Origin of the sequence: Coprococcus sp. LG101-27, from assembly GCF_027695515.1 — a bacterium.
In the GTDB taxonomy this organism is placed as follows: domain Bacteria; phylum Bacillota; class Clostridia; order Lachnospirales; family Lachnospiraceae; genus Allocoprococcus; species Allocoprococcus comes.
This window is the reverse complement of record NZ_JAQEUJ010000003.1, coordinates 175508-233178: the sequence shown is the minus strand read 5'-3', so window position 1 is coordinate 233178 and position 57671 is coordinate 175508. Positions and strand designations below refer to the sequence as shown.

Genomic DNA, 57671 nt, shown 5'->3' with positions numbered 1-57671 from the left:
CTGCGGAGACGGTTGGAAATCTGATTGATCTTCTTTCCTGTCTGCATGATAATCTCCCTTGCCCTTATGATATTTTACTTTATTAATTTTCGCATTAAATACTTCGTTTCCTAAGTATTTTAGGGCAATCTTTTGAAAATGTCAATCAAAAAAAGAGACAGCCCATCATTTTGACAAGCCATCCCTTTTCGTCATATTTTATAAATCCTAAGCTTCAGACTCTTTCTTAGCTCCAAAGTAAGCCTTCAGAGAATTGATCACAATAACAAGTCCGAGTGCCATCAGCAGAACTGCGATGATCAGCTGAAGTCCTTCTACAAGGAAAGTAGCGGAACCTGCTGCATATGCTTTTACAAGTCCGATGGTTCTCTCTACCAGTGCGGTTCCTGTTACACAAAGCATGATGATCAGCGGTGCGAACAGCATCTTGTTGCTTCTTCCTGTTACCTTCATGAATACACAAAGTGTTACAAGTACAAGTGCTGACAGTAACTGGTTTGCTGATCCGAACAGTGGCCAGATATTTGCATATCCGATACGTGTCAGAACGTAAGCACATAACAGAGTCACGATTGTTGAGAAATATGTATTGCAAAGGAGTTTTCTCCATCCTTCTGCATGTTCCATATCATCTACACTGAAGAGTTCCTGGAAACTCATACGTCCGATACGTGAAACGGCATCCAGACTGGTAAGTGCCAGAGCAGATACACACATAGTCATGAAGCACTGTGCGATATAAACCGGGATACCGAACATTTCAAAGAATCCTGCAACACCACTTGAGAATACCTGGAATGGTGTTCCGGCTGCCGGTGTTCCGTCTGCTGCTGCAGCTGCACCAGCTACGCAAAGTGCGATAACTGCAAGAAGACTTTCCAGAACCATTGCTCCGTATCCAACCTTCAGCATATCCTTTTCATTAGATACTGTCTTAGAAGATGTACCTGATGAAACAAGGCTGTGGAAACCGGATACAGCACCGCATGCCACGGTAACGAACAGGATCGGGAACATATCTCCAAGTGTATCATTGTGGAAGCCTGTAAATACCGGAAGGTTCATGGTTGGATGTGCAACCAGAAGTCCCAGTGCAGCTCCTGCGATCATACCGATGAACATGTAAGTTGTCATGGTATCACGAGGCTGCTTTAAGATCCACATCGGAAGTACTGCTGTAAAGAAGATATATACAAATGTAATGTAAGTCCATGTATCTTTTGTTGCTGTGATCGGTGCTAACATACCAAGGCCAAGAGCAGCTACTGTAAATACAAGACCGACAACTGTTTCTTTCCATCCGTGGAACCGGAATTTTTTCTGTACCAGGCCAAAGATCATAGCAAATACGATAAACAGCAGGGAAATGGTTCCTGCAGCTCCGTTTGTCTTTGCTGCATCTGCAAGTTTTACGACACCGTCTACTTCTGTGTAAGCGTTAAATGTACCTGCAACCATGTCTGCGAATGCTGCGATTACAAGAAGTGTAAACAGCCAGCAGAAAAGCAGGAATACTTTTCGTCCGAATTTGCCGATATATTTTTCGATCAGAAGTCCCATAGACTTTCCTTCGTTCTTTACACTGGCATACAGTGCACCGAAGTCTGTAACAGCACCGAAGAAAATACCTCCAACGATGATCCACAGGAATACCGGAACCCATCCAAATACTGCTGCCTGAATTGCACCGGTAACAGGACCTGCACCTGCAATTGACGAAAACTGATGACTGAACACGGTCCATCCGTCTGTCGGAACATAATCCTTTCCATCTTCAAATTTCTTTGCCGGAGTCTCTGCTTTTGGATCGATTCCCCACTTATTAGCGAGCCAGCGGCCGTAGAATACATATGCACAGCTAAGAAGTACTGCTGCGATCAATACGATAACTAATGTATTCATACTAATCCCTCTCTTTCTCTTCCAGTTAATATAATTAAGTTTTAATAAGATAAATAAAAATTTTATCAAATTACTATAGTGGTGTTTTAACTCTTTAAAGCCTATTTGTCAATGGACTTCACGCAATTTCGTCACGTTCACATGATTTTTTAGAGTATACTCTGTTTTTTTGTGCATTTTTCCATGCTCCGCGTTACAAAAACATATGACCGTTCTATAAAAGCACTCCTGTAATATACAACTTGTCCGTGGCACCTGTATCTGACTCCAGAATATGCCCGGATATATTTTTATATTGATATTGACATTTTTCCTCAACCGAACTATACTGAATTTTGTAAATGAAACGGGGAGCTTGTTTGACAGGCTGAGAGGAAGTTCAGAACTTCGACCCATATACCTGATTTGGATAATGCCAACGTAGGAACGTATATTTTGATGATAACGGGAGATACATTGGTATCTCTCTTTTTTTGATATACGGCGTCAAATACCATCAGCATACTCTGATGATATTTGAGAAACAGGATTTCTTATAATAATATGAAATGATACCAGGGTCAAAAGGTCAGAAAGCTGATGCAAGCTTGCTTGCAAGAGGATTTTTGACCTCTTGACCCGCCAAAAACATGAGTAAGTAGCCATTTTTCAAAGAAAAATGAACGGATTACGAATGTTTTTGAGGATTGCGAGAGTGCAAAGCACGTAGCAATCTGGTATCAAAGGGGTCAAAATACCTTTTGACCCCAACATCATGAAATTCCACATTCAACCAGGGTTTACACGAAAATGAATAAGGTAAAGTTGAGATTGGGCGAGAGTTCATGAAGGGGTACACCACCACGGGTGTAATTCTTTGTGGACTCTTTTTTCATTTTCAAGAACTTTTCCGTTTTGAAAGGAGGTTTTTCCATGATTACAGTTAATGGTAAAGAAGTTACTCTGACCGGACCGCTCAGTGTTGCGGATTATCTGGAACAAAACAATTATCAGATCAAACGAATCGCCGTTGAAATGAATGGTGATATTTTACCAAAATACAGCTATTCTGACACCATGCTCAAAGACGGGGACCGTCTGGAGGTTGTAAGTTTTGTAGGAGGAGGCTAAGAAATCATGTATCATACACTTACAAAAGAAGAAATCTACACCGCCCTTGACGAGCGACATTCACCGGAGACGCAGAAGCTTCTCTCGGCAGGAAATGTAGCGATCGCAGGGCTTGGCGGCCTTGGCTCTAATGTTGCTTATGCGCTTGCACGGATCGGTGTCGGTCATCTTCACCTGATTGATTTTGACGTAGTTGACATTACCAATCTGAACCGCCAGCAATATTTCATGGAGCATATCGGAATGTACAAGACCGATGCCCTGAAATCCCTGCTTCTGAAGATCAATCCGTATCTGGATATCCGCACGGACTGTGTAAAAGTTACGGACGATAATCTGCAGGAATTATTTGCAGATGCCACAATTGTCTGCGAAGCTTTTGATAATCCGGAAGCCAAAGCAATGCTGGTCAATGGAATTCTGGAACATTTTCCAGAGAAAAAGCTCGTATCCGCAACCGGAATGGCCGGCTATGGAAGTAGCAATACCATTATCACAAAACGGATCATGAAAAACTTTTATCTGTGTGGTGATGGCGTGACAGCACCAACTTACGGTCATGGACTGATGGCGCCGCGTGTTGCCATCTGTGCCGCACATGAAGCCAACATGATCACGCGGCTGATCCTCGGTGAAGAAGAAATTTAAAAATATAAGAAAGAAGGAACTTTATTATGAGTACAAATGAAGATAAATTTATCCTGGGAGGTCATGAATTCACTTCCCGTTTTATTCTCGGATCCGGTAAATTTTCTCTGGATCTTGTAAAAGCCTGTATCGAAAAAGCAGAAGCTCAGATCATCACACTTGCCCTGCGTCGCGCAAATGAAGGCGGTCTTGCAAATATCCTGGACTATATTCCGGACAATGTAACCCTGCTTCCAAATACATCCGGTGCACGTAATGCTGAGGAGGCAGTCCGTATCGCCAGACTTTCCCGTGAAGTCGGATGCGGCGACTTTGTAAAGATCGAAGTCGTTCATGATTCCAAATACCTGCTTCCGGACAACTACGAAACCATCAAAGCAACAGAAATCCTTGCAAAAGAAGGCTTTGTTGTCATGCCGTATATGTACCCGGATCTGAATGCTGCAAGAGCACTTGCTGATGCCGGAGCTGCCTGCATTATGCCGCTCGGCTCTCCAATCGGTTCCAACAAAGGGCTCAGCACAAAGGATTTCATCCAGATCCTGATTGATGAGATCGATCTGCCGATCATCGTTGATGCCGGAATCGGTCGCCCTTCCCAGGCTTGTGAAGCCATGGAAATGGGTGCTTCCGCTGTCATGGCAAATACTGCTATCGCAACTGCAGGAGATGTTCCTGCCATGGCAGAAGCTTTCAAGAAAGCCATCGAAGCCGGACGCAGTGCTTATCTTTCCGGACTGGGACGCACCATCGAAAGAGGCGCAAGCGCATCCTCACCTCTCACAGGATTCTTAGAGAATTAGGAGGCAGTCAAAATGGAAAATTCACATATCAACGAAAGTATTTTAAGTGAAGAAATTCTGGAAGACCAGAAGAAAAACCGCATTGATCATATGACTTACCTTCCGGGAATGGAAGATATCGGATCTGACGTAATGGATCAGGTCATAAGTGCCATGAACGCTTATGATTATGAAAAATATACCGAAGCTGACGTAAGACGCGCCATTGCGCATGACATCCGTACACCGGAGGATTTCGCTGCACTTCTCTCACCTGCCGCACTTCCTCTTCTTGAGGAGATCGCACAGGCTGCACAGGCAGAGACACGAAAACATTTCGGAAACAGCGTCTACATGTTTACTCCGATCTACATTGCAAACTACTGCGAAAACTATTGTATTTACTGTGGTTTCAACTGCCACAACAAGATCAACCGTGCACAGTTAAATGAGGAAGAAATTGAAAAAGAAATGGCAGCCATCGCCAAAACAGGTCTTCAGGAGATCCTGATCCTGACCGGTGAAAGCCGTAGCAAATCCACGGTGGAATATATCGGAAATGCCTGCAAAATCGCCCGTAAATATTTTAAAGTCATCGGACTTGAGATTTATCCGGTCAACTCGGACGAATACGCATTCCTCCACGAGTGCGGTGCCGATTATGTAACCGTATTCCAGGAGACTTACAATTCTGACAAATATGAAACCCTGCATCTTGCCGGACACAAACGGATCTTCCCATACCGTGTCAATGCCCAGGAACGTGCACTGATGGGCGGCATGCGCGGTGTCGGATTCGGAGCACTTCTCGGACTTGATGATTTCCGCAAGGATGCCTTTGCAACCGGATACCATGCTTATCTCCTGCAGAGAAAATACCCACATGCCGAAATCGCCTTCTCCTGTCCGAGACTTCGTCCGATCATCAACAACGACCGGATCAATCCGATGGACGTCCATGAGCCACAGCTCCTTCAGGTAGTCTGCGCTTATCGTCTGTTTATGCCATTTGCAAGCATTACGGTATCCACAAGAGAATGTGCGCGTGTAAGAGACAATCTGGTACAGATTTCTGCAACAAAAATCTCTGCCGGAGTCAGCACCGGAATCGGAAGCCATGTGGATGATATTGAGGATAAGGGAGATGACCAGTTCGAGATTTCTGACGGACGTTCCGTAGATGAGGTTTATCAGGCACTTCTTTCCAACAATATGCAGCCGGTTATGAGTGATTATATCTATGTATAGAGATCTTATTGCCGTAACAAACCGCCATCTCTGTTCCCGTCCTTTTACAGAACAGATTACCCGTGTCTGCAAGCTGCATCCGAAAGCTCTGATCCTGCGTGAAAAAGATCTGCCGGAAGAGGAATATTTTTCTCTTGCCCGGCAGGTGAAGGAAATCTGCGAACAGTTTAAAGTTCCATTTATTCCGCATTTTTATCCAGCCGTTGCGAGAGAACTCGGCTGCGACAGGCTACATTTACCACTTCCACTTTTGCTTGAAAATCCGAAAGTGGTTTCCGATTTTCATACAGTTGGAACTTCCATCCATTCTGTTTCTGAAGCAGTCGAAGCGGAAAAGCTGGGAACTTCCTATCTCACAGCAGGACATATTTATGTTACCGACTGCAAGAAAGGGCTCCCGCCACGGGGACTTCCATTTCTGCAGAATGTATGCCAAGCTGTGCAGATTCCGGTTTATGGCATTGGCGGAATCAAAATTGATGAAACACAACTGCACGAACTGAAAAATGCCGGTGCTGCAGGAGGTTGTGTGATGTCAGGGATGATGCACGTCTGACCGGTCATTCCTCAAAATAAAAAAGGCACTATGCAGGGTAGCATATCAAACTGATATTGTCACCTTGCACAGTGTCTTTTTTATTTCACCCGAAGTTGCACTTCTTTGCCAGCTTCTACTTTTATATTTCTGTCTGTCCGTACAATAATATGTTCATGATTCATTGTTTCAACATAATACTGTCTGTAAAACCCAAGAAATTCTTCCTGTCTTACAATTCCTTTCACAGAACCTTCTGCTGCAAATTCCAGTTCCTCCGGTCTGCAGCATATTGTATTTCCATGGATATCAGTAAAACGGTTGGATATTCCAAGGAAATCTCTTGCAAAATCATTCTGTGGATGCAGATACACTTCTTCCGGCTTTCCAATCTGAACCAACTTTCCCTGATCCATAATAGCGATCTGATCTCCAAGTACCATTGCCTCTTCTTGGTCATGCGTTACAAAAACCATTGTAATTTCATATTTCTTCTGGATTTCACGGATTTCTTCCCTCATTTTTACCCGGAGTTTCGCATCCAGATTACTAAGCGGTTCATCCAGAAGAAGCACCTTCGGTTTTGTGATCAGAGATCTGACCAGTGCTACTCTCTGCTGCTGTCCTCCGGAAATTTCCCCGATCGATGCCCCGGCATATTCTTCCATATCTACGATTTTCAAATATTCCATACCCATTTCTCTGGCTTCTTTTTTTCGGATACCACGGAACTTCAGACCATAGATCACATTTTCCAGAACACTCATATGTGGAAATAATGCATAAGACTGAAAAACAGTCGATACCGGACGCTTCTCCGGAGCCAGTGTGGTGATATCCTGGCCATCAACCAGGATTTGCCCTTTATCTGTTTTTAAAAATCCACTTATCATTTTGAGTGTTGTCGTTTTTCCACAGCCGGATGCTCCCAGAAGACACAACAGTTCTCCCTTTGGAAGGGAGAGTGATAAATCTTTTACTACTTCTTTTTCACCAAAACTTTTACTTATGTTTTTCAGTTCTAAATACACGTTTCTTTTTCCCTTTCCATGCAACAATTATTGAAAACAGCACATTTACTGAAATTGTGATCACAATAATAAATGTCGCAATCATAGATGCTTCTCCATACCGACCTGTGTTAATGCAATCAAATAATGTAAATACTGCAATCTTCTGTCCCGGTGTCACCAGGAAAATAACTGCTCCTGCTGTAACCATCGCACTTGTAAAATTATTGATAAATCCCGTTGCAAATGCCTGCTTTACATTCGGAAGAATGACATCTTTCATTACCAGAAATTTATTCGCTCCAAGATCCCGCGCTGCTGCATCAAGCTCTGTACTGATCTGCAAAAGGGAGGATGCCGAAGCCTTCGTTGTAATTGACATCTGTTTATAAATCATATTCAAGATAACAATGACCGCTGTTCCGGTAAGTTTTAACGGTTCATGATTAAATGCCAGAATATATCCGATTCCAAAACAACTTCCTGGAAGCATATACGGAAGTGTAATAATAAAGTCCAGTACTCCGCCAAATTTTATCTTTCGTCTTTCAATATAATACGAAAGTAAAATACCGATCAGACTGCCGACTATTGCTACAATAAGCGCATATTCCACACTTCGGATAAATGTATCCATATTCCGTTCCAGAAGTGCGTCCAGATACATCGTTGTAAATGTGATTTTCCCACGTAAATTTCTACTGAAACTGTTTAGAAAAATGGATCCGTATTCAAGCGCCATCATTACAAAAAAGATACCTGCGCCCAGCCATACAATCACTGCTGACAACCCACGAACCCGGAATGTATCTCCCGCTTCTACCGTCTTATTACTGTTTCCGCTGATGACTTTTTCATTTTTCTGCATTAGATAGCGGTACAGGATAAAAACAAGAATCGTCGGGATCAGAAGCAGTACATTAAGTGCCGCACTCTTATCCAGTCTGGAATACCCGATTACCTGCATATAAATCTCTGTAGAAACCGTTTCAAAACGTCCTCCGATTACCACCGGCGTACCAAAATCAGCGATCGACCGGATAAACGAAAGCAAAAAGCAGCTGAGTAGTACCGGTTTTAACAGTGGTACAACAATTCTCCACAATGTATACCCAGAGGATGCCCCAAGATCAAAAGATGCTCTTACGAGCGACATATCCATTTTCCTCAGCATTCCGATAATCATCAGTGCATTTAATGAAGAAAAGAATAACGTCTGCATTACAACAACACCAAGCCATCCATACGGGTTCAGCGAAAGTCCGAACACTCCTTTTGTGATCAGACCGTTTCTTCCGAAAAGCTGGATATAAGCGAGCGAAGCAATAAACGGCGGCGAAACCATGCTGATCAGCAAAATCGCTTCCAGAAATTTGCCCAGTTTCTTCCCTGCTGTCCATACACAGATTGATACAAGCAGCCCCAGAATTGTTGAAAAGAATGCGGATAAAACACCTACAAAAACACTGTTTTTTACAAGCTGCAGATTGGCACTGAAGATGCTCTTGTAAACTTCTGTCGAAAATCCCTCTTCTCCCACAAAACTCTGTCTGATCATGCAAAGAAGCGGATACAGAATAAAGATCAACACACCTGCTACCAGCACTGCTAATATAAAATAATCTAAAATATTATAAAAATGGGCATCATAAAATGATGCCCGTTTTTCTCTAGGTTTTCTATTCTTCACCTTTATCTCCCATCAAAGTATTCCACTTATCAAGAATTGTAGTTCTTTCTGCTCCAAAAAGTGAAAGATCTTCTTTCATCAGTTTGCTCTGGTCAAAATCGAGTTCAAGTCCTTCTATACTTGGTTTTACTAATAAACAAGTATTTTTATGATCGATTTCTGCAAGCATCTTCATATTTTCATCATCTGAGAAGAACCATTTGATAAATGCTTTTGCTGCTTCTGTGTTTTCTGCATTTGCAAATGCTGCAACACCTTCCGGAACATATGGCATTCCATCTGTCGGATATACAACTTCAACATCTGCCTGTTCTTTCAGTTCATCTAAAGTTCCATCAATATAAGTAATACCGATTCCAACTTCACCGGCTGCAGTCTTAGTGCTCGGATCAGAACCACGTTTTGAGTAATAATCTACATTCTTATTCAGATCTTCAAAGTATTTCCAGCCTTCTTCTTCTCCCTTTGTCTGAAGAAGTGCATTTACTACTGCGTAGTTTGTTCCTGAAATAGCCGGGTTAGACATCAGAACTTCACCCTGATATTCTTCTTTTGTAAGATCATCCCAGGACTTTGGAGCTTCAAGTCCTTTTTCTTTTAAAATATCATTGTTAACAATAAATCCTACAACTGTAACACCTTTAGAGAACCAGTAATTATCACTGTCTTTATATTCCGGTGCAAGATCATCTGCTGCATCAAAATCTACCTTTTCAAGAAGGTTATTATCTTTTGCATCCATAAATGCATCGATTCCGCCCCCGAACCACAGATCAGCTGCCGGTGTTCCACCTTCTGCTTTGAGCTTTGACAATACTTCTCCAGAAGACATGGAAATAAATTCTACCTTCGGTCCTACTTCTTCTGTAAACTTATCAAATAATGGCTGATAAGCATCACCTGTTGTAACAACCTTCAGAGTTCCTTCCAGTTTCTTTGTCTCTTTGTCGTCTTTCTTGGTTTCTTCTTTTTTTGTAGTCTCTTCCTTTTTATCTGAGCTTCCACAGGCTACCATACCTGCTGCCATTGATACTGCAAGGAGAAGAGCTGCAAATTTTTTCATTTTTTTCATAATATTCCTCCCTTTAACATATCTCTGATATTATTCCGACATGCTTTTTACATTCTAGCACCAGATATTTTAATTTTCAAATTGTTTTTCTCTATAGATAATCATTCCTATAGTTTCTATCTATTTTTTATTTTTATTTTCTATAAAAGAAATGCATGTGGGATACTGTACTGTCTTTACCGTTTTATTCAGTAAAAGCATTTATATCCTACACGCACTTCGTTTTACTCTCTTTTATAATTATCCCGCCAGATGAAGCACTCCGATCAGCAAAATACCACACAGTCCATAGTAAGCTACAACCGCAACAAGGTCGTTGATGGTTGTAATAAGTGGTCCGGACGCTACCGCCGGGTCGATATTGATCTTCTTGAAGAACAGAGGAATCAGTGTACCCACCGCACCGGAAATTACCATTGCCACCATCAGAGACAGACCGATACAGCCGGATACCGCATACGCAAATGTCCAGGTCTTTCCTTTGAAAAGTGCAATATAAAGTCCTAATACGAGGAATGACAAAATTCCAAGAATCGCACCATTTGAAAATGCGATCCGCATCTCTTTGAATACCAGTTCTACTTTCTGCTTTCCTGTCAGTGATTCATCCATCAGAACACGGATCGTTACCGCCAGTGACTGGGTACCGACGTTACCTGCCATGTCCAGGATCAGTGACTGGAAACACATAATGATCGTCAGCTGGCTTACTACCTGCTCAAATACACCTACAACAGAAGATACAACTGTTCCCAGTGCCAGCAGAACAAGCAGCCAAGGGAGACGTTTTTTCATGCTCTCTTTGAGCGGCTCTTTTAAATCTTCTTCTGCAGTCAGACCAGCGAACATCGCATAATCTTCACCCATCTCATCATCGACCAAATCTACAATGCTCTGGGATGTGATAACACCGAGAAGTTTATTATCGTTATCTAGGATCGGAATAGAATTTTCCGAATAATCTTTCAATTTTTCGATACAGTCATCAATCAGCTCATGACCGTATACATATGGATATGATGTCACGATCAGATCCTCAAGACGTGTATCCTGTCTTGCCGTGATCAGGTCCTTCAGATCCATCGCACCGTAGAAGGTGTGATCCGCTGTCACCATAAAAATTGTAGAAATATTGTCATTTTTTGCTGCCTGACTGACAAGTTCGGTCATCGCCTGCTTTACAGTAAGATTCTCTCTGATCTCAATGTAATTCGTGGTCATTCTTGAACCGATCTCTTCATCATCGAATGCAGCAATAACTGCCATATCCTTTCTGGCTTCATCATCCATCAGCTCTAGCAAAAGAGCTCTCTTTTCTTTTGGAATCATCCGCAGTACATCTACAACCGCATCTGTTTCCATTCTGGAAAGAATTGCTGCTGCTTTCCGCACATCCATCTCATCCAGATATTCAGCAGCCTGCTTTTCATCGATATACTCGAAGATATCCGCAAGCATGTCCAGATTCAGAATCCGGCACAATTTCCGCCGCTCTGCAACGGAGAGATCCGGGAATACATCTGCAAGGTCATTCTCATGGTAGTCTTCCAGTTTGTTTCTCATAATTCCCGGAGAGGCATTGCTTCTTACAATGCCCAGGATCTCAGCTCTATAGTCCTGGTAGTCCTGATAATCCTGTGTATTTTCCATAACTTTCGCCCTCCTTATCCTTTTTCCAGCACAAAAACATGCAGAATCAAAGTCTAAAATTCTCCACATTTCTGTCTTTCATCCAATATTCAATTATGAATGTCAATACGGGAAAACAGGATAAGAAATGCTATACGAACAAACAGAATGAACTGCTGCCATTTTCCCATCCTGCGTATATACTTCGCCCATGACTATCACAACTGTCCATTCTGTTCACCTGCCTTTTGTTTGAATTTGATTAAGAAGTTTTCAACTTCCTACGCTATTATAATACCTTAGTCTACAAAATTCAAACCTTTCTGTTTATAAAATTATTTTTTTATCAACTTTTTTCTTATTTTAACACTTACATCATTTTATGATTTTTCTGCCCTCTTCTTTCCCCACTCGCATTTTATTTATGCATCCGATCTCGCATAAGAATTCTTCATCTGATTGCTCAGTTCATACAAAACCTTAGACAGTGTATCCGAAGTTTCCTTCTTCACCATCTTCGCAATCTCCCGGTTCGCTTCCCGTTTGATCTGCATACGCTTTGCTATATCACTTTCTTTCGTAAGATCGTCATCATACCGGTTTATGATCTGATGTGCCTTTGCCATCACATGTTCCTGGTAACGCTCAATATGGAAAATAGACTTTTTATAAGAAGCATCTGCCATCGCAGCGATCATTCTGCTTGACCAGTAGAAGTTCTCTGTTGAAACTTCCCCTGTCGTATTTGCAAAATATTCCGGTGTTTCATCAATATCTGCATAGAATGGAGCCATTACATTAAATGCATTTGATGCAAATGCCACCCATTCAATTGCGCGGGAATCTTCCGGCTGATCCGGTCTCATCTGGATCAAAGACATAAAATCATTTCGATTGATACCAATGGAACGATAAGCACCATTCATTGATTTGTCCCCGTAAGCTCCATACGGATCATAAGGTGTTCCCTGATAATGTGAAGACAGAACATATTTTACATCTTCTACTGTAACCTTCTTTTCCGGAACCATACACCACGGAATATCATCGGATACTGGTGTATAATCTGCATCCGGTCCGTCCCAGCTGTATGAATTTGGATTCAGGTAACGTTCCATAAACCAGGCTCTCGGTGTATTGTATACATGATCCGAGTCATCATGGCTTCCAAAAGCATCTCTTGGATTTAAGGTTCCATCCATGGACGGGTTCAGATGATATTTCTCAATGAATTCCTTCATATCCGGAGAACACATATAATTTTTCTGCTCACCAAGTGCATCTTCCAGATCAAATTCATCCATTCCAAGCTGGTTCGGCATCACCACATAAACCTCATCCGGCACTTTTCTGGCAATCCAGTGATGTCCGCCGATTGTTTCCAGCCACCAGATCTCATTTACATCCTCGAATGCAATTCCATTCATCTCATAAGTACCGTATTTCTCGAGAATACTTCCAAGTCTCTGCACGCCTTCTCTTGCGCTGTGGATATAAGGAAGCACGATATATACAATGTCCTCTTCCCCGATTCCACCTGCAATTTCTTCCTGGTCGTCTGACTTCGGCTGATATGTAACCAGCGGATCCGCTCCAAGCACACGTGGATTGGATGTGATCGTTTCGGTTGCCGTCATTCCTACCTGCGCTTCATTTACCCCGCTTGCCGCCCAGATTCCTTCCCCCTTGACTGCGTTCGGCATGGCGGTATAACGCATCGGATTCTCCGGTAATTCTATTTTCACATGCGAAATCACTGATTCATATACCTTCGGCTGATCTTCCGGATGGATCACCACAAATTTTTTCGGCATATAAGCGCCTGACGGTGAATCATCATTCCTTGCGATCATCGTGGAGCCGTCATACGATGCCTTTTTTCCAACCAGTATTGTTGTACAAGCCATTTCATTTTCCTCCTGTTATCTCCTGACAAAATCTTTTCGTCTAATTGAAATTATAGAATCATTCCTTCTTTTTTTCAACCACCAGACAATTTGTATATATTTTAAATTTTTCGTGGACGAATTCGTAAAAACAAGGTAAAGTAATTTTATAAACTTTACACTTTACTCGAGAGGGATTTCCTTATGAATAATGACAAGGATAATGCAACTTTATATGCTGAGCTGGAAGCCGAACGTTTTATGACAGATCAGATTTCCCTGCTTCATGAAGCAGAGGATCTGGCTGACGGTATCAATTTTATGCTCAAATCGCTCGGAGAATTTACAGACGCCGACCGTGCTTATGTATTTGAAACCAGTGAAAATCATACTTCTACCAATACTTATGAGTGGTGCGCCGCAGGAGTCACCCCGCAGATCCGGAATCTGCATGATATTCCTTTTGAAAGCATGCCAAAATGGATCGAGGTTTTTCTTCATGGTGAAAATATTCTGATCGAAGATCTGGAGGCTTACCGTGAATCTATGCCTCTGGAATATGAACTGTTAAAAGTTCAGAACGTTTCTACCCTGATCGCCTTTCCTATTTCTGTACACGAAAAGCTGATTGGTTTCGTTGGCGTAGATAATCCGGATATGGAGAAATCCAACCTGCTCCACCGCCTGCTGTCCCTTCTTGGAAAATATGTCGGAACCATGATCAAAGATCATAAGAATGAGCAGATGCGCCTGGAGGTTGTTGCCTCCAAATCCCGTCTGGATTATCAGCTGGAGATGGACGAAATTCTTCGTGGCGCACAGATCGGTATCTGGACGCTTGAGATGGATGGCGTTAAAGCTCCCCGGCTGCACCCAAATCCTACAATGTGTACTCTTCTTGGTGTGTCACAAGAGATGTCTCCTGAAGAAGTTTATCAGTTCTGGTATCACCGGCTTCCTCCCAAATACGTAACCCCGGTGCTTGATTATATACAGAAGGTCATTCACGAAAGTTATTCAGAAATCACATACCCATGGAATCATCCGTTACTTGGACAGATCTGGATACGATGTGGCGGTATCCTCTATCCGGATTATCAGGGAAATGGAATATGCATCCGTGGATACCATCAGGATGTCACCCGTAATATCGAAAATGAACGTAAATACCAGAACCTGACCGCTGCAACCAGTCAGATTTATCATGCAATTTACCATATCGATCTGATTCAAGACCGGATTGAAAAGCTTGCCGGTGCCAACCAGAACTATACACCGACCGGAGTTGTCACTTCCGCCACTGCGCAGTTAAATGATATCCTTGAGAAAATGGTTGCACCGTCACATCACGAGATCATGCAGTATTTCTTTGATCTGACAACGGTAAATGACCGGCTGCACGGAAAGCTTTTTATAAGCCGGGAGTATCCATCTCCACAGGGGATCTGGCGCCGTGCCACCTTTATCGTCCAGAACCGCGACACTGATGACGATGTTACAGAAATTCTTTATGTAACCCAGATCATCGATGATTACAAGCAGAAAGAACTGGCTTACCAGCAGGAGCTGGTTAAGGCGGTCGAATCCGCAAATCAGGCAAATACAGCCAAGACCGACTTCCTCAACCGGATGTCACATGATATCCGCACCCCTCTTAACGGAATTCTTGGAATGCTTGATATTGCACAGAAAAATGAAACAAATCCCAAAGCACTGCTGGAGTGTCATGAGAAAATGCGTACTGCTGCTTTTCACTTAAAAGCTCTTGTCAACGATGTCCTGGATATGCAGCGGATGGAAACAGACCGATTCTTCCTTGAACAGATACCATTCGACATCCGCGAGATCCTTGACAATTGCTGGAGTATGCTGGAGGCACAGGCTTCCCGGCTTGATATCACTCTGAAAAAAATAAAACCGGGCAGTTTAAAATATCCTTATCTGATCGGAAGTCCATTACATATCCGTCAGATTTTCATGAATCTTTTAAGCAATGCAATTAAATACAATAAGCCCGGTGGTTCGATCTCTATACACGCAAAGATCATCAGGCAGGTACATCAGAATGTTATTTACAAATTTATAATTTCTGATACCGGTATCGGTATCAGTCCGGAATTTCAGAAGCATATTTTTGAACCTTTTGCACAAGAAGATACCGGTGCCCGGACGATTTACAAAGGGACCGGGCTCGGTATGGCGATCGTTCACAGACTGGTACAGGAAATGGGCGGTACGATCCAGTTGAAAAGTGAAAAAAATGTCGGCTCAACTTTTACTCTGATCCTGCCATTTACCATTGACGAGCATCAACCTTCCGCCTCTGCGGAAACTGCCACTGATACTCCGGCAGATCTTACGGATCTTCATATTCTTGTTGTAGAGGATAATGAACTGAACCTTGAGATTGCTGTTTTCTCTCTGGAAGCCGCAGGACTTAATGTATCCACAGCCATCAACGGACTAGAAGCCGTCCGGCTTTTTGAAAAATCAAAGCCATATGAATACGACATCATTCTTATGGATATTATGATGCCGGTTATGAATGGTCTGGATGCCGCAAAGGCGATCCGCGGGCTTTCCCGCCCTGATGCCACAACGGTTCCAATCATTGCCCTCAGCGCCAATGCTTTTACGGAAGATATCCAGAAGTCAAAGAATGCCGGAATCAATGAGCATCTCGCAAAGCCACTGGAAATGGATAAGGTGTTGAAAGTGATTGCATCATATTGCAAGTAGCAGAAAGAAACAGATACTCGCTATGTATTGCATATTTTTTCAGAGTTTCTGTTTTATAAAAAATCGGATTATCAGGCGATCTGTCATTTCCCCGATAATCCGATTTTTATTTTACTTACATCTCAAATGCTTTCTTTATACTGTCATAATGCAGAAACTTTCCTTCCGCCGCAAATGCCTTAATTTCATCTAATGTTGCAAACATATAACCATCTGTCTCCGCCTCCTGAAGATGGAGATCTTTTTCATCAATATCCATCACAAAACGATACACATCTACGAAATAATTATCTCCTTCCCCCGGATTCTCTCTCTTGTAAGTGAAAAGATAACCTCCGTCTGCCCGGCTTGCATCCAGTCCTGTTTCTTCTCTGACTTCTCTTAATACAGCATCGTAAGACGCTTCTCCCGCCTGCGCAGCACCGCCGGATACCTCCCACCAGCCCGGTGCCCAGGCTTTCGTCATTACCCTTTTAGTGATCAGAAATTTCCCGTCCGGTCTTGCTACAACGCCAAGAACAGTAAGGTGATACTCCCCGTTCTTCAGACACCAGTCATTGCGCTTCATCGTTCTTCCTGTTGGTTTCTTATCTGCATCATAAATATCCCATAATTCCATTGTCTGCATCTCCTGTTCTTCTTGTCTGTAGTTTCTTATGTCATTATAATATGTCTTTCAGAACTTCACAATCCTTTATCGTCAGTTTCTCTCTGCCTTCCAGTTTTTCCTTACACTCCTTCTCTCTGTAAATCCTACAATATCTTTCAACAGTATAATCAGTTCAAATCCGCTCCGGTACGGATAATCTCTTCCCCAGATATGCACTATTCCCTGAAAAGATGCGAACTCCCGTCCCATTACTTTTAACCAGAAAACAGCTGCATGCTCCGATTTTTTTACCAGCTCCAGTTCCTTTCCCGCTTCAAGATACCGTCTTCTTTTCTGATTTCTCCTGACCTGTGCTTTCCGCAGTAATACACCATTCTGCTCGCAAGTTTCATCCAGATACAGCAAAAGCCCGTCAAATCCTGTGAAATTGATCTGTGCATCCTCTCTTTTGGCATCCTTCCAGTACAGAATATTTCCAGACGGAATCCTCCCTTTTTCCCAGTACATCCGGATAAAGAAAAGCTCCCCGATATGTCTGTTATCATCCAGCGACCGGTCTTCTGTTTTTTCAGCAAATACTGTCTGCATTTTTATCCCCCTCATTTATATTTATCCTCTTCTTTTTTTCTTCCTTTTCCAGCACAAGATCACGCCTGCCACAAACAGATTCAGTCCGATCACAGCGTACCATCCCCGATACGTCTTCTCGCCTGTCCGGATCGGCTCCGCTCTCTCCGTCACCTCACAGCGTACGCCCCGCACCAGAAGCCGTTTGGTATTGATACCGTAAGGCGTACATGTCAGTAATGTGCAGTAATCCTTCTCCTTATCCAGGGCAAGCAGTCCCGTTTCCTCCGGTTCTACAATATCGATCCGATCGATTTGATAGAAAATCGTCTGCCGGAGCACTGTAATTGTAAAATAGTCTCCCACCTTCAGCTTGTCCAGATCCGAGAAAAGTTTCGCCCCCGGCAGTCCTCTGTGGGAAGAAAGCACCGCATGTGTTCCCTTTCCGCCTATCGGGAAACTGCTTCCTTCCACATGTCCTGCGCCATTGCAGATTGCAAAATCACCCGTTCCATGGTAAATCGGAAGTTTCAACCGGATTGCCGGAATTTCCAGATATCCCATCACACCGTCAGATGTCATATTCAAAAGTGTTCCATAACTATCAGCATTTTTGTCATTCGGCACTGGGTTATTCTGTTCCAGAAGCATCACATTATACGCTCTTGTCTGTGCGATTATTTCCTCTTCCTTCCTGGCATCCAGCTTCTCCACTGACCTTTCATATCCATCTACCACCCTGCTTTGCCGACCGGCATTCCAGATCTTTCCGACTTTTGGATAGAGCATGACCGCGATTCCCACAAAAAGGATTCCTGTCCATATAAAAAAGAAAATTCTTCCCCTTCGTTCCGGCTCATTCACTATCATACAATTCGTTTTCGTCTTTTTGCATTCAACAGGACAACTCCTGCAACAATTGCAATCAGTACTCCACTGACCGTAAAGATCATTTCACCTGTTCCACCTGTCCCCGGAAGAAGTTTTCCTGATTTATTTACAACAACTTTTACCTTTGCTGCAAAATCTGCATTTGTATAAGTTACCTTTGTCTCAGTCTCGCTTTCTGTAACATTTCCGTTTTCATCAAGATATGTACTGGCGTCCGTCCTTGTCGCCCTGATCTTTTCGGCACTTACCAGAAATGACTCCGTCAGCTTGTTATATCCTTCTGGTGCTTTTGTTTCTGTAACTCTGTAATCACCCATCTTCAGACCTTTGATCACCACAGCTCCATCACTTCCGGCTTTCACCTTTCCGTTTCCGGTCTGTCCGCCTTTTACAGTATACACACCGCTTTCTTCTTCTGCCTGAACCGGGAACGGCACTTCAAATTCCACTCCGGTAAGTGCCTCTCCTTTTTCATTGACCTTCTGGATCACAACCGCATAGGTATCTGTTGTTGTAGAATCCTCTATCGAGCTTTTTCCCGGTTCCTCTGTCGTATAATTCCATGAAAATCTGGCACTGTTCTTATTTCCTTCACCGTCGATCACTGCTTTATCGTTTAACGCAGCCGTATAATCAATGGTAATTCTTGCCCCGGTATCATAAAGATTTTTCCAGCCATTTTCTCCTTCATCCGCTGCCCAAGGGATCGTAACCGGGAAAGTTGTATTTTCAAACTGTTCCAGCGGTTCTTCTTCAATCATCACAGATGTGATCTTTGCTGCATCAAATCCAGTCGGAAGAGTATCTTCAATGATGAATTCCTTGATCTGCTTGTCTGCAACATAATTCGAGGTGTTGATCTGTAAACGGAAATGAACCGTTTCACCGATACTGACATTATTTTCCTTTACCTGTTTACCATCGTCAAGTACAATACTTTTCCCTCCGGCATTCCCGTCATTCCCCGGAGTCCACTGCGGCTCCTTACTGTTTTTGTCCACGATCTGCGCGTCTTTTGCAACACTCGTTACCATGATCATACCGCCATCTTTTAAAGTGCTGGTGACATAATAATAGCCGTATGGAAGACCGGTGATTTTTAATATAGAGCCATCGGAAGTTTTACTGCATACTTCCTTTCCATTTTCTTTTATCCAGGCAATTGCCCCTTCAGAAAGTTGCTCTTTAGATCCAGCTTCATATGCATCCTCAGTCGCAGTTATATTTCCTGCTGAATCCTTTTTAAAATAAGGATTTTCAGAAATATCTTTTTTTGTATATGCTACCGAAGTCCCTTCCGTATTCACTTTTGCATCAAATATCTTATAAATTGTATAATGAATCCCTTTTGATGCATTCTCAATCGTAATACTGCCATTACCTCCTGCCCCCGATACACTTTCCTGTGCAAATGCCGTCATCGACATCCCCACGATCGTTACTGCCATTACCAAAACGGATAACAGCCGTCTCAATTGTCTCATTCTTTTTCCTCTCTTTCTTTTTATTTTCGGATCCTTTCCTCATTTTACACATCCATACAACCGATTTCCGTTTCTTTTCCGTCCAGAAACCGTTTCTTTTTCATCCTTTTTTCGTTTCTTTTACAAAATCTTTTGAACCATTCATTTTTTATTCCTTTTACAGCAGACATTCACAATCAAAAAACTATACAAAGAATGTGTAGTCCAATAAAATCTCTTCAAAAAAATCGGGAGGCTGTCTGATAACAGTCTCCCGATTTTTGCTATATTCCCCATTATTCTTTTTGATTCAACAACGTTCCCAAAGTGTTTTCCGCCCAGCTGTAATTCGTCATATACACTCCTTTGAACAGCTTTTTATGTTTTTCCTCATCCTCCAGGTAGTCATACAGATCACACTCCACATGCTCTGTGCGGATACGGCTCTCCTGATTTACCCGATGCAGGACTCTTTCGATTCCGTATGCATTTAACGTTCTCCGAAGTTCTTTTATCACTTTGCGGAATTTATCTTTTATTCTTTTTTCTGTACATTCATCCTCCCATAAATAACTGATCGCATCCCCCGTCGTCACAAATCCTCCTCTTCTGTCAACCAGAAGTGCCAACAGTTCTTTGGCTTTCTTACATGAAAAAGGAATCGTTTCCCCATCCACAAAAATATCAAAATAACCGAATGTGCGGATTACAATCCTTTTCCCTTCCATCTTTGTCAACTCACTATACATTCTCTTTTCCCCCTTCATTTAATGAGAATCTTTATCATCATACACTATCCAAATGAGCAGACTCAACATTCCATGCCAAAACATTACTTTCGTAACTTTTTCACACTATTCGACATTCCACTTTAACACTCTCTTCTTCTGAAATCTTTCATCTCTTTTCCATCTAACGCTGCATATTCCAGAACATCATCTGTGTTATATACAAGCTTTAATGAGAAAAACGGCTGCTCATTTTCAAGGAGTTCAAAAAAGATCCGATCCCCTTCCCACAATTCCAGTTCTCCGATCTTAGACTTTTCTACCCATTCCAGTTCTCCTTCATCACACGCAATCGGCGTTCCTGTAAAACCATCTGCCGTATAAAGCGACATATATTCTACTACATCTTCGCCATATACAAAGGTTACAATCCCACGATATCTCCAGGATGTCAGCGTGTATCCCGTCTCTTCCCATACCTCACGAAGAAGACATTCCTCCGGGCTTTCCCCTTTTTCAAAATGACCGCCTACTCCGATCCACTTGTCTTTATTGATATCATTTTCTTTGACAGTCCGGTGAAGCATCAGATATTTTCCATCCTGTTCAATATAACAAAGTGTGCTTAATTTTACCATTTTACGTTCCCTTTCATACACAAAATATTTTATGAAAATTATAATCTATCTTCTGGTATTTCTCAACTTCCATAACCTGTCTTTTTCCACCATTCCTCCTTCTCTTTAATTGCAAATATTGTCCGCAAATAGTATAATGATGTTTAAGGATTGTGGGAATTGCGTAGCAATGGAGCAATCCAGTTACATCAGTAAGTGGCAAAATTCACTTTTGACACTCACATCGTATAATATCTTCAAATAGACCAAAATTGTAGATAAGGAGTCTCTGTTTTGACAAAAGAAAACTATAAAATAAGCAAAATCCAGATCGGATTTTACTATCTTCTGATGTTCCTGATACTTATCTGGTTTCTGGTAATACAATTCACAGGAATTAACAATCACAATGCCAGAATCCAATCCAGCGACATCACATATCGTGGTACTTTTACCTGGATTCACTCCGATGGGAGCAAAGAACAGATTGCCGTCCCCGGACATTACAATGTTCCTGCAAAAGAGACTATGGTCATTACCACAACACTTCCTGAAAATTATACACAAAGTTCACTTGCTATACGTTCCTCTCTGCAGGATATCCGTTTCTATATTGACGGAGTGCTTCGCACTGAATACACAACCAAAGACCATCGACTGACTGGGAAAAATTCTGCCAGCTGTTATGTTTTCTGTCCTACTTCAGCAGCAGATGCAGGAAAAGAACTCCGTATTGAGCTGACTACCAATACCTCTAACTATTCCGGTGTAGTCAATGAGATCTATTCCGGAGACAAGAGTGATATCTGGGAATATATTTTTGAATCTTACGGACTTGAGACTATTATTGCTTTCTTCATCTTGTTCGCCGGTATCATTACCATCCTTTTCAGTATCGCACTCGGAATTGTCTATGACAGAAAATTCGATATGGAATATCTTGGATGGTGCATGACCATGGGAGCTGCATGGATGCTCGGCGAATCCAAGCTCAGACAGCTTATAGTTCCGAATCCCTCTGCACTGGGGACTTTATGCTTTGTGATGATCATGCTCGTTCCGATCCCGGTACTTTTTTATGCAGATCTCATTCAGCAGGGGCGTTATAAAAAGCCTTACTTTTACCTTGGCTGTGCGGCATTTGGTAACTTTTTGATCTGTCTGGTTCTTCATCTGACTGGCATTGCTGATTTTATTGAAACTCTGCCGTGCGCCCACGTGATTCTTGCAGTCACCTTCTTTCTGATTTTCCTGACTTTCTGTCTGGATATGCGAAAGAAAGAATACCGGAAAAACAAATTGGTGCTGATTGGCCTGATCATTGCAATGCTTGCCATCGCCATCGAATCCATTTCTACATATTTTGTAGTTTTGATTTCCGGTCTTTTTATTGGTGTCGGCATGTTGATCCTTCTTTTCATTAACATTATCCGTACAATAAAGAATGTGCATACCATTGAAATGCATCGTCAAAAAGAGGAGCTTTTGAAACGTAAACGGCAGATGGAAAAAATTTCCTTACAGATGATGCAGACTCTCTCTACAACCATCGAGGCCAAGGACGAATACACCAGAGGGCACTCCCATCGTGTTGCGGAATACTCTGCACTGATTGCGCAGGAAATGGGTTGGAATCGCTCTGAAATCGTCAATCTCCGACATGCAGCTCATCTGCATGATATCGGAAAAGTCGGCATCCCTGATATTATTTTAAACAAGCCATCCAGACTGACAAACGAAGAGTACGCTGTTATTAAGGAACATACGGTTATTGGTGCTGAGATTTTGAAAAATGTTTCGATCATCAATCATGTAACCGAAGTTGCCCGATCTCATCATGAGCGTTATGATGGTCATGGTTATCCGGACGGTCTAAAAGGTGAAGAAATTCCGATCCATGCGCGAATCGTTGCTGTTGCTGACAGCTATGACGCAATGAATTCCCGCCGTATTTACCGTAATTCTCTTCCAAAAGAAACAATTTATGAAGAAATACGCAAAAACAGAGGAACTCAGTTCGATCCGGAAATCGCAGATATTTTTCTCAGACTGATGGATGAGAATCGTCTGACGATCACAGATACTTATCTGGAAATTGATGACGAGCCAGCTCTTCCTGGCATGGAATTTGAAATCAGCAACTTCATTTCCAATGTTATGAATACGATGAAGAGCCAGGAGGAAGTAGAAAATTTTGATCTTCTTACCGGACTCCCTATGCGAAATACCGGTCAGAAAATGATCGCACAGCTGATGCAGGAACACAATGGCTGTCTGATCTTTATGGATATGGATAATCTGAAAAAGATAAATGATATCTACGGTCATAAAGCCGGCGACCGTGCACTGAAAGCACTTGGAGCTCTCCTCTCCGAGCATATCGGAAATTCGGTTGGCTGCAGGTTTGGTGGCGATGAATTCCTTCTTTTTGTACCGGATGCCGGTAAAAATGAAATATCCGAGCTTATGGAAACTCTGTTTTCCCGCTTTGATTCTGAGAAGAAAAAAGATTTTGAGATCCGTGTTGCATCCATTTCTGCCGGACTTTGCATGTGTACCAAGGGAGATTCCTTTGACGAGTGTTCTTCCAAAGCAGATAAAGCACTCTATTATGTCAAGCAAAACGGAAAACACAATTTCTTTTTCTATCAACAGATGGACAATACCGTATTCCCGGTTTCCAGCGTAGCAAAAGATCTTTCCCTTGTGGCAAAAGTACTTCGCAACAGCGGAAACTATTCCGGAGCACTTAATCTTAATTACCGTGAATTTTCTAAGATTTATGAGTACATCAACCAACTTGGAGAACGACATAAATACCATTGTTTCCTGGTCATGGTCACAATGGAAACCTCTCCGGATTCTATGATGTATATTGAAAATATTGAACAGGCACTGGAATACATGGAGGAAGCGATCCGTCACAAGATCCGTAAGATTGACGTGTGTACACGGTATAGTGCCATGCAGTATCTGATCATTTTATTTGAACCAGATGAAAGTCAGATTTCAAAAGTTATGGACCGTATTTTTATTCAGTATTATAAACTGTACGATAAACGGAATTTCATTCCGAAGTATGAATATCTTCCGATGAATGAACACTCGGAGGAAACAAATCCTCAAAACACTTCAGATCACCTTAACCAAGAGATCCATCCAGTATAGAAATTTTCCTGCATACCAGATCACGACAGCAAGAGATCCCTGCACCATTTACGGCACAGGGATCCCTTTAATCTCTTTCAGTTCCATTCCAATTAGCTAGAAGCACTCCAGAAATATTTCCAGAATCTCCTCATGTGTCATCTTCTTATAACTTCCATCCACCAGATAACAAGAATCCGCAATTTCTTTCAGATCCTCTTTTTTCTCCACGCCTACTTCCCGAAGTGTTGTCGGAAGTCCGATCTCTCTGATAAAATCAGCCAATGCCTCTACGCCAGCTTCAGCCATCTCTTCATCGGTACGTCCATTTCTCGGAATTTTCCATACATTTTCCGCAAACCGGGTAAATTTCTTTGCGCCTGCCTGACAGATATGCCGATAATAAACCGGATGCAGCACAGCAAGTCCACATCCATGACTGCAGTTGGTATAAGCACTGATCTGATGCTCCATCTGATGGCATTCAAAATCACATTTTTTGCCGAGCTTGATGATCCGGTTCTCCGCCATGGTAGACAGCCACATCAGATTACTTCTTGCTGTATAATCCCCCGGATTTACCAATGCCGCACGAAGACTTGTTATCACGCCGCGCATCAGAGCTTCCGAAATATCATCTGATACGTTATCCTCGTCCGGCTCACTGAAATAAGTCTCCATAACGTGAGACAGGATATCAAAGCTTCCTGCCACCATCTGTTTTGTCGGAACAGTATAAGTGTAAGTCGGATCCATTAATGCAAATTCCGGATTGCATTTCGGATAATCCCGGTCTGTCTTGATCATGACCTCTTCATTGGTAATAACTGCTCCCCCGTTGCACTCACTGCCTGTTCCGGACGCTGTTACGATCACGCCAAGTGGCATCGGTTCAAAATCCACAACACCCTTCTTCGCCCAGTACTCATCCCACACATCTTTCTCGCTGACCGCTGCCATGGAAATTGCCTTGCTACAGTCCATAACCGAACCGCCGCCGACTGCAAGGATCCAGTCCACCTGTTTTTCCTTTACCAGCTTTGTGCCTTCAAGCACCTTCTTATAAGTCGGATTTTCCATGATCCCCGGAAATTCAATGATCGTTTTCCCGGCTTTTTCAAGTGCTGCTATGACTTCCTCATAAACTCCATTTTTCTTGATCGAGCCGCCGCCATAGGCAAGCAGAACCTTATCCCCATGCACCGCAGCGATTTTCGGCAGATACTCACCGACACATCCTTTCCCGAAATATACTTTCGTTTTATTTTCAAAAATAAAGTTATTCATCCTTTTTCTCCTTTATGTAATTTAAGCAAAATATGTTTCGGCAGATTTTCTTTTTTCAATGATCTATTCCGAAACATCCCTCTTTTTCCACAGATACTTATATTATAGTCCCTGAAAAAATTTATCGTCAACATCTTTCCGGTTTGCACACATTCCAAAATGGAACCCGCAATTTTCCCGACTAACTTCTTTACATGGTTTTCCATACCATCATGTAGTTTATACAGGTTTCTCTCCAGCAGTTTTTATTCAATTTGTAACTGTTCAGAGCCAAGCAAAATTTCATAAAACAGGTGTAAAATGCTTGCATTTTTAAGACTGTTTTTGAAAATTTATTCGGCGGATACGCCACACTTACGAAATGCGTAGCATTTTGGAGGTTGGCTCTGAACAGTTACTTCAATTTTAAAAAAGCATGCAAAATAAACAGATATATGGTATGATAGAAAGCAAAAAACAGAAAGTACAGGAGGGTTAACATATGTATATTACTTGTCTGGATGTCGAAGGAGTACTTGTACCGGAAATCTGGGTTGCATTTGCAGAAGCAAGTGGAATTCCGGAACTGAAAAGAACCACAAGAGATGAACCTGATTATAACAAACTGATGCGTTGGAGACTGGATACTTTAAAAGCGCATGGTCTCGGGATCAAAGAAATTCAGGAAACAATTTCCAAGATTGATCCGCTTCCGGGCGCAAAAGACTTCCTGGATGAGCTACGTTCCTTCACCCAGGTAATCCTTCTCAGTGATACCTTCACCGAATTTGCAATGCCGCTCATGGAAAAGCTTGGTCATCCGACACTTTTCTGCAACAGTCTGGAAATTGCGGAAAATGGTGAGATCACAGACTTCAAGATGCGTGTGGAAAATTCCAAACTAACAACCGTAAAGGCACTGCAGTCCATCGGATTTGAAACAATTGCAAGTGGGGATTCTTACAACGATCTGGGCATGATCCAGGCAAGTAAGGCAGGATTCTTATTCCGTTCAACCGACAAGATCAAAGCGGATTATCCGCAGATCCCAGCCTATGAAACCTATGAAGAGCTGCTTGGCGCAATTAAAGATGCAATGAAATAAAAGATAATTGCATATTGCATAGCGATATGCGTAAAAAACCTTACCGGTTTTCAGTTTTTACGTCTGAAAATTGGTAAGGTTTCTCTTTTTTATGCAATATAAAATAATGTCCGGTGATTACAAACACAGCCTCTACACACTGCACTTCTCATATGCAAACAATGCAGCTCCAAGCGCACCACAAAGCTGTGCCTCGTCGCAAATATACAATTTTGCATCCAGCTTTTCTTCCAGTGCTTTGATGATTCCAGGATTCTTTGCCACTCCGCCTGTCATCATATATTCTCCCGGATTCTTTTTCCCAAGACGTGCCGCCAGTGCTCCTACTTTCGAAGCAACCGACACATTCAGACCATGGATGATATCTGCCACATCTTTATTCTGAGCCACAAGTGATACCACCTCTGACTCAGCGAACACCGTACACATACTGGAAATCACAATATTTTCCTTCCATTCCAATCCTTTTGTACTCATCTCTTCAAGAGAAAGTCCCAAAGTCCGTGCCATCATTTCCAGAAACCTTCCGGTTCCTGCCGCACATTTGTCATTCATCAGGAAATTCTTTACTGCGCCATTTTCATCGATGCTGATCGCCTTGATATCCTGTCCGCCGATATCGATCACCGTCCGCACATTCGGGTTCAGGTAATGCGCACCTTTGGCATGACAGGTGATCTCTGTAATACTGTCATCCCCGCTTTCAATATAAGCACGTCCATATCCCGTCGTGACAATTCTGACGATTTCTTCTTTCTTAATTCCTGCCTTCTCTATGGCAAGATCCAGGCTTTTCTCCGCACTCATCATCGCTCCGCCGCCTGTCGGAATGATCATCGTAGATTTAATTTTTCCGTCCTGATCCAGAATCACAACGTCTGTACTTGTAGAGCCACTGTCGATCCCTGCTACATAATATATTCCTGACTCCATCTTTTTTCTTGCCTCCTCACTGATTCCTTTTCCCGGATCCATGTCTTCCGATCCTTCAATCGTTTCTGCAAACGCCTGGATTCTCGTCAGTAACTGTCCAGCGCTCTGACTTGTAAAATCCGTCTCGATTTTCAGAAGCGGTACTTTGATATTCTTTTTAATGCTCGCATATTCAAATCCATAATAATCACAGAATTTGATCGTATGATAAATAATTCCCTTCAAGTTTGGATCCAGATACAGCTGATTTCTCCGAGTGTTGTTATTCATTCGGAAACATGGGATCTGGCAAAGCAGGGCATCCGCATAAGCCAGAAACATTTTTTCTTCATCCATCTGTCTCATCTGCTCCGGAACAACTGCAAGCTGTCTTCCGCCGGTGCAAGTAAGATTGTTCACGTCCATCTGAATATTATCCCGGATCATTTTTTCAAGAATACCCGTTACACGCACACCCAGCAGACCAATGTATGGCTTCATTTCTGTCTCATTTTCTGTAAATGAATTTAAAAATGCTTCCTTATCAAAAGTTTTTCCGGAAAATTTTTCGTATGCTTTTTTCAGGCGCATGATTGCCTGTGCATACTTTACCTTCTCACATTCATTATCTTCATGCGGAAGGTCCAGCATATATAAAAATTTGCATTTTCCGGTGCTCTCTACAATATCATAAACTCTCCGCGCAGAATCACAGCAGTTCACAAGTACAAGCTGCTTGACCTTTCCTTCCAGAACTGCCTGAATCACAGATTTCCCAAAGCCGCACAGATTTGCGTGTGCGATCTGATCCGACATTTCAAAGTTCTCCGGCATTTCCTCCAGTACGGCACACTCTTCTCCAAATGCATTCAATAACTCTACCGGCGTATATTTACAGACATAATGTATCATCTGACCCAGCCCCCTTTCCGTGATTTGCGGCATATTTTTCTGCTTTATTTACCTTCAGCATCTCCATATAAGCCTGAAGTCTTGTAGAAATCTGTCCATCACTGCTGTTTGCCGGATTACATCCATCTCCATCAAGGATCATGGTCGGGATCCCTGCTTCCTCAAGCGATCCTTTGATCAGACTGGAAGCTCCGATCGTACCTTTGCATCCCCAATGTGTAAAAAGGATTCCTCCATCCACATTTGTCTGCTCCGCAAGCTCTTTTGCCTTCTGGATTCTCTGCTTGACGCTTCCATTGTAAATGCAGTTCACCATCTTTTCTGCCATGGACTCATACGGATCTTCATAATGTGTCTTCTGAAATCCGTCTGCCACAAAGTCACAGGCACTGATATGAATCTGGTCACTGTAATTGAAAATATCCTTTACCGGTTCCTGCAAAAATGGCATCATATGCATCCAGAGAATATGCAGACCTTCGCTCTTCGGTGCCTTTTTCACATCTTCCAGAAGCAATTTCGTATACTTGACTGCCTCCTGCGAACCCGCCATGAGGTGGCACATGAAAATCGCGTACAGCTCATTGGTCAGGCTCGTGACCGGATCATGTTCTTTGCGCAGTGCCAGCTGTTCATGATAATATGCGGCTGCCTGGTTGCTGTTATTGACCGCCTGCCGTACTGCCTCTTCGGAAATCTTCTTTCCAGTAACATCTTCTAAAAATGCTTTCAACTCCCGGAGCTGATCTGCCACATATTTTACAGAATCTTCGTTCTTGTCATACGGTACATCTATAAAAAATCCCGGAAGCATATTTTTCTGCTTCAGATACGGGAAGGTCATCATATTGCTGTCACATGCCAGATTTGTGTAGATCATACATTTTGGCTTTGGCACAAGTCCGGATAGTGCCGCTCCAAGGAAAACTCTGTGATAGGAGCACATCGTTTCCGGAAATCCCTCTTCTTCTGTTTTTCTCAAAAATGTCTGCTCACATCTTGTTCCCGCGATAAAGCAGGACATTGCTTCTACCGAATACGGAGTCAGCCCTGCCGCCGTCAAAAGCTCTCCCGGAACAAAGATGCTGACCATCGCTGAATTTTCAGGCTTTGAAAGTGCCTGGATGATATTTTTCATAACAATTCTTGCTACATACTGTCCCGATTTGGGCAGCTTTTTATCTGCAAAAAAGAGCAGTCGTTTCTCCTGAAGTCGGTATCCTGTAAGAAGAAGCCTGCGCGCCTTCCCGGGATCCTCCAGAGACATACTGCTCACTGCGTTACCAAATTTTTGTATAATGTCCATTATAGAATTCCTCTCTGTTTTGCCTTTACTTGCTGTCTGATATATTATAGCAGTTGTGTCGGGAAAGTAAAGAGGAATCTATTGACTTCAACGGAACCAATGGAACGTACTTTTTTCAAGATATAATATCTGCTCTTCTATCTCTTACTCAAATTTAATAGCTATCTCAAGAAATTTTCATTGACTCTCGAGTGCGCTTCTATGATATGATGATACCATGATCCAAAGTATAACAATTATTATTTCTTTACTTCCGGACTTCTTCCATACTTGCTTTACGGAAAAATTCCGCGAATATCAAATCATTACAAAGGAGATTTTTATCATGAGAGAAACTATTTTAGGCAATCATCTGCAAAAAATTCCTTCCATTGCAGTCGGATGCATGCGACTTTCTGAAAAATCGAAGGAGGAAATGAACCATTTCATTCACTCTGCATTGGAACAGGGCGCATATTTCTTCGATCATGCGGATATCTACGGCGGAGGTATGAGTGAGACTGTGTTCGGCGAAGCCTTTGCCGGCGATCCCTCCCTGAAACGGGAAGATATTTACCTGCAGTCAAAATGCGGCATCCGTCAAGGTTGTTATGATCTCTCAAAAGAGCACATTTTGAAATCCGTCGATGGTATTTTAAAACGGCTTCAGACAGATTATCTCGATCTTCTGCTGCTTCATCGTCCGGATGCACTCGTAGAACCGGAAGAGGTTGCTGCCGCATTTGATGTTCTGTTTGAGAGCGGAAAGGTCCGCCATTTTGGTGTTTCAAACCACAAACCGATGCAGATTGCACTGCTGCAGAAGTATGTCTGCCAACCGCTCGTTGTCAACCAGGTTCAATTCAGCATTCCGGTTTCCAATCTTGTTGCAAATGGCATGGAAGTCAATATGGAAACCCCGGGTTCAATTGACCACGACGGAAGTCTGCTCGACTACTGCCGCCTCCACGATATCACCCTCCAGGCCTGGTCACCATTTCAGATGCCGGCATGGAAAGGATGCTTTCTCGGAAGTGACGAATACCCGGAACTGAATCAAAAGCTTCATGTACTGGCTGAAAAATATAATGTCAGCGACACTACCATTGCGGCTGCGTGGATTTTACGCCACCCGGCAAATATGCAAATCATTACCGGAACTGCAAGCGAAAGCCGCCTGAAAGAAATTATCGCAGCATGTGAGATAACACTGACTCGCGAAGAATGGTATGAGCTGTACCTGGCTGCAGGTCATCCGCTTCCATAAGGATTTTCAGCATTATATTTCTGATTTTATATTCTTGCTGACTTATGTTATTACCCGCACCGTTGGTGCGGGTAATTCTATTTCCGGAATAAACAGACAGTTAGCAAACTGAAGCTGCTTTATCAGTTGGCCACGATTTTCTAAGTGCCACATAGGAAATCACAAAATTGGCAAACCAGCCAGCCGGTACAGCAAGCCAGACAAATTCGATACCAAAACGAGGTGCAAAAATCAAAGCAACTGCCAGGCGGATTGCAAGGTTTACCATATTGGCAACGAGAAACGGGCGCATGACACCAAGTCCACGGAGTACTCCATCTGTTGCCATCTTGATACCCATAAAAATGAAAAAGTAACCAAGCCATCTCATATAATCCCCGGACACCTGATATGCCAGGGCGGTTCCGTCTTTCCCCAGGAATAATGAGGAAATCTGGGTATGCAGCGTTTCAATGACTATAAAAGCAAGAACTGCAAAACATAAATCCAACACCAGTGCCGCATGATATCCTTTTTTGATACGTTCCATTTTCTTTGCGCCAAAATTCTGGGAAACATACGGTGAAACTGCATTTCCAATGGATACAAAGATCAGTGAAAAAACGTTCTCTACCCGCATCGTTGCCGAATAACCGGCAAGTGCCTGTGTACCGAATGGATTTACAACTGCCTGTACGATCATCATGCCAATTGACACTGTAGACTGCTGAAGGACAGATGGCACAGCAATCCGAAGCATGGAATGCAATTCCTTCCCATCAAACCAGTCAAAATGACTTTTATATCGACGCATCCGGCTAAAGAAAATCAAAAGTGAAAACACTGCCGAAATCCCCTGCGCAATGAGGGTTGCAAGAGCTGCACCAAATACCCCCAAACCAAGTCCGGCCACCATCCAGAGATCCATAAAAATATTCAAAATAGAAGAAAATATCAACAGTCCCAATGGAATCTTTGATTCACCGATCGAGGTAAACATTGTTGAAAGGATGTTATACATAAACAGAAACGGAAATCCCACAAAATAAACACGAAGGTACAGTACTGCTTCATCCAGTATATCAGCAGGTGTCTGTAATAAACTCATCATCGAATGGGAAAAACAAAAGCCAAATATACCCAGAAGTACGCTTAGAATCAGGAAGCTGATCAATGATGTTGACACGATTGTTTTCATTTTACTATAATCTCTGGCTCCAAAATAACGGCTCACGAGCACTCCTGCACCTACACCGGCACCCAATGCTATACAAATGAAGACATTCGTAAGTGCGGCGCAGGCACCGACTGCCGCCAGTGCAGACGAACCAACAAACTGACCTACGATAATAGAATCAGCCATATTATATACTTGTTGAAAAAAGCTGCCTAAAATCATAGGCATTGCAAAAACAGTTAATGCTTTAAGAGGCGCATCTGTAATTAAATATTCATCTTTTGACATTCTCCAGTTCCTCCTACTGTTTATTTTTTTCGTACTTCCTCAATTCCTCCAGTGCCTCTCCACCCATAGGATACAAAGTCACAATATTAAAAATCGTCATAAGTCCGATTCCCACATCGCCAAGATCCCATACAATATGATAAGCCGCAATTCCTCCGATAAAGAGCATCACAAGTGCAAGGATTTTATATGCTGTCTGCCAGCACCACTTATCCCCTAAAAGATATGCCACATTTCCTCTTGCATAAAACAGGATTCCAAGAAACGTTGAAAAGCTGAAAAGGAACAACGTAACCGCAATAAAGATCACGCCAAATTTACCGAGATGATAATTCATTGCTGTCTGCAAAAGCTCCATTCCTTCCAGTCCTGCTATCATCTTTTCTGGTACAAGAAGCATGATCATCGCCGTACAGCTGCAGATCACAATTGTATCTATAAATACACCCAATGCCTGTATAAATCCTGCTTTTACAGGCGTATCACATTCTGCAGCCGCAGCTGCGCATGGTGCTGATCCCGAACCCGCTTCATTGGAAAATAACCCTCTTTTTACACCATTCATAAGAACTGCTCCGAACCCTCCGGCTGCTGCCTGACGGATCCCAAACGCTTCCTGGATAATCCGCTCAAATACACCCGGAAGGCTTCGGATATTCAACAAGATAATGACTATTGTAATCACAAAATAGCAGACTGCCATGATTGGAACCAGAATATCCAACACCTTTACTGTGGCATTTTTTCGCAGTACGATCACTGCAGCAACGACTACCAGAATCACCGTCGTAAAAATTGGCGGAATCCCAAATGCATTTTCAAAAGAAGATGCAACCGAATTACTGATCACCTGACTGATCCCGGCCCAGCAGATAAGCCCTGAGATTGCAAAGAGCACCGCAATACAGACATGTTTCTTTGTCTTTCCTGTCCGTCTCTCTACATAATGATGCATATAATATGCCGGACCTCCGCGGTAGCCTCCGTAAAGCGGATCTTTCTCTTTATAAAGCTGTGCAAGCGTTGCCTCGATAAATGCGGTTGAAGAACCGATGACTGCTGTGATCCACATCCAGAATACCGCACCGGCACCACCTGCGGAAACGGCAGCGACTACTCCTACCAGATTTCCCATTCCGACTCTTGTTGCAGTTGAGACGATCAGTGTCTGAAAAGTCGACAGACTGCCATCTTCCTTCTTTTTCCCGGTAAGCGCGCGAACCATATCTCCAAAAAGACGAACCGGCAAAAATCTTGTTCTGATCGTAAAATAGATTCCTGTGGGAATCAGCAAAATAATAAGCAGTGACACACCAAAAGAGGAGCCTCCCGGAAGTGGTATCCTTAAAAGATCTCCCCATAAAAATTGGTATACTGCCTGAATCCATGTAGTTAGCATTTCTCTTGTTTCCTTTTCTTTAAATTATTGTTCTCGTTTATCTTATCACAAAGCTATTCTTTAAAATACAAAAAACACGGAAATATTCCGTGTTTTTTGTATTTACATCCTCTTTTTAGATTATTCTCCCCAGCGAAGTCCTTTTCCGGCTTCTACTGCCTTATCATAAATCACTTTTGCTGCTACCAGATCCTGCGCAGCAACTCCTACGGTTTCATATACGATAATTTCTTCGTCATTTTCACGTCCTTTGATCTTTCCATTGATCACATCTCCAAGACTTCCAAGCACATCTTCTTCTGTAATGATTCCGTCTGCGATCGGAATCAGAAGATCTCCCGTTTCTGAAAGTGCCGCCTCTTTTGAATCACAGATAATCTTAGATGCTCTCGGCAGAACAGCCGGATCCAGCTCATGCTTGTGCGGTTCATAGGTACCTACGCAACTGATGGTTGCACCGGCTTTTACCTTTGTCCCGTCAAATACCGGTTTTGCCGAAGGCGTCACTGTGATGATCAGATCTGCATCTTCGATACAGTCATCCGAATCCTTGACCGGTATGATTGTTGCACCATATTTGACCAGTTCCTTCTGCATTTCTTCGGCAAATGCTTTGCATCTTTCTTCATTCAGGTCAAAGATCTTTACTTCTTCCAGCTTTCTTGCTGCAAGCATTGCCTCAAGCTGAGCTGCTGCCTGTCCCCCTGTACCGATCATTGCACCTTTTTTACATTCCTTTTTTCCAAGCAGATCGAATGCTGCACCGGAAGAAGCCCCCGTACGAAGCTGTGTCACATAAGTTCCATCCAGCATCGCGATCACATATCCTGTCTTTCCGTCAATCAGCATAGTCTGCGCCGGTGATGTCATCAGATTGTTATCGATATTGTGTGGAAAAATGTTGATCACCTTCATGGCTGCTGCATCTAATTCCGGAGCATAGGCCGGCATAAACAGAAATGCGCCGTCATATTTTCCATTGATGACTGTACGAAGCGGTGTATCTACCGTACCATCGACAACCATCTTAAATGCCTGCTTATCCGCTTCGATCATATCTTTCATTGTAATTACACTTTTAATATCCTCTTTTGAAAGCAATAACATACCCGTTCTCTCCTTATCCATACCAATACTTTTATTCGTGATGATATCCGTAGTCTGCATCCAGTGCCCATGGCTGCATTGCACCGCCTTCTTCTGCCGGTCTGCAGTTCTGTGCGTAAATATTTAAAACACCCTTCTGCTGCTTAAGTGGCGGACGTACCCAGAATTTTCTTCTTTCTGCTAAAATCTCATCGGATACGAGAAGATTGACGGTTCCCCCTGCAATGTCCATCTCAATTTCATCACCATTTTCGATCAAAGCAATCACACCACCGTCATAAGCTTCCGGAGAAACATGTCCGACGATTGCTCCGTAGTTGAATCCGGAGAAACGCGCGTCTGTGATAAGCCCGACCTTTTTATCAAGTCCAAGTCCGATCAGCGCATCGATACTAAGCATCAGCTCTTTCATACCCGGTGCTCCTTTACAGCCTTCATAGCGAATAACAAGAATGTCCCCCGCAACAATCTCGCCTGCCATAATGGCTCTATATGCATCCTGATCGCATTCATACACTTTTGCCGCACCTTTGATGTATTTTACTTCTTCATATACTGCTGTCGGACGTACGATCGCCCCTGCCGGAGAAATATTTCCCCGCATGATTTTAAGTCCCGGTTCTTTTGCAACAGGATCTTCCAGCGAATGAATGACTTTATTTGGCGCGCTTTTCACAGAATCGAGGAGTTCACCCCAAGTTGTATCCCCGTAAATCGTCGGCGCATCGGTATGGATTTTACCGGCAAGCTGCTTCATGACCTGCTTTACACCGCCGGCATAATGAAAATCTACAACTGTATACGGTCCGCTTGGAATCACTGCATTGATGCAGTAAATTTCCTTCGCATACTTTTCAAAATCTGCCAGTGTAAGCTTGATACCAAGTTCATATGCGTATGCCAGGATATGCAGTACCGCATTGGTTGATCCTGCAACTGCCATATCAAACATGATCGCATTTTCCAGAACATCTTTGGTGATCAGATCTTTTGGTGTCTTTCCGGACCTGGCAAGCTGTACCATGTATTTTCCTGCTGTTCTTGCAGCCCGAAGTCTTGCATTATCTGATGCAGGAATCGTAGATGTTCCCGGCATAACAAGGTTCAATACCTCACCTAACATCTGCATCGTGTTGGCTGTTCCCATAGAAGGGCATGCACCAAAAGACGGGCAGACGCTTTCTTCCATTTCAAATAACTCAGCTTCGGAAGCACCTGAGAATCTTGCCGCATCCAGATCTGCCTCTACAACTGTCTTACCACAGTAATTTCCGGCCTGCATTGATCCCCCGGTCACTACCAGAGCCGGAATGTCCAGTCTGCACGCTGCCAGATAACATCCGGCAATGATCAGATCACAGGATGCCACACAGCAGATCGCATCGAAATTATGTATTCTGGATACAAATTCGATGGACATTGCCACGATATCTCTTCCTACCTGCTCATACTTCATCTCATCCGCACCATTTGCCACATTTCCGCAAGTAGCCGGGATTCCGAATTCTACCGGGATTCCTCCTGCTGACCAGATTCCCTCTTTTACAGCTTCTGTCACCTGGCGAAGATGCGCAGTTCCTGGAGAACCTGCCATGTAAGAATTCGGTATTCCGATATGCGGTTTCTGACGGATATCTTCATCCGAATATCCTGCCGCCTTCATCATAACACGGCGGTGTGCCGCTTCTGTTCCGTTCCAGTAATTGTATCCCATTATTCTTCTCCTTTAATTCATGATACACTTAAACTCCTTTAAATTTCATTCCCCTGTTCTATGCTATTCCAGTTTCCGGTCATTGAAAAGTCTGTAAAACTGATATCAGACTTCACTTTTTCTTAATACATTGTTAACTCTTTGATTTGCGCTTATATTTTCACTTTTTCTTATGTTTGATTTTAAAAAAATTTATGTAACTGTTCAGAGCCAACCTTCAAAATGCTACACATTTCGTCGGTGTGGCGTATCCGCCAAATAAAATCCCACGGATATTGATTATCTTCCTTATATTAAGTAAGATAGTAAAAGAGCATTGTTTATCAACACCACGGGAGGTTTCATCATGTCTAAATACGATGTGATTCTTGATGTCTATGAGAATCAGAGCATCTCTAAAGCTGCTCAAAAACACAACTACACACAATCAGCTGTCAGCCAGACCATTCGCAATTATGAAAAAGAGATTGGTCTTAAGCTGTTCAAGCGTTCAAAAAACGGAATGGAAGCACTTCCCGGAACAGAACCCATCTTTGAAGAACTTATGCATATCCGCTCCGCCAATACACGGATCAATCAAATTGTATCAAATATCAACAATCTGGACAGTGGCTTTATCCGCATCGGAACGGTGCAGAGCATTGCCTATAACTGGCTCCCCGGAGTACTGAAAAATTTTTCTGCCGAATACCCGAATATCACCTTTCGGCTCTATGTTGACGGATTTCAGAACCTGACGGAAAAGCTTCGCAAAAAAGAACTGGACTGTATTTTTGTTTCGCAATATGTCGCAAAGGATTTCCCTAATCTGCCTGTCGGCACCGACGAACTGGTTCTGGTTACTTCTCTGGATCATCCTCTTGCCGATCAGCTGACGGTATCTTTTGCCGATATTGACGGACAGGATTTTGTTCTGTCCGCCGATGATTTTGATTATGAAACCGGAAAATTATTTCGCTTAAATCATATCACGCCTAACGTAAGATTCCGGATCAATGAGGACTATACTGCGATCAAAATGGTGGAACAGGGTTTTGGGATCACCGTACTTCCAAAACTTCTGCTTCATAATATTCCATTCAACGTCTGTGTCCGTTCCTTTACCGAACATTTTCGGAGAAACCTGGCCGTAGCCTATTTGGATACGCCTGAGCTTTCTCCTGCACTTGATAAGTTTCTTAGCTTTGTCACCAAATGGGCCAAAGAGTGTAAGCTGATCTGATTTCCTGTCACACACAAAACGGCACAAAGTTCTTCTATGACTTTGTACCGTTTTGCGCGTAACTTTATTTTGTTTATTTTCTCAGACCATCTCTGAGCGCATCCAGATTATTTCTCTATAATTCCGTATTTATAACCACTTTCTTTCATTAATTCAAGGTATGGTTTCGGATCAAAATATTCCGGTGCATAGACCCCAGCTTCTTTCCAGATTCCTCTTCCGATCAGCTCCAGTGCAAGTGCTGCTCCAAATCCTGTCTGGGCGGTAACAGCCTGGGTTCCCCATCTTTCGATAGACTCCTGATTATCAAATGGCTGATACAGGAAGTATTCTTTTTCCTTTCCGTCTTTCTTTCCGATACACTGTACTCCGACCAGCATTTTTCCGGTCATCTCATCTCCGATATCTTTTGGCTGTGGTGCACACGCTGCAACCACATCTCGTGGAACTACCTTCACATCCCCTACCTGCACCGGCTTGATACTGCGAAGTCCCAGCTTATCCAGCACCTTAAGTGCCGTGATCAGATTCTCATCAAGACTGATCTTGAAGGTTGCCTTTTTCAATCCATACTGGCTTAAGTAGCGTGCCATCGTCACGACTTCCTCATGCTCTACCTTTACCAGGGTATTCTTTCCTACTCCTTCCGGCATCTCGTAAACTTCCTGTCCTGCAAATGCTTTTTCTACGATAAATCCACCCTTATCTTTATCATACTCCACATTCGGATTCATCACCTCATCCAGCACTGTCCACACGTTGAATCCAAACATGATATCATCCGGATCTGCACCAGGAACAGACAGATTTCCGCCATCTTTTACATGAACTTCTGTGATCTCATCCAGAAGCTCTGTCGCTGCGTATTTTGCAAATACATTTACAACTCCCGGATCAATCCCCATACAGATCACAGCCATATTCCCCTGTTTCTTCCAGGCTTCATGACGGTCAAAATTGTATTTTGTCATTGGTTCTGTATAGCTGTTCTCGATTCCCAGACCATACGCCGGATCTTCCATAGGTACAGACCAGGTTCCCATACTTCCGTAGTCTGCACCTGTTTTAAACGCAGCGTCAAAAATCATATTACTTGCAAAAGGCGGTGCCGCATCCATCACAAAATCAATCTTATGTTCCCGGATCATTTCTGCCATTTCCTCTGTATTTGTCGCATCGATCTTAGAAGCTTCAAAACGGGTATCCCCCTTCATCATAGTAACAACTTCTTCTGCTCTTTTTAGATCATAGTCACAGACCAGAACATATTTCAGCCATTCCCCCTTCCGGTCTCTCCACTGCATTACTTTTAAAATACTTTCACCGACAGCACCGGCTCCCACAAGCATCATTCTCATCTTTTTTCCTCCTGCTTTTCCTTTTCTTCTGTCAAATTTTATTCAAAAAATGCCCTTTCCCTTCTTCCTCGGATATTACTTTTGTATGCCACCACGTACCCCTGCTAACAATCCCATCTCATATAAGTGCCCATATAAAAAGGACAGAAAAACAGACGCACGAAATAAATCGTTCATCTGTTTTCTCTGTCCTTTTACCAGTTGGTTCTAGCCTCGTAGGTGGTGCTCTCTTTGCACACTCTCCAAAGATTCGTCAGGTCGCCTTCCTTTTTGCCTGTCAGTTTCCACGAAAGGAAGATGTTACCTTACGCTTTGCTTCTTCGGCCCCTTGCGGTGTCTAGGACGTCCCTCATCCGACATATTCTTGATAAATTTAAGTTTACCCTTTTTTATCTGTCCGGTCAAATCTTTTATTTCTTTCCTCCGAAAATAGCCCCCATAAAGCGGATATAAGTATATACCACCAGTACCACTGCAATGATTGTCTCAATCAAAACAATATATTTGAGGAATGGCATCGGATGTCCCATATTTGCTGCACAGACCATCGTCTGTTTCGTTGCGATCGCACTGATAACAAACGGGAATGTGAAAGCTGCATAGCTTGGGAAGAATGGCATCTTCAGATAGCCTGCTGCTTTTACCAGGGAAAAAATATAAATAACCGTTGCAACTACGAACATTGCCATCAGGAAACCATAAGATTTTGGTGTTACCGACTGCACATATCCTGCGATACACAGACTGGTCGGCGCCGCATAAATACAAATCAGCGGTTTCGCCGGATCCGGTACTTCTTTGAACTTTACATAACGATAGGTTACAAGTACAAGAAGTACGATCAGTGTTACAAATCCAAACCAGAATGCTGCAGTTCCGATTCCAAGTTGCTCATAAGCCGGTGCTGTAACAGCCGCTACAGCAATTCCTACATATACAATATAATAGCTTGCAAATACTTTCGGCATCTGAAGTTTCAGAACAAACTTCACCGTAAAGTATATGATCAGAATGATGTGAAGAATGATTGCCAGAAGCCATATGTAATAAGCTGCCTTTCCGATAAACGGTTTTACATAAGTGCTGAGAATCATAAGTGCCATCGGAAATGTTCCTGATACGCTTGCCATGATCGGATTTCCCATATCTTCTTTCACTGCTCCCGGGAACATGATCAGCTTCAAAAGCACCAGTATCAGAAGAAATGCTGCGAATATACCGCATACATAACGGATTCCTTCTGAATAGCTCTGAAGTAAATTTCCAAGTGCTGCCGCGCCAAGCATGACTCCGCAAAGCGGAATCGGTACTTTCTTAATTACGTCTTTCATTGTTTCTTTCCCTTTCTCTCATCAAGCGGCTGTCGTTACCACTTTATTTAGATATCTGCAATTTTTCTTCTTTCGCACGGTTCATCAATTTCATCCAGATTCTTGATACCAAGCTCACGACAGACGATCTGCGCTACCTTCCATGCACAAAGTCCTGTAAAATAGATACACTGTTCTTTGTGTTCACCCTGTCCCATATTGAATTCCTTTGTAAGAACTCTGCAGCAGATTGCATTTTTACCATTTGCCCGTTTAAACCAGTCATGAAGTTCGTGTGTCAGTTCCATGCACTTCACGCTCTTTGGATTTGTAGGTCCGTCCTGCTCTGTACGTCCGAAAAAAAGTCCAAGTGCAAGGATTCCTCCGTTAAATGCACCACATACACATCCGGATTTTCCTGCTCCCACAGCCATTCCGGATGCCATAGCTACAACTTCTTTCGGTACATCCAGTTTAAATTCATCACGAATCGTACTTACCAAAGCTTCACAGCAATAGTATCCGTCTTTAAAACACTTTTCTGCCTTTCTCTGCACTTCTCTTGGACTGATTTCTGTTACTCCGATATTCATTTTCAAAACCTCCTGTAAAATTGTATTTGTGCCGGCGCGATTATTTGTATATTCCGCCAACATCCATGTATTACCATTATATTCTTTTGTGCACTTTATTCAAATTCATTATTTCTATAAATATTCCATTATTATAGTTATTCTCTATTTTTATACAATTGTCGATAAAAAAGTCACAAGCTATACTCCGCTTTTTCATGCATTCTGTATAGTTTGTGACTTACCCGCAACTTTTCGTTACTACTTATCAACTTTTTTCTTATCGTGTAATCTCTCCTGAGCGAATCTTTTGCAGCCATTCCTGCACGTGTTTCCGGAAACACTGCACGCCTTCATTCTCTTCTTCATCCCGTCTTGTGATCATGCAGGCTTTCCATTCATATCTTCCATCAGAAAACGGGATCAGCTTCATTCCGTCTTCCCGCATGTCATTATAAATAAAATCTACTGCCACAGAAATCCCTTTATTTTCCTTTACCATCTTGTGGCACAGACTAAAACCGCTGGTCTGAAAAATAATATCCGGCTCAAAACCGGCTTTCTCACATTTTTCTACGATCAGATGATAGATATGAAACTGACTGCTCTCAATAAACATCGGCTCTCCCTGCAGATCTTCAATCGTAACACTTTCTTTCTGTGCAAGCGGATGCTTTTCATTTACCAGAAGCCTAATTGGAAATGTTTCCAGCGGCACAACCTGATATAAATGCTCATCAAAATCTCCGATGGAAAATGCCACATTTCCTTCATTACCGGCAAAAAGCTGTTCGACTGGAAGATCCGGATATTCTCGGTAATGGAACTCAATATCCGGATACTTTTCCTTGAATGCCACAAGACAGTCCGGCGTAAGCAGACGCAAGATTCCATATGCTGACAAAAGATCTACAACCTTCTTCTGTCTCTGCTCAATATGCAGAATATCTTTCTTTACCTGATAATAATCGTCTACATCCTTCAGCGCATACTCGCGGAATCTCTCTCCGCTTTCCGTAAGTTGCATCCCGGACTTATCCCGGATAAACAACTGACATCCCATCTCTGTCTCAAGGTTCTTCAGTACCTTACTTGTTCCCTGCGGTGTCATATAAAGGATTTTGGATGCTTTGGAAACACTGCCTTCCTGTGCGATCGTCAGAAATATTTTCAAATCATGAATATCCATCTATTTTCTCCCTCTTTTACTCATATTTCTATTATAACACACTTCGTTTGTTTTTTCTAACCACCCATTCAACACTTTTAACCGAAAATTAAATCCAGTTGCAGTCTCCACCGGTAATTGCAAGACTCAGAAGTCCATCCATTTTCTCTACTTCTTCTTCACCAATGATCTTTTCCAGTAATTCTGCCGTGTCCAGAGCATCTTCCATGGATTCGTCTGGTCCGATCTCATAGTCGATCTCTGCCTCACATTCCGGACATGGGATCCGGTTCATTGTCTGTAAGGATAAGAAACGGTTCCCACATTTTTTACATTCATAAAATCCGCACTCTTTTGTGCCATCTGGTACGTAGTACATCGTATTTTAACTTCCTCTCCACATTTTAGTTTTTATATACAAAACATTCTCTCTTTTGTATGATCTTCCACTGCCTAGTATACACTATCTGACATATAAAAGTATAGTGTTATCCAGTTCATGCCCAAGCAAAAAAAGGACCATTTCCCATTTCTCAGGGAAACAGTCCTTTCACTTATCTTCAATTATTCTTCGACTTTCACCGGATTGGTCACACTTACCTTGTGATCATACCAGACTCCTTTTTTTCCGAGCAGAGCCACATCAAATTCTTTATCCAGTTCAGGAACCGGAATATCAAATCCATAAACTTCTTCTGTTGCACCGTCGCTATAGGTTACCGTATCTGTTGTAGGTTCCAGAAGTTCTGCACCATCTTTCTGTGCATCTTCGGATGTTCCTTCAAACAGGTTGACGATATTCTTAGAAACCAGGCTGACATGGATCGTCATTTTCCCATCTTTTACTGTGAGTGTTCCTTTTCCGTCATTCGCTTCATTTACATGAAACATTCCGCTGTCAGTTTTGAACTCTGCTGTGTAGGTTCCGTCTTCAAGCTCACACTCTGTCTGTTCCTCTGTTTCCTCTTCTTTAGCAGAAGAGTTTTCTGCTGTCTTTGCTTTCGTATCTGATGTGTCTGATTTTGCACCGCATCCACTCATCATTCCCACTGCCATTACAGCGGATAATACCAATACTAACAGTTTCTTTTTCATCTTATAAATCCCTCTTTTTTTATTTATTCTGCATCAATTGCAGCCTGTGTATGTGCCACATAAAGCTGCTGGATCGCATCGATCTCACCAAGACCTGCAATCTGTGTATCAATACTGTCAAATGCTCCGGATGCTTCAAACTGGCTCTTCCAAGAATCGTCATCATCGCCTGCCATATCGTTGTTTGCATGATCTCCTGCTACAACCATCAGTGGACGAAGGATTACTTTCTTGTATCCTGCATCTTTCAGCTTTTCAATTACTGCTTCACAAGCGGTATCTTCCGGTTCGCCTTCTACGGTTCCGATAAATACATTCTCATAACCAAGCTGTTCCATCTGTGCCTGCATCTGAGAATAGCTGATCTTTGCTGTATGAGAAGTTCCATGTCCCATAAATACAAATGCGGTTCCCTCTTCTTTTGCCGCATCCAGGCTGTCAAATCCAGCTGTCTTTACAGCTTCTGCTGTAATTGCTTCTGCAACAGCTGCTTTATCCTCATTGATCGCTGTTTCATCCGCTCCGACTTCACCGAGAAGTGGTTCTGCAATTTTTACAGATTCAAATTTATCTTTGTAGTTCTCAACTGCTTCTGTCAGTTCATCATACTCGGCACCATGCATCAGATGTGTCGGCTGTACGACCAGGTTCTTAACCCCGTTGTCGACTGCTCTTTCCAGTGCCTGATCCATATTGTCGATCTTCTCATCATCACGGGCCTGTACATGGTTGATGATGATCTGTGCTGTAAATGCTCTTCTTACAGACCAGTCCGGATATGCTGCCTGAAGTGCTTTTTCCACACCACCGATATCCTCTGCACGGCTGTCATTAAAAGATGTACCAAAGCTTACAACCAGAATTTCATTTTCTCCGATGTTATCTTCGTTCAGCGGATCATCTTTCGCTGCATCGCCTGTATCCCTTCCAAAATAATCCGGATCAGCGTTCTCGCCTTCTACCAGTTCTTTCTGTGTATCAGTAAGCTTATCCCAGGCTTCTTTTGCAGCCTTACACTGTTCATCTGTCTTGTCTGTTCTTTCCTGTACATAAATGTCATCGATCAGCTTTGCCACTTTGTCTGCTGCCTCCTGATCGCTGTCTTCGGATGTTTCTTCTGTCTTTGTAGAAGAAGTGTCCTCTGTCTTCTTGCTTCCACATCCAGTCATCATAGACACCGTAAGTGCTGTTGCCAATAATGCTACTAATACTCGTTTCTTCATCTTGATCCTCCCTGACTTTTTTGTCATACTTTCAGGAATCGGAATGATATTCATTACACTTTACAGCATATTTTTTGTAAGCAAAAAAATCCCCCGTATCTAAATTTAACGAGGGCGTACAAAAAAGAAACTGACATTTTGCCCTCTGCAAAATCAGTCTGAAGTTTCTATCTTTCGTACTGCCAGTTACTCGTGGCATGAACTTTCCGTTCCTGTACTGCGAAAGGCAGGTCTCCCGACTGATTGCTCAGACGCTTGTGGCTTTCCTTCCCGGTCTCCCAGTGGTATGACAGCCTAAGCTTGCAAATTACGGTGACGAGTTCATACAGGACTTGCACCTGTTTCCCTTTTCACCAATCCAGACATTCCGTCTGATTGACACCTTACGCATCTGTATTTATTTTTCTGAAACAAGCCTATTCTAGCACAGGCGTATGAATAGTGTCAAGAAAGGCTTGTCTGCTTCAGCACCGGCATCCGGAAAATCTGCACGATCAGCGGAATCACCATAACAAACCACACAATCGGCTCCGCAATGATAACCCCCGTGTATCCAAGATGTGGAACCAGTGTAAATGCGATCACTATTTTTCCAAGCATCTCAAGTGTACTTGATACGATCGGTGTAATATGGTCATCCAGTCCCTGCATGGCATTTCGCACAATGCAGATTACTGCTGTTACATAATAAAACAATGTATCAAATTTCAGATATCTGGTTGCATTTAAGATCACATTTTCATTATATGTACCTGTTACCAGATAGACCAGTTTATCTCCAATCGTGTAGCTTGCCACGATCACAAGTGTACACCAGATACAAGTATAGAAAATCGCAAGCCAGATCCCTTTTTTGATCCGGTCGATCTTTCCTGCTCCAAGGTTCTGTCCACAGTAGGTCGCCATCGTATTACCAAATACTGTAAACATGATCATGAACATTTCAGTCAGCTTCCGGGCCGCTGTCTGTGCTACGATATAATCATTTCCAAGTTTATTGATCGCTGTCTGAAGCGTCAGGGAACCGATATTGATCAGAGAACTCATGAATCCCATGGACATTCCCGCACCCAACATATTTTTCACCATAACCGGATTCGGATCTTTAAAATCTTCCCGACTAAGTCTTAACAGTTCATATCTCTTTACCATATAAATCCAGCACACAACAAAGGCGATTGCCTGTGCCAGTACCGTTGCGATCGCAGCTCCCCGCACTCCGCTTTTCAGCACTACGACAAAAAGCAGATCCCCAACAATATTCAGTGCAACTGAGATTGCCAGGATCACAAGAGGCGTCACGGTATCTCCGAGTGACCGGAGTGCTGCCGCACATGCATCATAAAGAAATGTTGCCACAAGCCCTGCAATGATCACGAAAATATAGCTTTTTGCCGTTGCCATCAGATCTGACGGAACATTCAGTATATTTAAGATCGGCTGTAAAAATAACAATCCGAACACCGTAAAAAATATTGCAATTCCTGTACCCATGGTCAGCGACATTGCGAATGATTTCTTCACATTTTTATAATCCTTTGCACCGAATTTCTGTGCGATGATAATGGCGAATCCACCGGAAAGTCCCTGCAGAAATCCTACGATCAGATTACTTAAGGTTGTGGTCGCGCCGACAGCCGCCAGCGCGTCCTCTCCCAGGAAAGTTCCGACAATTCTGGTATCCACAAGACTGTATGTAAGCTGCAGAAGATTTGCGAAAAAGATCGGCAGCGCAAAAGCCAGTATCAGTGTGGATGGTTTTCCTTTTGTTAGATCTTTCATATTTTAAATTTCATCCTGTCTAATTTTTCTTGTCCATCAATCCGAACTGTATCGTAACGCAGGTCGCAATAATCAGTCCAAACATATAGAACGAATATTTCAGTACATTAAGCGGTGATACATCAGCAAGTGCCGTAATCATCAGCATACCACCATCATGTGGCATCAGTGCAATAAATGCGCAGGCAAAGATATCCACCAGACTGGCAAGTCTCTTCGGTGCGATCTTATATTTTTCCCCGATTTCTTTTGCGATCGGACAGGTAACAATGATTGCGATCGTATTATTTACCATAGCTGCGGAAAGGATACCTGACATCAGTCCGATTCCATATTCCGCACCACGTCTGCTCTTGATCTTGCTGCTGATCGCGCCCACCAGCCATTCAACACCGCCATATTCACGTACAAGACCGATGATACCGGATACAAGAATGGCAACGATACTGATGCTGAACATATCACTCATACCACTTCCAATTGCCTGGATCCATTCAAAAAATCCACAGCTTCCGACACAAAGTCCAATGATACCGGATGCAAGTATTCCGACAAAAAGGACTACTGCAACATTAACTCCCATAAGTGCCGCAATTAGAACAATAAAATAAGGAAGGACTTCGATGATACTATAGCTTCCTGCTTCGATTGCTCCGCTTCCGACTCCGCCAAAAATCGAGTACAGGATCATTGCCACAATTGCCGCCGGAAGAGCAATGAAAAAGTTCATTTTAAATTTGTCTTTCATCTCAGAACCACATCCTTCTGCTGCAGAAATGGTTGTATCTGAAATCATGGAAAGGTTATCTCCAAAATAAGATCCTCCGATCACTGCCGCACCGACTACCGCAACATTTAAATGCGCTCCCTGTGCCACATTGATCGCAATCGGAGCCATCGCTGCAATCGTTCCCATGGATGTTCCGATCGATGTAGAAATAAAGCAGCACATCAAAAATACACCCGGAACCAAAAGCTTCACCGGAATAAAATGCAGACAGAGATTCACAACCGAATCTTTTCCGCCCATTGCCGCTGCTGCTCCCTGGAATCCACCAGCCATCAGGTAGATCAGAACGATCATCATAACTCCTGAATTTCCCATGCTCGTTGTCATAATATTCAGCTTATCCTGTACACCAATGCCACGGTTAAGGAGAAGTGCTACCGCACACCCTGCAAGAAGCGCGACGTGACGCGGGAACTTTCCGAACGGTTCGTCTGCTCCAAGCAGGGTAAATGTAATCCCGCACCCTACATAACATACCAGAAATACGATCAGTGGAAGAAATGCCACTGCCCCCATATTTTTCTTTTGTTTGTCCATCTTTTTTCCCTCTCAATCCTCTTTTTATATTATTTTGCTGCCAGATGCTTATCCAGTGCATCTTTAAGCTGTGTCAGTGCCTGTTCCAAAGTCACACGCGGACAGGCAACATTGAATCTCTCAAACTGAGCGGTCTCCGGTCCGAAGATAATTCCCGAATCCAGCCACAGTTTTGCCTCTTCAAGCATCAGATGTTCCAGTTCTTCATTACTAAAACCATAACCAGAGAAATCAACCCATACCAGATAGGTTCCTTCCGGCTCTACCATCTTCGCTTTCGAGAAATTCTCTTTCACGAACTTGCTCATATATTTTACATTTTCATAAATATACTGCACCAGTTCATCTACCCACTCAGCACCTTTGGTGTAACATACCTTGACTGCAAGCTGTCCCATCAAACTTCCCTGGCTGTAAGCTGCCTGTGTATTCGCCCACTGGTATTTTTTCCGCAACTCTTCATTTGGAATGATGATATTTGCCGGCTGAAATCCTGCTACATTGAATGTCTTTCCAGGGGAGCTGTAAAGCGCAAGGATCTGACGGTACTTTTCGTCCAGATTCATACAGCTTGTGAACGTATGTCCCGGGAAAATGAAATCACAATGCATTTCATCCACCATCCAGATTACATTGTATTTCAGACAGATTTCTGCAACTCTTTCCAGTTCTTCTCTTGTCCAGACCCTGCCGACCGGGTTGTGCGGATTACAGAAGATCAGCGCTTTTACGCCTTCCTCCTGAATCATTTTTTCCATCTTTTCAAAATCAATTGAATAATGATTATTCTCATAGCGAAGCTGGCAGTTTACCAATCTTCTTCCGTCATTTTTTATTACTTCACTGAATGGATAGTAAACCGGCTGCATAACCATCATGGCATCTCCCTCTTCGGTAAATGCTCTTACGCTGGTTCCAAGTGCATAGACAATCCCAGCACCAAGTGTTACCCACTCCGGTTCGATCGTATATCCATAACGTGTGGAGAACCAATGGTTCATTGCTGCAAAATATTCATCCAGCGGATCCGTATAACCAAAGATTCCATGGTCAATTCTCTTGTGGAATTCATCCAGAATTTCATCCGGAAGACGGAAATCCATGTCTGCCACCCAGAGCGGAAGCAGGTCATCTCTTCCCTTTCGTTTCATTCCGAAATCATATTTCAGGCAGTCCGTTCCATGTCTGTCGATTACTTCATCAAAATTGTATTTTCCCATCTTATGCCTTCCTCCTTTTCGCAAAATTCTCTCGTTTTTTATACCTCTTTTTGTTAGACATGTCAATGTTTTTTCTATGGAAGTATAAAATAGAATGTACACTGACCCAATAAAAATAGCTGTGGATTGAACCGACTTCCAATCGTTAGAATTTAGGTCTAACTTTTGGGGCAGGTTCAATCCACAGCCATTTTTCCTTATGATTCTTTTATTTTATCGTATGCAAATATATGCCATATACACTGCATACATTCCAAGCATCGTAGCGCCTTCTCTTCGGTCGATCATTTTTGAAGTCCATGCAAACACCAGAACAACAAGACTCATCGCAATCAGTACAACCGTATCAATGATATTATCGGTAAGAAATTTCACTGGACTGATGGCAGCTGCAACTCCAAGTACCAACAGGATATTGAAAATATTAGAACCGATCACATTTCCGAGTGCCATATCCACTTCATTCTTTCTTGCCGCAACAATCGATGTTACAAGTTCCGGAAGACTGGTTCCCATCGCAACGATGGTAAGTCCGATAAGTGTCTGACTAAGTCCGAATGCGCTTGCAAGTGCAGAAGCACTGTCTACAACAAAATCACCGCCAAACTTGATTGCGATCATGCCGCCAACAATAAATAACGCACATTTCCAAAGTGGCAGGATCTGAATTTCTTCGTCTACTAATTCTCCCTCTTCGCGCATCATCTGACTTTCCTTGTGTGCTGCTCTTGCTTTCTTGGCAGAACCAATCATCCAGATCAGATAAGCTGCAAAAATAAGGAGAAATACACCGCCATCTAAATGTCCTAAAAGCATCCCGACATATCCAAGCACCATCAGCAAGGCCGCACAGATAATTGATAATGGAAACTCTTTTTTCAATGTATCTTTTTTTATCGTAAGAGGTGCAAATAACGCACAGGCTCCACAAACAACCATCAAGTTGAAAATATTCGATCCGACAACATTACTTACCGCAAGTGAGTTATTTCCTGTCAGGGATGCCGTTACACTGACCGCACATTCCGGAAGGCTGGTTCCCATTGCAACGATGGTCATACCGATGATCATCGATGGAACATGAAGCTGCTTCGCAACAGAAGAACTTCCTTCTACAAAATAATCTGCTCCTTTCATCAATAGAGCAAACCCTATAATTAAAATAATGATTGATTTTATAAGTGCCATGACCAAAACCTCTCTTTTAAATACTTCCTACCAAATTGCAACTTCCACTATAAAACAAGAAAATTTGGCTGTCAACTCTAAAGGCAGGGATTCGTGATATTTCACAAATCCCTGCCTTTTACTTGTTCTACCGAATAAAATTTGTCGGAATCTTTGCTTCTTTTTCCGGAAGTCCAAACTGCTCTTTTCCAAGTGCAATACTCTTCATAAGGAAAGTCATATTTCTTGCAAGTGTACGCATCGTCTGCCTTCCTTCCTCATCCTTTTCGGCCTCTCCCGGTGCTGCCCCATGGATGCTGTTCCAGTACTGGCTGGATGCAACCGGCATTCCGGAAATGGTAAAATATTTGTTCAGCTCATCAAATGTCGCAGAACATCCGCCACGTCTTGCACAGGCAACGCTTGCTCCCACTTTCATCGTTTTATCAAAATGACTGCTGTAGAACAGTCTGTCAAGACAGGCGATCAGAGTTGCATTTGCAGACGCATAGTACACCGGACTTGCGATTACAAGACCATCTGCTTCTTCAAACTTCGGAGCTAACTCATTCACTACATCGTCAAAAACACATTGTCCTTTTTCGTAGCAGGAACCACAGGCGATACAGCCACGGACTGCTTTGTTACCGATAACAACTGTCTCAACTTCTACTCCGTTTTCTTTGAAAATATTCTCCATCTCTTTTAATGCAATGGCTGTGTTTCCGTTTGCTTTCGGGCTTCCGTTGATCATAAGTACTTTTAAATTTTCTTTCATGATAATGATTCTCCTTTTCTGACAATTTACTACTTCTATTCTATCACTTTTTTTGGGTTTTGCAGAAAATGTTGTCAGGCGAATAAGAAAATAAAACGAGACAAATCCAATTGTTGTGCAATGGAGAGAAGACTCAGAAATTGTGGAAGCCTTTGCTGACACAATTTTCACTCTCAGAGGCTTCTCGGAATGCCCTGCGCAACGGATTTGTCCCGTTTTATTTTCTTATTCGCCGTCAATCCTGACAACGCTTACTTTCCTTCCCCTTCCGGGAAAATAATCTTATTTACGAAGAAGAATACCACCATCGATACCCCTCCATTCAACACTGTCGTTCCAATATTGTATAACCATCCCGGCACAAACATCCCGGCTACCGCAACCCAGATACAGTTGATCGAGTTTACGATACAGGTAACAATACAGAATGCGATCAGATACCAGAATGCCTGATACCATACTTTTCCTTTACTGCGGAATACAAAATTTCTCTGGATCGGAAAGTTAATACACTCTCCGACTACCATCGCGATCATGTACGCACAAAAATAAGGAAGTCCGCCATGTGCGGCGTCATATCCGATGATGTTCCACTTGAAAGTCTCACCGAATAAAGTAATGTCAATTCCCGGAAATCCGAAATCTACTTTTGGAAGTCCTGCAAATGCCAACGGCAGGAACAACAAGAGTAAATATTTGAGCACTGTGATCAGGTTGCTGACGATCACGAACAGACCGCCCTCCCGGATCCATTTGGAGGCTCCTGGCTGTTTGCCGCAAAGTGCTTTGGACATGCGGCGATTCCTTTACTCTGGATTCCACGCACATAGGCTGCTGCCATCTTTCCTGCGTGATACGGATCCTCTGAAAAATATTCAAAGTTTCTTCCGCACAGTGGACTTCTCTTGATATTCAGTCCCGGTCCAAGGATCACATTGACTCCCATGGTAACTGCTTCTTCCGCAAGTGCCTCTCCGATTTCTTCTCCAAGTGCCTCATCCCAGCTGTTTGCAACGCCTGCTGCCGTCGGGAAACAGGTCGCCGGAAGGCTGGCGTTTAATCCAAGATGATCCCCTGCTCCTGCCTGCCTTCTCAGCCCGTGAGGCCCGTCTGACATTGTCATCGATGGAATTCCATATTTTTCAAAATCTACCGTCTCCCATGTATTTTTACCTGACATCATCCGTGCTTTTTCTGCTAATGTCATTTGTTTTATGATATTCTCATACTTCATTTTCATTTTGAAACCACCTTATTTATTCTATCTCTGTTTCTTTTCCTGCTGAAAATAGCATAACACAGAAAGCAGGCTGTAAAAGCCTGCTTGCATAAATGGTTGAAAATTCTTCACGAACTGCATTTTTAATTACATTTTTCAGTTATAACTTTTTTATATTTTGCTTTACTGCGCAGTTGAAAAATGATAATATTTATCAACATAATACATTTAACCGGGAAGCCGGGGGACGTGCTGCACCCGCTCCGAGCCTGTCGGAGGTGGTGCTAATGAGTACATATGAAGAATTACAACTCATCGTATCCGTTGCGGTACTTATTGTTGCAATACTTAATTATACACATAAAAAGTAGCCGTCCTAAACTTTTGGCGAGTTGACGACTACTTTCTAAACTAGATTATTTTCGCCGGAGTGGGTAAATTGCGGTTACCTTCCGACTTTCCTGTTAAGTGTATTATAAAGCACATATATAAATTTGTCAAATACACAAAAATAGTGCAATAGCAATGCTACTACACTATACACTAAAGTGGAGAATACGAGATTCGAACTCGTGACCTCCTGCTTGCAAGGCAGGCGCTCTCCCAACTGAGCTAATCCCCCATATGACGTTTGCGACTTAATTAAAATATCACAAACGTCCCTCTTTGTCAACTGTATCTGCTGATTTTATAACATCTGTATCATTTCTACAGCTGTGTTTATTTTGCTCAAATATTCTCTACTATTTCTTTTCCGTATTTTTATACGCCGTCTCATAGAACACTTCCTGTGAATCCAGCTTTTCTTCATTGATATCACGATCTACATAATCGCCGTCTGCAGTCAGTTCTTTTCCTTTTTCATCATCCTTCATCATGGTGTCAAACATCCAGTCCAGTCTTTCACGCAACGTATCATCCAGAACCGGAGCTGCAACCTCCACACGTCGGAGCGTATTTCTCGTCATATAATCAGCCGATGCAATATACACTTTTTCTCTGTCCGGCGTTCCGAAACGATAAATACGGGAATGCTCCAGAAATCTTCCGACAATGCTGATTACTTTAATATTTTCTGTGTATCCTTTGATACCAGGAATCATACAGCAGATTCCACGGACGATCATTTCAATCTTCACACCTACCTGTGATGCTTCCACAAGCTTCTCAATGATCACTTTATCAGTCAGTGAATTGATCTTGATTCCGACATACGCATCTTTCCCGTTCTTTGCGTGACGTATTTCCTCATCGATCATATCGAGTACTTTATTCTGGAGACATTTCGGTGCAACCAGCAGGATGTGCGTTTCCTCTATCGTCTCACCGCGCAGCAGACATGCAAATACTTCTGCCGCTTCTTTTCCGATTTCCTGCTTTGCTGTGATCAGTGACAGGTCTGTATATAAAGTAGAAGTCTTTTCATTATAGTTACCGGTTCCGATCTGAGTAATATATTCCAGACCTTTATCTGTCTTTCTGGTGATCAGGCAAAGTTTTGAATGTACCTTGAATCCATTCAGACCATAAATTACACGGCATCCGGCTTCTTCCAGCTTTCTGGAATATTCAATGTTACTTTCTTCATCAAATCTTGCACGGAGTTCAACCAGTACCACCACTTCTTTGCCATTTTCCGCTGCCTCAACCAAAGCATCTACGATCTGGCTTCGAACTGCCAGACGGTACAAGGTCATCTTGATGGACACTACAGAATCGTCTCTTGCCGCTTCATAAAGCAGGTTGGTAAATGATTTAATATTTTCAAATGGATAAGATAACAGAACATCTTTCTGCTCAATCTGTGCGATCAGACTTTCTTTTTCTTTCAGCTGCGGTGTCATTCGCGGACTCCTCTTCTGATAGAACAGCTTTTCCTTTTCTGCTCCTTGCATTCTCAGATAATTCTGGATTGCAAATACAAATGATAAATCAAGTGGTACTCTCGACATAAATACGTGGTTTTTATCCATATGAATATATTTGCAGATCTCTGCGATCAGCTTTTTGTTGATCTTTCTGGAGAATTCCATGCGGACAGGATTCATACGTTTTCTCTGCTTTACCAGATTTTCCATGGCATCTCTGTAATCCATATCTTCATCATAAATGGTTTCTGTATCAATATCCGCATTTCTCGTAATTCTCAGGAGAGATTTTTCTTTGATTTCATATTTTTTAAATAATTTCGGCAGAAAATGAAGGATCAGTTCTTCCGAGAGCATAAAGGTTCCCGGTCTGGTCGGAATGTCGATCAGACGCTTAAATACATTGTTACTGCACGGAATGATCGCCGTTTTTGTCTTTCCACCCTTCGTTGCAAGCAGTGCAACCGCATAGATCTCTTTATTCTGTAAGAATGGAAACGGCTGCTGTTTGCTGATGATATTCGCAGACAGATATGGTGCAATTTCATTATCAAAGTAAGTTTCCAGTAATTCCCCTTCTTTTCCTGAAAGCTTGTTGAAATTGATAATCCGGATTCCCTGCGGCTCCAATTCTCCCATTAACTGCTCGTAAATAACTGCTTTCTTTATATCAAGCTCTCTTGTTGCATCAATAATCGCTTTTACCTGCTCTTTGCTGGTCATATTGGTTTTATTCTCACGGACTACTTCCGATGATTCATCTGATCCATCAGTGTACCTACCCGCACCATATAAAATTCATCCAGATTAGATTGATAAATAGACGCAAAAGTAAGTCGTTCTGCTAAAGGTACTCTCGGATTCCCTGCTTCATTTAATACCCTCTCATTAAATTTTAACCATGACAGTTCCCTGTTCATCATATATGGTTCTGGTTTTAACTGCTTCTTTTTCATTTGTCTACTTATCTCCTTTTGCTAATTTGAATATTTTATAGCTACGCTTAAGAATTAATTATACATCTGAATCCGCTTTCATATCTACCTTCTTAAAGAACTGTTTTTGTAAAATCCATGTAAAATGATGCTTATACCAACTGACTTCCATATAATTCCCGGTCGGTAATCTTTGGTCATCTTCATTTCAATACTTTGCGATATCCCAAATATCCTGAAATCACACCGAACAGAATTCCTCCAAGAACATCTGTCGGATAATGTACATACAGATATAACCTTGATATTGCGATCATACATGCCAGCACAAGCGCAAATTTCCAAAGCTTCTTTTCACCTGCCAGATACAAAGCTGTTACCGAAGCAAACGAAGCCGCCGTATGTCCGGACGGAAAAGAATAATCATGAAGCTTTGCTACCAGAAGGTGTACTCCTGTATTCACATCATACGGTCTTGTCCGTGCTACAAGATTTTTCAAGACAATATTGCAAAGTAATACATCTACTACTAAAGCAACCACCATAACCGCACCGCTTTTTCTCGTTTTAGGAATCAGAAGCAATACTATGCTCAACACAATCCATATAATTCCTGCATCCCCAAGTCTTGTGATAAATACCATGATTTTATCCAGAAAAGGCGTATGCAACGTCTGGATCCAATCCAAAATACTTAATTCAATGTTCATAAATTTCCTCCTGCTTTCTTCATCAGTATTTTTACTTTTCTATAGAATAACATAGATTACAGTTTATATGAATTTTTAGAATTACAAATTTTTTACAAACAATCTTTTGAAAAATGACGGTTACACAGGGCGTAACTTCAATCGTCCCGGATTTCAGGCAATGCTTGCAGAAGCCGAAGCCGGGAAAATCGGCACAATTATCGTCAAGGATATGAGCCGTTTCTGCAGAAACTATCTTGAGGTCGGCTTTTATACTGAGATTCTGTTCCCCAAGAAGCAGATACGCTTTATTGCAATCAATAACAGCGTGAGAGCAATGCTGCGCATAGAGCCAAAACCAAGGCGGAACGCTGGGCGGCGAATGACGGTCATAAGTACCCGAAGCGTATCTGCGAACAGTGCGGCAAAGCGTTTTATCCGAACAGCACAAGGCAGAGGTTTTGCAACACCGACTGTACAAAATTCCATCAGCAGACAGAAGCAATGTTTTCTCGGCTGGTAAAGCAGCTTTTCGAAAAAAGAGGGCGTAACGGAAGCCCTCAAAGCGGAAATTAAATGTTGTGGGTGCAGAGGATGAACAACATCCGTAGCGCTGCTATGGAAATCGTTTCGAGTGAGCTTATATACTGTTAATACTAAGTAAGAAAAGTCGCTGTCAACAGACGGCGGCTTTTCCTTTGCGGGTAGTATTCAAGAAGTCATAAAGTTCCGTGAGTAATGAAAGAAGCCAGCGTTTGCGGAAATGTCACAATTTAATGCGGAAAAATATCAAATGCCAGTTGCTTTTTCACTCTCGAGATGATATTATTAGTATATATACTAAAATATTTGAAGAGAGGTGATATATTTGCGAAGAGACAGCAGCGAAACAAAGAGGAAAATACTGACCGTATGCGTTCGTCTCTTTTTGGAGCAGGGGTATAAAAACACCACTGTCAGTCAGATTGTGGACGAGGCAGGTGTGGCAAGGGGAAGCTATTTGAATCTGTTTCCTACCAAGGACAGAATTTTGCTGGAATTGACCGAAACGATGTTCGGCGGACAGTTCGGCGTGGCAAGAAGCATTGCAGACAGCAAGCTGCCGCCGGTTTACGCCTATGCGGTGGAAACGGCGATCCAACTGACACTGACCGAGCTGAACGAGAACCTGCGAGAAATCTACATTGAAGCCTATTCCCTGCCTGAAACATCGGAGTATATCTACCTGCATACCACGGCAGAGCTGAAGCAGATTTTTGGTGAAAATTTCCCCGATGATACCGAGAGCGACTTTTACGAGATGGAAATCGGCACGGCGGGGCTGATGCGCAGCTATATGGCGAGAAAATGTGATATTCATTTTCCGTTGGAACGCAAGCTCAGCCGCTTTCTGACGGCGGCGATGCGGGTGTATCGTGTACCGGAGGAAGAACAGGCAAAGGTGCTTGCCTTTATTCAGTCATTAGATATTAAGGCAATCGCCACAGAGGTTATGTATAAGCTGTTTGCCATGTTAGAAATGAAATACGATTTTAAGCTGTCAAAGAACGGCGAAATGGAGGAAACAAGATGAAGAAACGATTATTCAGTATCCTGCTTGCTCTGTGCATGGTGCTCTGCCTTGTGCCGACTACGGCATTTGCCGAGAGCGAGACGGAAGAACTGCCTGTATGCACCTGCGAAACAGCCTGCACGGCAGAAGCAATGAACGCAGATTGTCCCATCTGCGGCGCAGAGGGCGCTTTGCCGGAGAACTGTGCAAAGTGCGCCCAGCCCGCAGACGATGCGGCAGTGCAGCCGGAGGGGGAAGTGTCTGACCCCCAGCCGGAGGGGGAAGTGTCCGACCCCCAGCCGGAGGGAGAAGTGTCCGACCCCCAGCCGAAGACAGCCTTGACGGCGTTAATTGGCGGGAGCGAGACGGCAACAGAAGTTAGCACCGCGGATGAGCTGACTGCGGCTATTGCTGGTGTTAATTTCGACACCGTCAAGCTGGCGGCGAACATTAGCATCAGCATTTCCCTGACCGTCAACCGCCCTGATGTCACGCTGGATT

The 57671-nt window shown here is 42.8% G+C and carries 47 protein-coding genes, 1 tRNA gene, 3 pseudogenes and 2 riboswitches (2 of these 53 running past the window's edge); of the genes and pseudogenes, 14 read left to right on the top strand and 37 right to left on the bottom strand.

The window, feature by feature from the left end:
• Together PG766_RS04905 and PG766_RS04900 are read right to left on the bottom strand one after the other, a co-directional pair.
• Window positions 1-47, bottom strand: partial view of a MarR family winged helix-turn-helix transcriptional regulator gene (locus tag PG766_RS04905; protein ID WP_118198623.1) — the start only. The gene continues 439 nt to the left of window position 1, outside the view; 47 of the gene's 486 nt are visible here — the first part of the coding sequence; the start codon lies at window positions 45-47; its stop codon lies off the left edge, out of view.
• A 160-nt stretch (window positions 48-207) separates the two neighbouring features.
• The gene (locus PG766_RS04900; RefSeq protein WP_118198622.1) at window positions 208-1902 is read right to left on the bottom strand and encodes a carbon starvation CstA family protein; all 1695 of its coding nucleotides are present in this window, start codon (window positions 1900-1902) and stop codon (window positions 208-210) included.
• Between the two features lie 339 nt (window positions 1903-2241).
• Window positions 2242-2346, top strand: a riboswitch (TPP riboswitch).
• A 468-nt stretch (window positions 2347-2814) separates the two neighbouring features.
• Between PG766_RS04900 and thiS the strand changes: the two genes are divergently transcribed.
• From thiS to PG766_RS04875, 5 genes are read left to right on the top strand one after another with little or no spacing between them, the layout of a single operon-like run.
• Complete coding sequence (thiS, locus tag PG766_RS04895; protein ID WP_008368609.1) at window positions 2815-3012, top strand: sulfur carrier protein ThiS; 198 nt, start codon at window positions 2815-2817, stop codon at window positions 3010-3012.
• A gap of 6 nt (window positions 3013-3018) precedes the next feature.
• Window positions 3019-3660, top strand: a complete 642-nt coding sequence (thiF, locus tag PG766_RS04890) for a sulfur carrier protein ThiS adenylyltransferase ThiF (RefSeq protein ID WP_008368611.1) — start codon at window positions 3019-3021, stop codon at window positions 3658-3660.
• Between the two features lie 26 nt (window positions 3661-3686).
• Complete coding sequence (locus PG766_RS04885) at window positions 3687-4463, top strand: thiazole synthase (RefSeq protein WP_118198621.1); 777 nt, start codon at window positions 3687-3689, stop codon at window positions 4461-4463.
• 12 nt (window positions 4464-4475) lie between these two features.
• Window positions 4476-5690: a 2-iminoacetate synthase ThiH gene (thiH, locus tag PG766_RS04880; RefSeq protein ID WP_022219951.1), complete on the top strand. Its 1215-nt coding sequence runs from the start codon at window positions 4476-4478 to the stop codon at window positions 5688-5690.
• The gene (locus PG766_RS04875; protein WP_195479118.1) at window positions 5683-6246 is read left to right on the top strand and encodes a thiamine phosphate synthase; all 564 of its coding nucleotides are present in this window, start codon (window positions 5683-5685) and stop codon (window positions 6244-6246) included. The genes thiH and PG766_RS04875 overlap by 8 nt, the downstream gene beginning before the upstream one ends.
• Before the next feature lie 80 nt (window positions 6247-6326).
• Here the strand turns inward: PG766_RS04875 and PG766_RS04870 are convergent, their stop codons facing one another.
• The 5 genes from PG766_RS04870 to PG766_RS04850 all read right to left on the bottom strand — a co-directional run bounded on the left by PG766_RS04870 (window position 6327) and on the right by PG766_RS04850 (window position 13533).
• Window positions 6327-7256: an ABC transporter ATP-binding protein gene (locus PG766_RS04870; RefSeq protein ID WP_055155484.1), complete on the bottom strand. Its 930-nt coding sequence runs from the start codon at window positions 7254-7256 to the stop codon at window positions 6327-6329.
• Window positions 7228-8925, bottom strand: a complete 1698-nt coding sequence (locus PG766_RS04865; RefSeq protein ID WP_022219948.1) for an ABC transporter permease — start codon at window positions 8923-8925, stop codon at window positions 7228-7230. Before PG766_RS04865 ends, PG766_RS04870 begins: the two co-directional genes overlap by 29 nt.
• Entirely contained in the window at window positions 8915-9988 is a 1074-nt protein-coding gene (locus PG766_RS04860; RefSeq protein ID WP_055296616.1) for an ABC transporter substrate-binding protein, read from the bottom strand. The genes PG766_RS04865 and PG766_RS04860 overlap by 11 nt, the downstream gene beginning before the upstream one ends.
• Window positions 9989-10237: 249 nt before the next feature.
• Window positions 10238-11647: a magnesium transporter gene (gene mgtE, locus PG766_RS04855; protein ID WP_022219946.1), complete on the bottom strand. Its 1410-nt coding sequence runs from the start codon at window positions 11645-11647 to the stop codon at window positions 10238-10240.
• 401 nt (window positions 11648-12048) lie between these two features.
• Window positions 12049-13533 carry a C69 family dipeptidase gene (locus PG766_RS04850; protein WP_117557277.1) on the bottom strand — a complete coding sequence of 495 codons (1485 nt, stop codon included), beginning with the start codon at window positions 13531-13533 and terminating at the stop codon, window positions 12049-12051.
• Window positions 13534-13716: 183 nt separating this feature from the next.
• On the opposite strand from PG766_RS04850, the gene PG766_RS04845 reads away from it, so the two are divergent.
• The gene (locus PG766_RS04845; protein ID WP_270590543.1) at window positions 13717-16251 is read left to right on the top strand and encodes a GAF domain-containing hybrid sensor histidine kinase/response regulator; all 2535 of its coding nucleotides are present in this window, start codon (window positions 13717-13719) and stop codon (window positions 16249-16251) included.
• A gap of 115 nt (window positions 16252-16366) precedes the next feature.
• Here PG766_RS04845 and PG766_RS04840 read toward each other — a convergent pair whose 3' ends face one another.
• The 6 genes from PG766_RS04840 to PG766_RS04815 all read right to left on the bottom strand — a co-directional run bounded on the left by PG766_RS04840 (window position 16367) and on the right by PG766_RS04815 (window position 21148).
• The gene (locus PG766_RS04840; protein ID WP_270590541.1) at window positions 16367-16870 is read right to left on the bottom strand and encodes an NUDIX hydrolase; all 504 of its coding nucleotides are present in this window, start codon (window positions 16868-16870) and stop codon (window positions 16367-16369) included.
• 81 nt (window positions 16871-16951) lie between these two features.
• Window positions 16952-17449, bottom strand: a complete 498-nt coding sequence (locus PG766_RS04835) for a hypothetical protein (protein ID WP_117557271.1) — start codon at window positions 17447-17449, stop codon at window positions 16952-16954.
• A 21-nt stretch (window positions 17450-17470) separates the two neighbouring features.
• Entirely contained in the window at window positions 17471-18298 is an 828-nt protein-coding gene (locus PG766_RS04830; RefSeq protein WP_270590540.1) for a class C sortase, read from the bottom strand.
• Window positions 18295-19803, bottom strand: a complete 1509-nt coding sequence (locus tag PG766_RS04825; protein WP_270590539.1) for a SpaA isopeptide-forming pilin-related protein — start codon at window positions 19801-19803, stop codon at window positions 18295-18297. Before PG766_RS04825 ends, PG766_RS04830 begins: the two co-directional genes overlap by 4 nt.
• A gap of 275 nt (window positions 19804-20078) precedes the next feature.
• A complete protein-coding gene (locus tag PG766_RS04820; RefSeq protein ID WP_118198615.1) occupies window positions 20079-20531 on the bottom strand; it encodes an AfsR/SARP family transcriptional regulator in 453 nt (150 codons plus the stop codon).
• 122 nt (window positions 20532-20653) lie between these two features.
• Window positions 20654-21148: an NUDIX hydrolase gene (locus PG766_RS04815; RefSeq protein WP_008368677.1), complete on the bottom strand. Its 495-nt coding sequence runs from the start codon at window positions 21146-21148 to the stop codon at window positions 20654-20656.
• A gap of 273 nt (window positions 21149-21421) precedes the next feature.
• Here PG766_RS04815 and PG766_RS04810 point away from each other — a divergent pair, with 273 nt between their 5' ends.
• Entirely contained in the window at window positions 21422-24295 is a 2874-nt protein-coding gene (locus PG766_RS04810) for a bifunctional diguanylate cyclase/phosphohydrolase (RefSeq protein WP_270590538.1), read from the top strand.
• A gap of 96 nt (window positions 24296-24391) precedes the next feature.
• Here PG766_RS04810 and PG766_RS04805 read toward each other — a convergent pair whose 3' ends face one another.
• Entirely contained in the window at window positions 24392-25561 is a 1170-nt protein-coding gene (locus PG766_RS04805; protein WP_270590536.1) for an iron-containing alcohol dehydrogenase, read from the bottom strand.
• Window positions 25562-26042: 481 nt separating this feature from the next.
• Here PG766_RS04805 and thrH point away from each other — a divergent pair, with 481 nt between their 5' ends.
• The gene (gene thrH / locus PG766_RS04800) at window positions 26043-26645 is read left to right on the top strand and encodes a bifunctional phosphoserine phosphatase/homoserine phosphotransferase ThrH (RefSeq protein ID WP_008368697.1); all 603 of its coding nucleotides are present in this window, start codon (window positions 26043-26045) and stop codon (window positions 26643-26645) included.
• Window positions 26646-26777: 132 nt separating this feature from the next.
• Here thrH and PG766_RS04795 read toward each other — a convergent pair whose 3' ends face one another.
• Window positions 26778-28469 (bottom strand): acyl-CoA dehydratase activase, encoded by a 1692-nt coding sequence (locus PG766_RS04795; protein WP_118219394.1) that lies wholly within the window; start codon window positions 28467-28469, stop codon window positions 26778-26780.
• Window positions 28450-29775 carry a 2-hydroxyacyl-CoA dehydratase subunit D gene (locus PG766_RS04790; protein WP_118219392.1) on the bottom strand — a complete coding sequence of 442 codons (1326 nt, stop codon included), beginning with the start codon at window positions 29773-29775 and terminating at the stop codon, window positions 28450-28452. The genes PG766_RS04795 and PG766_RS04790 overlap by 20 nt, the downstream gene beginning before the upstream one ends.
• Window positions 29776-30100: 325 nt before the next feature.
• Here PG766_RS04790 and PG766_RS04785 point away from each other — a divergent pair, with 325 nt between their 5' ends.
• Window positions 30101-31021 (top strand): aldo/keto reductase, encoded by a 921-nt coding sequence (locus tag PG766_RS04785; RefSeq protein WP_022220063.1) that lies wholly within the window; start codon window positions 30101-30103, stop codon window positions 31019-31021.
• Window positions 31022-31121: 100 nt separating this feature from the next.
• On the opposite strand, the gene PG766_RS04780 is transcribed toward PG766_RS04785, so the two are convergent.
• The 4 genes from PG766_RS04780 to ilvD form a co-directional block, all read right to left on the bottom strand.
• On the bottom strand, window positions 31122-32465 hold the full coding sequence (locus PG766_RS04780) for an MATE family efflux transporter (protein ID WP_055296536.1): 1344 nt from the start codon (window positions 32463-32465) through the stop codon (window positions 31122-31124).
• A gap of 13 nt (window positions 32466-32478) precedes the next feature.
• The gene (locus PG766_RS04775) at window positions 32479-33864 is read right to left on the bottom strand and encodes an alanine/glycine:cation symporter family protein (protein ID WP_118219390.1); all 1386 of its coding nucleotides are present in this window, start codon (window positions 33862-33864) and stop codon (window positions 32479-32481) included.
• A gap of 120 nt (window positions 33865-33984) precedes the next feature.
• Window positions 33985-34971: an ornithine cyclodeaminase family protein gene (locus PG766_RS04770; RefSeq protein ID WP_118219402.1), complete on the bottom strand. Its 987-nt coding sequence runs from the start codon at window positions 34969-34971 to the stop codon at window positions 33985-33987.
• A gap of 31 nt (window positions 34972-35002) precedes the next feature.
• Window positions 35003-36685, bottom strand: coding sequence for a dihydroxy-acid dehydratase (ilvD, locus tag PG766_RS04765; RefSeq protein ID WP_270590532.1), 1683 nt, complete (start codon window positions 36683-36685; stop codon window positions 35003-35005).
• 346 nt (window positions 36686-37031) lie between these two features.
• On the opposite strand from ilvD, the gene PG766_RS04760 reads away from it, so the two are divergent.
• On the top strand, window positions 37032-37907 hold the full coding sequence (locus PG766_RS04760) for a LysR family transcriptional regulator (RefSeq protein WP_270590531.1): 876 nt from the start codon (window positions 37032-37034) through the stop codon (window positions 37905-37907).
• Window positions 37908-38014: 107 nt separating this feature from the next.
• On the opposite strand, the gene PG766_RS04755 is transcribed toward PG766_RS04760, so the two are convergent.
• From PG766_RS04755 to PG766_RS04675, 17 genes and pseudogenes are all read right to left on the bottom strand, one after another.
• Entirely contained in the window at window positions 38015-39265 is a 1251-nt protein-coding gene (locus PG766_RS04755) for a saccharopine dehydrogenase family protein (RefSeq protein ID WP_270590530.1), read from the bottom strand.
• Window positions 39266-39675: 410 nt separating this feature from the next.
• Entirely contained in the window at window positions 39676-40596 is a 921-nt protein-coding gene (locus PG766_RS04750) for a TDT family transporter (RefSeq protein WP_270590529.1), read from the bottom strand.
• A 47-nt stretch (window positions 40597-40643) separates the two neighbouring features.
• Window positions 40644-41168 (bottom strand): C-GCAxxG-C-C family protein, encoded by a 525-nt coding sequence (locus PG766_RS04745; protein ID WP_117557864.1) that lies wholly within the window; start codon window positions 41166-41168, stop codon window positions 40644-40646.
• A gap of 259 nt (window positions 41169-41427) precedes the next feature.
• Window positions 41428-42336 (bottom strand): LysR family transcriptional regulator, encoded by a 909-nt coding sequence (locus PG766_RS04740; RefSeq protein WP_270590528.1) that lies wholly within the window; start codon window positions 42334-42336, stop codon window positions 41428-41430.
• A gap of 88 nt (window positions 42337-42424) precedes the next feature.
• On the bottom strand, window positions 42425-42694 hold the full coding sequence (locus PG766_RS04735; protein ID WP_008368773.1) for a hypothetical protein: 270 nt from the start codon (window positions 42692-42694) through the stop codon (window positions 42425-42427).
• Between the two features lie 185 nt (window positions 42695-42879).
• Window positions 42880-43410, bottom strand: a complete 531-nt coding sequence (locus PG766_RS04730) for a hypothetical protein (protein ID WP_195250607.1) — start codon at window positions 43408-43410, stop codon at window positions 42880-42882.
• Between the two features lie 23 nt (window positions 43411-43433).
• Window positions 43434-44633: a sirohydrochlorin cobaltochelatase gene (locus tag PG766_RS04725; protein ID WP_270590527.1), complete on the bottom strand. Its 1200-nt coding sequence runs from the start codon at window positions 44631-44633 to the stop codon at window positions 43434-43436.
• A gap of 208 nt (window positions 44634-44841) precedes the next feature.
• A riboswitch (cobalamin riboswitch) is annotated at window positions 44842-45034 on the bottom strand.
• 43 nt (window positions 45035-45077) lie between these two features.
• A complete protein-coding gene (locus PG766_RS04720; RefSeq protein ID WP_195502563.1) occupies window positions 45078-46415 on the bottom strand; it encodes an MATE family efflux transporter in 1338 nt (445 codons plus the stop codon).
• A gap of 19 nt (window positions 46416-46434) precedes the next feature.
• Complete coding sequence (locus PG766_RS04715; RefSeq protein WP_022220055.1) at window positions 46435-47742, bottom strand: Na+/H+ antiporter NhaC family protein; 1308 nt, start codon at window positions 47740-47742, stop codon at window positions 46435-46437.
• A 29-nt stretch (window positions 47743-47771) separates the two neighbouring features.
• Entirely contained in the window at window positions 47772-48962 is a 1191-nt protein-coding gene (locus tag PG766_RS04710) for a MalY/PatB family protein (RefSeq protein WP_270590525.1), read from the bottom strand.
• A gap of 213 nt (window positions 48963-49175) precedes the next feature.
• Window positions 49176-50150 (bottom strand): calcium/sodium antiporter, encoded by a 975-nt coding sequence (locus PG766_RS04705; protein ID WP_008368789.1) that lies wholly within the window; start codon window positions 50148-50150, stop codon window positions 49176-49178.
• A 127-nt stretch (window positions 50151-50277) separates the two neighbouring features.
• Window positions 50278-50907 (bottom strand): flavodoxin family protein, encoded by a 630-nt coding sequence (locus PG766_RS04700; RefSeq protein ID WP_117824198.1) that lies wholly within the window; start codon window positions 50905-50907, stop codon window positions 50278-50280.
• A 251-nt stretch (window positions 50908-51158) separates the two neighbouring features.
• On the bottom strand, window positions 51159-51701 hold the full coding sequence (locus PG766_RS04695; RefSeq protein ID WP_117824199.1) for a GtrA family protein: 543 nt from the start codon (window positions 51699-51701) through the stop codon (window positions 51159-51161).
• Window positions 51668-52147: pseudogene (locus PG766_RS04690) on the bottom strand (glycoside hydrolase family 3 N-terminal domain-containing protein); the annotation flags it as partial. The pseudogene PG766_RS04690 and the gene PG766_RS04695, both read right to left, overlap by 34 nt.
• Window positions 52148-52675: 528 nt before the next feature.
• Window positions 52676-52748, bottom strand: a tRNA-Ala gene (locus PG766_RS04685).
• 121 nt (window positions 52749-52869) lie between these two features.
• Window positions 52870-54950: pseudogene (gene ppk1 / locus PG766_RS04680) on the bottom strand (polyphosphate kinase 1).
• A gap of 182 nt (window positions 54951-55132) precedes the next feature.
• Window positions 55133-55639 carry a phosphatase PAP2 family protein gene (locus PG766_RS04675; RefSeq protein WP_270590524.1) on the bottom strand — a complete coding sequence of 169 codons (507 nt, stop codon included), beginning with the start codon at window positions 55637-55639 and terminating at the stop codon, window positions 55133-55135.
• A 106-nt stretch (window positions 55640-55745) separates the two neighbouring features.
• Here PG766_RS04675 and PG766_RS04670 point away from each other — a divergent pair.
• From PG766_RS04670 to PG766_RS04660, 4 genes and pseudogenes are all read left to right on the top strand, one after another.
• Window positions 55746-55949 (top strand): annotated as a pseudogene (locus PG766_RS04670) (recombinase family protein); the annotation flags it as partial.
• Between the two features lie 245 nt (window positions 55950-56194).
• Window positions 56195-56272: a TnpV protein gene (locus PG766_RS17225; protein ID WP_317258981.1), complete on the top strand. Its 78-nt coding sequence runs from the start codon at window positions 56195-56197 to the stop codon at window positions 56270-56272.
• Between the two features lie 205 nt (window positions 56273-56477).
• A complete protein-coding gene (locus tag PG766_RS04665) occupies window positions 56478-57191 on the top strand; it encodes a TetR/AcrR family transcriptional regulator (RefSeq protein WP_270590523.1) in 714 nt (237 codons plus the stop codon).
• Window positions 57188-57671, top strand: partial view of a hypothetical protein gene (locus tag PG766_RS04660; protein ID WP_270590522.1) — the beginning only. Its footprint extends 2852 nt past the window's final position; 484 of the gene's 3336 nt are visible here — the first part of the coding sequence; it begins with the start codon at window positions 57188-57190; the stop codon falls past the right edge of the window. Before PG766_RS04665 ends, PG766_RS04660 begins: the two co-directional genes overlap by 4 nt.

Excerpts from the sequence above, each read along its gene's own strand:
- PG766_RS04900 (WP_118198622.1), bottom strand. The coding sequence starts at position 1,902 with ATGAATACATTAGTTATCGTATTGATCGCAGCAGTACTTCTTAGCTGT.
- thiH (WP_022219951.1), top strand. The coding sequence starts at position 4,476 with ATGGAAAATTCACATATCAACGAAAGTATTTTAAGTGAAGAAATTCTG.
- PG766_RS04805 (WP_270590536.1), bottom strand. The coding sequence starts at position 25,561 with ATGAATAACTTTATTTTTGAAAATAAAACGAAAGTATATTTCGGGAAA.
- PG766_RS04740 (WP_270590528.1), bottom strand. The coding sequence starts at position 42,336 with ATGGATATTCATGATTTGAAAATATTTCTGACGATCGCACAGGAAGGC.
- PG766_RS04725 (WP_270590527.1), bottom strand. The coding sequence starts at position 44,633 with ATGAAGAAACGAGTATTAGTAGCATTATTGGCAACAGCACTTACGGTG.
- PG766_RS04860 (WP_055296616.1), bottom strand. The coding sequence starts at position 9,988 with ATGAAAAAATTTGCAGCTCTTCTCCTTGCAGTATCAATGGCAGCAGGT.
- PG766_RS04745 (WP_117557864.1), bottom strand. The coding sequence starts at position 41,168 with ATGAATATCGGAGTAACAGAAATCAGTCCAAGAGAAGTGCAGAGAAAG.
- PG766_RS04720 (WP_195502563.1), bottom strand. The coding sequence starts at position 46,415 with ATGAAAGATCTAACAAAAGGAAAACCATCCACACTGATACTGGCTTTT.
- PG766_RS04785 (WP_022220063.1), top strand. The coding sequence starts at position 30,101 with ATGAGAGAAACTATTTTAGGCAATCATCTGCAAAAAATTCCTTCCATT.
- PG766_RS04875 (WP_195479118.1), top strand. The coding sequence starts at position 5,683 with ATGTATAGAGATCTTATTGCCGTAACAAACCGCCATCTCTGTTCCCGT.
- PG766_RS04750 (WP_270590529.1), bottom strand. The coding sequence starts at position 40,596 with ATGAAAGACGTAATTAAGAAAGTACCGATTCCGCTTTGCGGAGTCATG.
- PG766_RS04795 (WP_118219394.1), bottom strand. The coding sequence starts at position 28,469 with ATGATACATTATGTCTGTAAATATACGCCGGTAGAGTTATTGAATGCA.
- PG766_RS04695 (WP_117824199.1), bottom strand. The coding sequence starts at position 51,701 with ATGTCCAAAGCACTTTGCGGCAAACAGCCAGGAGCCTCCAAATGGATC.
- PG766_RS04735 (WP_008368773.1), bottom strand. The coding sequence starts at position 42,694 with ATGTACTACGTACCAGATGGCACAAAAGAGTGCGGATTTTATGAATGT.
- PG766_RS04700 (WP_117824198.1), bottom strand. The coding sequence starts at position 50,907 with ATGAAAGAAAATTTAAAAGTACTTATGATCAACGGAAGCCCGAAAGCA.
- PG766_RS04825 (WP_270590539.1), bottom strand. The coding sequence starts at position 19,803 with ATGAGACAATTGAGACGGCTGTTATCCGTTTTGGTAATGGCAGTAACG.
- PG766_RS04705 (WP_008368789.1), bottom strand. The coding sequence starts at position 50,150 with ATGGCACTTATAAAATCAATCATTATTTTAATTATAGGGTTTGCTCTA.
- PG766_RS04885 (WP_118198621.1), top strand. The coding sequence starts at position 3,687 with ATGAGTACAAATGAAGATAAATTTATCCTGGGAGGTCATGAATTCACT.
- PG766_RS04820 (WP_118198615.1), bottom strand. The coding sequence starts at position 20,531 with ATGTATAGTGAGTTGACAAAGATGGAAGGGAAAAGGATTGTAATCCGC.
- thrH (WP_008368697.1), top strand. The coding sequence starts at position 26,043 with ATGTATATTACTTGTCTGGATGTCGAAGGAGTACTTGTACCGGAAATC.
- PG766_RS04780 (WP_055296536.1), bottom strand. The coding sequence starts at position 32,465 with ATGTCAAAAGATGAATATTTAATTACAGATGCGCCTCTTAAAGCATTA.
- PG766_RS04835 (WP_117557271.1), bottom strand. The coding sequence starts at position 17,449 with ATGCAGACAGTATTTGCTGAAAAAACAGAAGACCGGTCGCTGGATGAT.
- thiF (WP_008368611.1), top strand. The coding sequence starts at position 3,019 with ATGTATCATACACTTACAAAAGAAGAAATCTACACCGCCCTTGACGAG.
- PG766_RS04755 (WP_270590530.1), bottom strand. The coding sequence starts at position 39,265 with ATGAGAATGATGCTTGTGGGAGCCGGTGCTGTCGGTGAAAGTATTTTA.
- ilvD (WP_270590532.1), bottom strand. The coding sequence starts at position 36,685 with ATGGGATACAATTACTGGAACGGAACAGAAGCGGCACACCGCCGTGTT.
- PG766_RS04675 (WP_270590524.1), bottom strand. The coding sequence starts at position 55,639 with ATGAACATTGAATTAAGTATTTTGGATTGGATCCAGACGTTGCATACG.
- PG766_RS04815 (WP_008368677.1), bottom strand. The coding sequence starts at position 21,148 with ATGGTAAAATTAAGCACACTTTGTTATATTGAACAGGATGGAAAATAT.
- mgtE (WP_022219946.1), bottom strand. The coding sequence starts at position 11,647 with ATGGAAAATACACAGGATTATCAGGACTACCAGGACTATAGAGCTGAG.
- PG766_RS04760 (WP_270590531.1), top strand. The coding sequence starts at position 37,032 with ATGTCTAAATACGATGTGATTCTTGATGTCTATGAGAATCAGAGCATC.
- PG766_RS04840 (WP_270590541.1), bottom strand. The coding sequence starts at position 16,870 with ATGGAATTATGGGATATTTATGATGCAGATAAGAAACCAACAGGAAGA.
- PG766_RS04710 (WP_270590525.1), bottom strand. The coding sequence starts at position 48,962 with ATGGGAAAATACAATTTTGATGAAGTAATCGACAGACATGGAACGGAC.
- PG766_RS04850 (WP_117557277.1), bottom strand. The coding sequence starts at position 13,533 with ATGGCTTGTACAACAATACTGGTTGGAAAAAAGGCATCGTATGACGGC.
- PG766_RS04715 (WP_022220055.1), bottom strand. The coding sequence starts at position 47,742 with ATGGACAAACAAAAGAAAAATATGGGGGCAGTGGCATTTCTTCCACTG.
- PG766_RS04730 (WP_195250607.1), bottom strand. The coding sequence starts at position 43,410 with ATGAAAAAGAAACTGTTAGTATTGGTATTATCCGCTGTAATGGCAGTG.
- PG766_RS17225 (WP_317258981.1), top strand. The coding sequence starts at position 56,195 with ATGTTGTGGGTGCAGAGGATGAACAACATCCGTAGCGCTGCTATGGAA.
- PG766_RS04775 (WP_118219390.1), bottom strand. The coding sequence starts at position 33,864 with ATGCTAACTACATGGATTCAGGCAGTATACCAATTTTTATGGGGAGAT.
- PG766_RS04790 (WP_118219392.1), bottom strand. The coding sequence starts at position 29,775 with ATGGACATTATACAAAAATTTGGTAACGCAGTGAGCAGTATGTCTCTG.
- PG766_RS04845 (WP_270590543.1), top strand. The coding sequence starts at position 13,717 with ATGAATAATGACAAGGATAATGCAACTTTATATGCTGAGCTGGAAGCC.
- thiS (WP_008368609.1), top strand. The coding sequence starts at position 2,815 with ATGATTACAGTTAATGGTAAAGAAGTTACTCTGACCGGACCGCTCAGT.
- PG766_RS04770 (WP_118219402.1), bottom strand. The coding sequence starts at position 34,971 with ATGTTATTGCTTTCAAAAGAGGATATTAAAAGTGTAATTACAATGAAA.
- PG766_RS04830 (WP_270590540.1), bottom strand. The coding sequence starts at position 18,298 with ATGATAGTGAATGAGCCGGAACGAAGGGGAAGAATTTTCTTTTTTATA.